A 57,671-nucleotide genomic window follows, 5' to 3' on the forward strand; every position below is an offset into this window, starting at 1 on the left:
GAATTTTTTCTTTATGCCTCCAGTTGGACGGTTAATTAAAATGGAGTAATTGAGATAAATAGCGACATTAATAAACCAAAATTTTTAATATCAACTACTAATATTTAACCTTGCTTTTACATTTATTTTTGAGTAGACAAAAATAAAAAAACAGGGCGCTTAAAGCGCCCCGTAATATAGCCCAGACAATACGTTTAGCCTACTCAACATAGGCTGTTTGCCACTATTTTGACCAGTGCGCTGCTTTCGCGCGTTGCAGCTTCTCATAGGCTTTCAGCAGAGACTGATGTGCCGGGAAAGCCTGCAGATCGCTATCAACTGTTTGTAATCCGTAGAATGGCGCTTCTCCGCTCATTGCTGCACTTGCTGCTTCAACTGCCTCTGCACCGTACATACGAACAAATGCGTTAAGATACTGCAGCGGCTGGCGGTCCTCTTCTTGTGACAACAGCAGCAGAGTTTGCAGGCAACGGTAATAGTTTGCGCGTTCAGCACTAAAGACGGATGCGTTAAATTCCATTGTCCATTCCGTCCAGATCAGTGCCTGCTCAAGGTCACCACCCGCCAGAGCCAGCATTACTTTGAGTTCGCCAATGCGCAGGGTATACCAGCCATTATCCGCACCGGTCGCCAAACCCAGAAGCTCACGTACGCGAGTGAAGTCGTCAAACCCTTCTTCATCCAGCTGTGCGAGCAGGTTGAGGTAGTCTTCTTTTTCCCATTCGCTACCCGGCAGAGACAGAATAGTGTCGCGCAGATGCGCGCCCATGCTGTTGTTGGCTAACCACAAATCTTCTGCTGGGTAGATGTCAGACATACCCGGAACGATAATGCGGCAAGCGTAAACGCTCAGATGCTCGTAGTCGGCGATGTAGACTTCTTTATCTTCCGCTTTGAAGATGGTCATCAGGGTTGCAAACTCTTCTTCCGTTGTACCGGAGAAATTCCAGTCAACGAACGGGTAATCGGCATCCTGCTTGAACAGATCCCAGGAGATCAGACCGCTGGAATCGATGAAGTGCGTTTCGAGGTTAGTGTGCTCAGCCACTTCTTCATCGTCGAAGGTTGGGGGGGTGAAGACATCAAGATCTTTCAGACCACGGCCCTGCAACAGCTCAGTGACGGTACGCTCCAGTGCAACACCGAAATCCGGGTGCGCACCGAAAGAGGCAAAACAGGTACCGTTAGCCGGGTTGAACAGTACAACGCAGATAACCGGGTATTTGCCGCCCAGCGAGCCGTCGTACGCGAAGATTGGAAATCCTTCGGCCTCCAGCTTTGCAATGGATTCAACGACTGCCGGGTAACGCGCCATCACTTCGGCCGGAATTTCCGGCAGGCTGATACTTTCCGCGATAATGCGGTTCTTCACATAGCGCTCAAAAACTTCAGACAGCCCCTGAACACGGGCTTCATTCGGTGTGTTACCTGCAGACATACCGTTAGATACGTACAGGTTACCGATAATGTTCATCGGAATGTAAACGGTCTGATTATCTGACTGGCGGGTAAACGGCAGGCCGCAAACGCCGCGTTCTTCATTGCCGGATTGCAGATCGATAAGCATGCTACCGGTCAGTTCATTGTCTGGATCGTAGAATGCACGCAGACGCGCATCCAGCAAACCTTCAGGTACGTCATCATCTTCAGTCAGTGGGAACCATTTTTCGTTCGGGTAATGTACGAACGGGCCGTTAGCGATGGTTTCGCCCAGCCAGAAATCCGCAAAGAAGTAATTCGTGGACAGACGCTCAAAATATTCGCCCAGTGCGGAAGCCAGCGCCGCTTTTTTCGTCGCACCTTTACCGTTGGTAAAGCACAGCGCGCATTCTTTGTCGCGAATATGTACAGACCAGACGTTAGGAACGGGATTCAACCATGAGGCTTCTTCAATTTGAAAACCGAGGTCGAGTAATTTTTGCTGGAAGCGAGCGATGGAATCTTCCAGTGCGGCATCTTTGCCGGGGATAAATGTTTGCGTCATGAAAATCACTTTTGTCGTACGGAAAGCGCGCAATGATACGGGTTTTCAATGAATGGCGCTATCGCCGCTGGAGCCTCGGCGTAAATAAAGCCTTTGATTCACACCGTAGCGTGTTCAGTCGAATGTTTGCGGACTATCTGCTGAAGGGAAGGGGGGCTTCTTTCTTTATATATCTCTGCGCTATGCAAAACCAGAATGGTCGCAGGTCGGTTGGGCAAAACGCGCCTCCTGATAGCGAAAATCTCGGTTTTTATCCGTCAATCCGATAGATTCTGTTGTGTGACGCATCGCTCATTTTTGCCCTGGCCAGTTTTACCCATTGCGGCGCGTGTCACTGAATGATAAAACCGATATCCACAGGAATAACTTATACCCAATGTCTGTCACAGGAATTATCGTAAACGACAGGATGTTGATTGGATAACAACACAACGTGGTGAGGGGAAATGGCTCAGGTCTTCAATTTTAGTTCAGGTCCGGCAATGCTTCCGGCGGAAGTACTTAAACTGGCTCAACAGGATCTTTGTGACTGGAACGGTCTTGGCACGTCGGTGATGGAAATTAGCCACCGAGGCAAAGAGTTTATCCAGGTTGCAGAGGAAGCGGAGCAGGATTTTCGCGATCTTCTCAGTATCCCCTCCAACTATAAAGTGTTGTTCTGCCATGGCGGTGGTCGCGGGCAGTTCGCGGGTATCCCGTTAAATATTCTGGGTGATAAAACCACCGCGGATTACGTCGATGCCGGTTATTGGGCCGCCAGTGCAATTAAAGAAGCGAAAAAATACTGCACGCCAAACGTTATTGATGCCAAAGTCACCGTTGATGGCCTGCGCGCTGTTAAGCCGATGAGCGAATGGCTGCTTTCTGACAACGCGGCATATCTGCACTATTGCCCGAACGAAACCATCGACGGTATCGCGATTGATGAAACGCCGAATTTTGCCAGCAATGTGGTCGTCACGGCGGATCTGTCTTCTACCATTCTTTCCGCGCCGCTTGATGTTAGCCGCTATGGCGTTATCTACGCGGGTGCGCAGAAAAATATTGGCCCTGCGGGGCTGACCATTGTCATCGTACGTGAAGATTTACTGGGTAAAGCCCACGTGTCTTGCCCGTCGATCCTTGACTATACCGTACTGAATGACAACGACTCCATGTTTAACACGCCACCGACCTTTGCCTGGTATCTGTCAGGCCTGGTCTTTAAATGGCTGAAAAAACAGGGCGGTGTCAGTGCAATGGATAAAATTAACCAGCAAAAAGCAGAACTGCTGTACGGCGTGATTGATAACAGTGATTTCTACCGCAACGATGTGGCGAAGTCGAACCGTTCACGCATGAACGTACCGTTCCAGTTGGCTGACAGCGCGCTCGATAAACTCTTCCTGGAAGAGTCGTTTGCTGCGGGTCTGCATGCACTGAAGGGACACCGTGTGGTTGGCGGAATGCGGGCTTCAATCTATAACGCTATGCCGCTGGAAGGCGTAAAAGCACTGACCGATTTCATGGTCGATTTCGAGCGTCGCCGCGGCTAATCTGCTGTACTTTTCATCCCCACAGCCAGCCTGTGGGGTTTTTATGTCTGTTTTTGAGAGTTGAGTTTCATGGAATCCCTGACGTTACAACCCATTGCGCGGGTGGATGGCACCATCAATCTGCCTGGATCCAAAAGTGTTTCTAACCGCGCTTTGCTGCTGGCTGCATTAGCAAATGGCACCACTGTCCTGACAAACCTGCTGGACAGTGATGATGTCCGCCATATGCTGAATGCGCTGAATGCGTTGGGGATTAGCTATACCCTTTCGGCCGATCGTACCCGCTGTGAAATTACGGGGAATGGTGGTCCGCTGCATGCCGAAGGTGCTGTAGAGCTGTTCCTTGGTAACGCCGGAACCGCAATGCGCCCGCTGGCCGCAGCTCTGTGCCTGGGCAGCAATGATATCGTGTTGACGGGTGAACCGCGCATGAAAGAGCGCCCGATTGGCCATCTGGTTGATGCGCTGCACCAGGGCGGAGCGAATATTGAATACCTGGAGCAGGAAAACTATCCGCCTTTACGTCTGCGTGGTGGCTTCGACGGAGGACAGGTTGAGGTAGACGGCAGCGTTTCCAGCCAGTTCCTGACCGCGCTGCTGATGACGGCACCGCTGGCACCGCAGGATACGACGATCGCGATTAAAGGCGATCTGGTGTCAAAACCGTACATCGACATCACGCTGAACCTGATGAAAACGTTTGGTGTTGACATTGAAAACCAGAACTACCAGCGTTTTGTCGTACAAGGCAACCAACAATACCAGTCTCCGGGCGCTTATCTGGTAGAAGGCGATGCTTCATCGGCCTCGTACTTTCTCGCGGCTGGCGCGATCAAAGGCGGTACGGTGAAGGTTACCGGAATTGGGCGTCATAGCATGCAGGGTGATATTCGCTTTGCCGATGTGCTGGAAAAAATGGGCGCGACCGTGACATGGGGTGATGATTTTATTGCCTGTACTCGCGGTGAGTTGAACGCTGTTGATATGGATATGAATCATATTCCTGATGCGGCAATGACCATTGCGACCGCTGCGCTGTTTGCAAAGGGCACAACGACTTTACGGAACATTTACAACTGGCGTGTCAAAGAGACTGACCGTCTGTTTGCTATGGCAACCGAGCTACGGAAAGTGGGTGCGGAAGTTGAAGAGGGGCATGATTTTATCCGTATCACTCCGCCGGTTAAGCTGCAGTTTGCGGATATTGCGACCTATAACGATCACCGTATGGCGATGTGTTTCTCGCTGGTGGCGCTGTCTGACACACCCGTTACCATTCTTGACCCGAAATGTACCGCGAAAACCTTCCCGGATTACTTCGAACAATTGGCCCGTATCAGCACACCTGCCTGACTTTATTGCCGCATCTTCGGGTGCGGCACATTCCGTCATCTCCGATTGCCCATTTATTCTACACTCAGCTTCAATGAGTCTGTATTTTTCACACAAAGATAACGTTCGTAGACGTTGGCGCGTATAATGCGCGGCGTTCACGTTAACGTATGCCTGTTTAAGGAGAAAAAGATGACGGCAATTGCCCCGGTTATTACCATTGATGGCCCAAGTGGTGCAGGTAAAGGCACCTTGTGCAAGGCAATGGCGGAAGCATTGCAGTGGCATCTGTTAGATTCAGGCGCGATCTACCGTGTACTGGCTCTTGCGGCGTTGCATCATCATGTTGATGTGACTTCTGAAGATGCTCTGGTACCGCTTGCATCGCATCTGGATGTGCGTTTTATCTCAACAGACGGCAATCTGGAAGTTATTCTGGAAGGCGAAGATGTCAGTGGTGAAATCCGCACTCAGGAAGTGGCAAATGCCGCATCCCAGGTGGCTGCATTTCCCCGTGTGCGCGAAGCGCTTTTGCGCCGCCAACGTGCCTTCCGCGAAGCACCTGGCCTGATCGCTGACGGACGCGATATGGGCACGGTGGTATTCCCTGATGCGCCAGTAAAAATTTTTCTGGACGCCTCCTCGCAAGAACGTGCGCATCGACGTATGCTACAGTTGCAGGAGAAGGGCTTTAGTGTTAACTTTGAACGCCTTTTGGCCGAGATCGAAGAACGCGATGATCGTGATCGCAACCGTGCTGTAGCGCCGCTGGTTCCCGCTGCTGATGCTTTAGTTTTGGATTCAACCCGATTAAGCATTGAGCAAGTGATTGAAAAAGCGTTACAATACGCGCGCCAAAAACTGGCTCTCGCATAAGTGCGACCGAATTTGCAGTACCCCCGTTGCAATGGATTGACAGCGGGTATGTTAAACAACCCCATCCGGCATGGAGCCAGGTGGACGTTAAATATGAAACCTGAAGATTAAACATGACTGAATCTTTTGCTCAACTGTTTGAAGAATCCTTAAAAGAAATCGAAACCCGTCCGGGTTCCATCGTTCGTGGTGTTGTTGTTGCTATCGACAAAGACGTAGTACTGGTTGACGCCGGTCTGAAATCTGAGTCCGCCATTCCGGCAGAGCAGTTCAAAAACGCCCAGGGCGAGCTGGAAATCCAGGTTGGTGACGAAGTTGACGTTGCTCTGGATGCAGTAGAAGACGGCTTCGGTGAAACCCTGCTGTCCCGTGAAAAAGCTAAACGTCACGAAGCTTGGATCACGCTGGAAAAAGCTTACGAAGAAGCTGCAACCGTTACTGGTGTTATCAATGGCAAAGTCAAGGGTGGCTTCACTGTTGAGCTGAATGGTATTCGCGCGTTCCTGCCGGGTTCCCTGGTAGACGTTCGTCCGGTCCGCGACACGCTGCACCTGGAAGGCAAAGAGCTTGAATTCAAAGTCATCAAGCTGGATCAGAAGCGTAACAACGTTGTTGTTTCCCGTCGTGCCGTTATCGAATCCGAAAACAGCGCAGAACGCGATCAGCTGCTGGAAAACCTGCAGGAAGGCATGGAAGTTAAAGGTATCGTTAAGAACCTCACTGACTACGGTGCATTCGTTGATCTGGGTGGCGTTGACGGCCTGCTGCACATCACCGACATGGCATGGAAACGCGTTAAGCATCCGAGCGAAATCGTAAACGTTGGCGACGAAATCACTGTTAAAGTGCTGAAGTTCGACCGCGAGCGTACTCGTGTATCTCTGGGCCTGAAACAGCTGGGCGAAGATCCATGGGTAGCTATCGCTAAGCGTTATCCGGAAGGTACCAAACTGACTGGCCGCGTGACCAACCTGACCGACTACGGCTGCTTCGTTGAAATCGAAGAAGGCGTTGAAGGCCTGGTTCACGTTTCCGAAATGGATTGGACCAACAAAAACATCCACCCGTCCAAAGTTGTTAACGTTGGCGACGTAGTGGAAGTTATGGTTCTGGATATCGACGAAGAACGTCGTCGTATCTCCCTGGGTCTGAAGCAGTGCAAAAACAACCCATGGCAGCAGTTCGCGGAAACCCACAACAAGGGCGACCGTGTTGAAGGTAAAATCAAGTCTATCACTGACTTCGGTATCTTCATCGGCCTGGACGGCGGCATCGACGGCCTGGTTCACCTGTCTGACATCTCCTGGAACGTTGCAGGCGAAGAAGCAGTACGTGAATACAAAAAAGGCGACGAAATCGCAGCAGTTGTTCTGCAGGTTGATGCAGAACGTGAGCGTATCTCTCTGGGCGTTAAACAGCTCGCAGAAGATCCGTTCAACAACTGGGTTGCACTGAACAAGAAAGGCGCAATCGTAAACGGTAAAGTCACTGCAGTTGACGCTAAAGGCGCAACCGTAGAACTGGCTGACGGCGTTGAAGGTTACCTGCGCGCTTCTGAAGCTTCCCGCGACCGCGTTGAAGATGCAACTCTGGTTCTGAGCGTAGGCGACGACGTTGAAGCTAAATTCACCGGCGTTGATCGTAAGAACCGTGCAATCAGCCTGTCTGTTCGTGCTAAAGACGAAGCTGATGAGAAAGATGCAATCGCAACTGTTAACAAACAGGAAGATGCAAACTTCTCTAACAACGCAATGGCTGAAGCTTTCAAAGCAGCTAAAGGCGAGTAATATCGAGTACTCTATACCCTAAATAATTCGAGTTGCAGGAAGGCGGCAAGGGAGCGAATCCCCAGGAGCTTACTTCAGTAAGTGATTGGGGTGAACGAGCGTAGCCAACGCACATGCAGCTTGAAGTATGACGGGTATAATCCTTTGTGCTATTAACAGCACAAAGGGTGACGAGTAGCTTGACAGATTACAGGATTCGTCCTGTAATCAATGACAAAGGGCGGCTACGGCCGCCCTTAATCAATGCAGCAGCTAATTTTGCCTTTAAGGAACCGGAGGAATCATGACCAAGTCAGAATTGATTGAAAGACTTGCAACCCAGCAACCTCATATTCCCGCGAAAGCGGTTGAAGATGCAGTAAAAGAGATGCTGGAACATATGGCCTCGACTCTTGCGCAGGGCGAGCGTATTGAAATCCGCGGTTTCGGTAGTTTTTCTTTGCATTACCGCGCACCACGCACCGGACGTAATCCGAAGACTGGCGATAAAGTGGATCTGGAAGGAAAATATGTTCCGCACTTTAAACCGGGTAAAGAACTGCGCGATCGCGCCAATATTTACGGTTAAGTCCTCAGCAAGACTTAGCTCCGAGAAAAGCACCTGTATGGGTGCTTTTTTCATTTTTACCTCTCTGTACTGGAATCGCTCTCCCAACCTGGTTGTATGTTACATCTGCAGTTAAATAACAGCGGAATGCACCTCGTTTACCGGTAAATAGTTGCCAGACATCTGCTGAGTTGTCCTGCACACTCTCTGTCACAGGGAGGTGTCATATGAAAATAACAACAATCAGTACGTGTGCGTTATGCGGCATTCTCCCGCTGACGGTATTACCCGTATTACCTGACATGCTGTGTGTCAGCTTTGTATTTGGTCTGGCGTGTCTGCTTTGTCTCATTCCTCATCGATATATGCATTACGTCGGATTAGTCCTGCTGTTTTTCCTGTGGGGAATACTGGCAGCGAAAGAGGTTCTCTGGGCTGGGGATACGCTCCCGGCCAAAACGCAGCAGGCTATCGTTCAAATAACCGGGACCGACAATATGACCACGCACTACGGTCAGATTACACACCTTCAGGGGAGACGGATATTTCCTGCCGTTGGCGTCGTCCTGTATGGGCAGTACTTACCCGGCGATGTTTGCGCAGGTCAGACATGGGCGATGACGCTGAAAGTTCGCGCTGTGCATGGGCAACTGAATGAAGGTGGATTTGATAGCCAGCGCTATGCATTGGCACAGCATCAGCCGCTGACGGGGCGTTTTCTGCAGGCCTCAGTGATTACGCCGCAATGCAGTCTGCGTGCACGTTATCTCTCCTCGCTAAAAACCACGCTTGCCGCCTATCCCTGGCAGCAAGTCATACTGGGGTTAGGGATGGGGGAACGTTTGTCTGTATCGCAGGCGGTAAAAAATATAATGCGTGATACCGGAACAGCACATTTGATGGCTATTTCCGGGCTGCATATTGCTTTTGCCGCACTCCTCGCTGGCGGACTGATACGCGGTGGACAATTTTTTATGCCGGCACGCTGGATCTGCTGGCAGGCTCCGCTAGTCGGGGGTGTGCTCTGCGCTGTATTTTATGCCTGGCTGACGGGGCTGCAGCCACCGGCATTACGCACGGTCACCGCGCTAATGGTATGGGGGGGACTAAAACTAAGCGGCAGGCAGTGGAGTGGCTGGGCAGTCTGGATTACCTGCCTGGCAGCAATTGTGGTAGTGGATCCGGTCGCGGTGCTTTCACAAAGCCTGTGGTTGTCTGCTTTCGCCGTAGCGGCGCTGATATTCTGGTATCAGTGGATGCCGATGCCGTACTGGCCACTCCCGCGTATCGGGCGTGCAGCACTGGCGCTTGCTCATCTTCAGTTGGGTATTACGGTGCTGCTTCTGCCTGTCCAAATCGCATTATTTCACGGTATTAGCCTGACCTCATTCTTGGCCAATTTATTTGCGGTACCGCTGGTCACATTTGTTTCAGTTCCCCTGATATTAGCGGGAATGGTCGTGCATTTAACCGGTCAGGTGATGATTGAGGCGGGATTGTGGTATTTCGCTGACCGTTCTCTGGCACTGTTATTTTGGGGACTCAATAGCTTACCGGAAGGATGGATCAACATTGATGGACGTTGGCAATGGCTTGCGCTGTCCCCATGGCTGACGCTTATTGCATGGCGATTAAAAGCATGGAAAACGCTACCGGTTGCCTGTTTTACCGGACTTTTGTTATTGAGTGGACCATTCTGGAGAACACCCCGCGCTGATTTGTGGCAGGTCCATATGCTGGATGTAGGGCAGGGACTGGCAATGGTGATTGTCCGTAATGGTAAAGCGATTCTCTATGATACCGGATTGGCCTGGCCAGAGGGCGATAGTGCGCAGCAGTTGATCATTCCCTGGCTACGTTGGCACAACCTGGAACCGCAAGGGGTAATTCTAAGCCACGAACATTTGGATCACCGGGGAGGGTTGCAATCACTACAGCAAGCCTGGCCGTCGCTGTGGATTAGAAGTCCGTTGGGCTGGAAAGGTCATCTCCCTTGTTTTCGCGGGGAACGCTGGCAGTGGCAGGGATTAACATTTAGCGCACATTGGCCAGTCAGTGGAAATAAAGAGCAGGGGAATAACCATTCCTGTGTGGTAAAGGTGGATGACGGACATCAGAGTATTCTTCTGACAGGTGATATTGAATCCCCAGCTGAACAAAAAATGCTAAGTCACTACTGGCAGCATCTGCAGGCTACGTTTGTGCAGGTTCCACACCATGGGAGTAACACGTCATCCTCATTGGCGCTAGTTCAACGCATTGGTGGACAGGCCGCAATAGCCTCTGCATCCCGCTACAATGCCTGGCGTCTACCGTCATGGAAAGTCCGGCAGCGTTACCGGCAACAAAATTACCAGTGGCTGGACACACCCCACCAGGGGCAAATCACGCTGGATATTTATCAAAAAAGTTGGCGAATACGCAGTTTACGGGATCAGATTTTACCCCGTTGGTATCATCAGTGGTTTGGCGTGTTGGAGGATAACGGGTAGAATATGCGGCTATTCTAACAAATGCTGGTTTTTTGAATGCATAACGATAAAGATCTCTCTACGTGGCAGACGTTTCGCCGACTATGGCCAACCATAGCGCCTTTTAAATCGGGTCTGATCGTGGCGGGTATAGCGTTAGTCCTTAACGCGGCCAGCGATACCTTCATGTTATCGCTCCTCAAGCCATTACTGGATGATGGTTTTGGTAAAACCGATCGCTCTGTGCTGCTGTGGATGCCGCTGGTGGTCATTGGGCTGATGATAGTTCGTGGTATTACGAGCTATGTCTCCAGCTACTGTATTTCATGGGTGTCAGGCAAAGTGGTCATGACCATGCGCCGCCGCCTGTTTGGTCATATGATGGGCATGCCTGTCGCCTTTTTTGATAAACAGTCCACCGGTACGCTGCTGTCTCGTATTACCTATGATTCAGAGCAGGTCGCGTCTTCGTCTTCCGGCGCATTGATCACTGTGGTACGTGAAGGGGCCTCAATTATTGGCCTGTTTATCATGATGTTCTACTACAGTTGGCAGCTGTCATTGATCCTGATTGTGCTGGCACCCATCGTGTCGGTGGCCATTCGCGTGGTCTCCAAGCGTTTTCGTAACATCAGTAAAAACATGCAAAACACCATGGGGCAGGTTACCACCAGTGCAGAGCAGATGCTGAAAGGCCACAAAGAAGTGTTGATTTTTGGTGGTCAGGAAGTTGAAACCAAGCGTTTTGATAAAGTCAGCAACAAGATGCGTTTGCAGGGGATGAAGATGGTTTCTGCCTCTTCTATCTCCGATCCTATCATCCAGTTGATCGCTTCTCTGGCTCTGGCTTTCGTGTTATATGCGGCCAGTTTCCCAAGCGTGATGGAAAACCTGACGGCAGGGACAATTACCGTTGTCTTCTCTTCAATGATCGCCCTGATGCGTCCGCTGAAATCACTGACTAACGTCAATGCACAGTTCCAGCGCGGTATGGCGGCATGCCAGACCTTATTTACGATTCTGGATAGCGAACAAGAGAAAGATGAAGGTAAACGCGTCATTGAACGCGCTTCCGGCGATCTGGAGTTCCGTAATGTGACCTTTACCTACCCGGGCCGTGACATTCCTGCGTTACGTAACATCAACTTGAATATTCCGGCGGGCAAAACCGTTGCCCTGGTTGGACGTTCTGGTTCTGGTAAATCCACCATCGCCAGCCTGATTACGCGCTTCTACGATATTGATGAAGGGCAGATTCTAATGGATGGGCACGACCTGCGTGAATACACCCTGTCATCTCTGCGCGATCAGGTGGCGCTGGTATCGCAGAACGTTCACCTGTTCAATGATACGGTTGCCAACAATATCGCCTACGCACGTACCGATATGTATAGCCGTGAGCAGATCGAAAAAGCCGCACAGATGGCCTACGCCATGGATTTCATCAACAAGATGGATGATGGTCTGGATACGGTGATTGGCGAAAACGGCGTGCTGCTTTCAGGTGGTCAGCGCCAGCGTATCGCCATTGCTCGCGCTTTGCTGCGCGACAGCCCGATCCTGATCCTCGATGAAGCTACGTCGGCGCTGGATACCGAATCTGAACGCGCGATTCAGTCTGCACTTGATGAGCTACAGAAAAACCGTACTTCTCTGGTTATTGCCCACCGCCTTTCTACCATTGAACAGGCAGACGAGATCATCGTGGTGGAAGACGGGCTGATTGTTGAGCGCGGAACTCATAGCGAACTGCTTGAGCAGCGTGGGGTTTATGCACAATTACATAAAATGCAATTTGGTCAATGATCGCACGTATCTGGTCCGGTGAATCGCCGTTATGGCGATTATTACTGCCACTTTCCTGGCTGTATGGTCTGGTGAGTGGCGGGATTCGTCTATGCTACAAGCTTGGGCTTAAACGTGCATGGCGTGCGCCAGTACCGGTGGTGGTGGTCGGTAATCTTACCGCAGGTGGCAATGGTAAAACACCGGTAGTCATCTGGCTGGTTGAGCAGCTGCAGCAACGCGGTATTCGTGTGGGCGTAGTGTCTCGCGGCTATGGCGGGAAAGCAGCGACTTATCCGCTATTGCTAACGGCAGACACCACTACTGCAGAAGCGGGTGATGAGCCTGTGCTTATCTTTCAACGTACCGGCGTACCCGTAGCGGTATCTCCGGTAAGATCGGATGCGGTAAAAGCGATCCTTGCTCATCATGATGTGCAGATCATTGTGACGGACGATGGGTTACAGCACTATCGTCTGGCTCGTGATGTTGAAATCGTGGTGATTGACGGTGTGCGTCGGTTTGGTAACGGCTGGTGGCTTCCTGCGGGTCCAATGCGTGAGCGTGCTGGTCGGCTGAAATCGGTGGATGCCACGATCGTTAATGGCGGCGTTGCGCGACCGGGTGAAATTCCCATGCATCTTGAGCCGGGACTGGCCGTTAATTTACGTACCGGTGAACGCCGCGATGTCGCGCAACTTCCTGATATTGTCGCCATGGCGGGTATCGGCCACCCACCCCGTTTTTTTGCCACGCTTGAGGCATGTGGTGCAAGGCCACAAAAATGTGTCGCACTGGCGGACCATCAGTCTCTGACCTACAGTGACGTCAGTGCGTTGTTAGCCGAAGGACAAACGCTGGTGATGACGGAAAAAGATGCCGTCAAATGCCGCGCATTTGCTGATGATAACTGGTGGTATTTACCCGTTGACGCACATCTGTCAGGCGAACGACCTGATGCGTTGCTGGATAGCTTAATCTCGCTGACTCGCTAACCGATTCAAGCTGCGGCAGCGGATCATTTATGAGGCCATAAATGTCGTTGCCGCACCTTTCTTTGACGGATGCCCGTCATCTTCACCTTGCTGCACAAGGTCTGCTGAAAAAAACACGTCGTCGGGCAACGCCGGCGGATATTCTGGCGACCATTTCTCGCATGTCCCTATTGCAAATCGATACCATCAATATTGTCGCGCGCAGTCCCTATCTGGTGCTGTTTAGCCGTTTGGGTGACTATTCCCCCCAATGGCTCGATGACGCCTTACTGCAGGGTGAACTGATGGAGTACTGGGCGCATGAAGCCTGTTTTTTACCGCGCAGCGACTTTATGCTGATACGCCATCGGATGTTGGCTCCGGAAAAAATGGGCTGGAAATACAAAGCGGCGTGGATGAAAGAACATGCACATGAAATTGAGCAACTGCTCCAGCACATCCAACATAACGGGCCGGTTCGTTCAGCCGATTTTGAGCATCCTCGTAAGGGCTCCAGCGGCTGGTGGGAATGGAAGCCGCATAAGCGTCATCTGGAAGGGCTTTTTACATCCGGGAAAGTGATGGTGGTGGAGCGGCGTAATTTTCAGCGAGTGTATGATTTAACGCAGCGCGTCATGCCTCATTGGGATGACGAGCGTGACCGGCTGTCGCAGGATGAAGCCGAAATTGTGATGCTGGATAATAGCGCTCGTAGTTTGGGTATTTTCCGTGAGCAGTGGTTGGCGGATTATTATCGACTGAAGCGCCCGGCGTTAAAAAACTGGTGCGATATGCGAAGGGAACAGCGACATATAATTCCTGTTGATGTAGAAGGGCTGGGCACCCTGTGGCTGCATAGCAACCTTCAGCCGCAACTGGAACTTGCTCTGGCAGGAAAGTTGACTGCCACTCACAGCGCTGTTTTATCCCCGTTTGACCCGGTGGTCTGGGATCGTAAACGGGCTGAACAGCTGTTTGATTTTAGCTACCGACTGGAATGCTATACGCCAGCGGCTAAACGTCAGTACGGCTATTTTGTCTTACCTCTGCTGCATCGCGGCCAGTTGGTTGGACGTATAGATGCCAAAATGCACCGTAAAACCGCTGTGCTGGAAGTCATTTCACTGTGGTTACAGGATGGCGTTAGGCCCGGGGTGACGCTACAAAAAGGCTTGCTCCAGGCCATCAGTGATTTTGCTCGCTGGCAGCAAGCGACGCGAGTGACATTGGGGGATTGCCCGGACGGTTTATTTGCTGACTCTCGGCACGGTTGGGAAATAGACCCAGCCTCTTAATTGATTATGTTAATATTTACGGATTCACAATCCGGTCCATCTGGAGGAACTATGGATCATCGTCTGCTTGAAATCATTGCCTGCCCGGTATGCAATGGAAAACTCTGGTTTAACCAGGAAAAACAGGAACTGATTTGTAAACTGGATAACCTTGCTTTCCCACTGCGCGATGGCATTCCCGTTTTGCTGGAAACCGAAGCCCGTGTTCTGACTGCTGATGAGAGTAAATCATGAGTTTTGTGGTCATTATTCCCGCGCGTTATGCATCCACGCGTTTGCCGGGTAAGCCGCTGCTGGATATCAACGGCAAGCCTATGATTGTGCATGTGCTGGAGCGAGCGCGTGAATCTGGCGCTGAGCGTATTATTGTTGCCACCGATCATGAAGATGTCGCTCGCGCGGTAGAAGCGGTGGGTGGCGAAGTGTGCATGACACGTGCCGATCACCAGTCTGGCACGGAGCGACTGGCGGAAGTTGTCGAAAAATGTGGTTTTAGCGATGATACCGTTATCGTGAACGTACAGGGCGATGAGCCGATGATCCCGGCGGTCATTATTCGTCAGGTGGCAGAAAATCTGGCGCAACGTCAGGTTGGAATGGCGACGCTGGCAGCCCCCATTCATAGCGCGGAAGAAGCGTTTAATCCGAATGCGGTAAAAGTTGTGCTGGATGCCGAAGGCTATGCACTCTATTTTTCCCGTGCGACGATCCCATGGGATCGTGACCGTTTTGCCAAAAGCCTCGAAACGGTGGGCGATACCTTCCTGCGTCACCTGGGCATTTACGGTTATCGCGCCGGATTTATTCGCCGTTATGTAAACTGGCAGCCGAGCCCGCTTGAGCATATTGAAATGCTGGAACAACTGCGTGTGCTGTGGTACGGCGAAAAAATTCACGTCGCCGTTGCCAAGGAAGTTCCTGGCACAGGGGTTGATACCGCTGAAGATCTTGAGCGTGTTCGCGCTGAGATGCGTTAGTTTTTCTCACGATTCTCCATCAAGATACGCTGAATAATTTAAGTTGCAGGAGGCTTTACTCACCTGCAGCTTGAAGTATGACGCGTATTTTTGGGAGGCGTATCGTATCGTTACGCTTTTCCTCCACTTTTCTTTTCATCAATTGATCTCATCCGGGTGACATCTGTCTGCACGACGCTCATTATGAAAGCAGTAGCATTTATGAGGGCAATATGAAATGGAACAGTTGCGTGCCGAACTCAGCCATCTGTTGGGTGAAAAACTCAGTCGTATTGAATGCGTAAATGAAAAAGTGGATACGGCCCTGTGGTCACTGTATGACAGCCAGGGAAATCCGATGCCACTGATGGCGAGAAGTTTCACCACACCGGGGATGGCGCAGCAGTTAGCCTGGAAAACTACCATGCTGGCACGCAGCGGGACGGTGCGTATGCCAGTCATTTATGGGGTCTTAACGCACGAAGAGCATCCCGGCCCTGATGTCCTGTTGCTTGAGCGTTTACGCGGTGTGCCGGTAGAAGCGCCTGCCCGAACCCCGGAACGCTGGGAGCATTTAAAAGATCAGATCGTGGAAGGCTTGCTGTCGTGGCACCGTCAGGACAGTCGTGGCTGTGTGGGGGCGGTGGACAATACGCAAGAGAATCTCTGGCCATCCTGGTATCGGCAGCGTGTTGAAGTGCTATGGAGCACGTTAAACCAGTTCAACAACACCGGACTGACGATGCAGGACAAGCGAATTTTGTTTCGTACCCGAGAATGCTTACCTGCCTTGTTTGAAGGCTTTAATGATAATTGCGTACTGATCCACGGTAATTTCAGTTTACGCAGTATGCTCAAAGACGCCCGTAGCGATCAGCTTCTGGCGATGGTGGGACCTGGCTTAATGCTGTGGGCACCGAGAGAGTATGAATTGTTCCGCTTGATGGACAATGCGCTGGCGGAAAGTCTGTTGTGGCAGTATTTACAACGCGCGCCGGTGGCGGAATCATTTATCTGGCGGCGCTGGCTATACGTGTTGTGGGATGAAGTTGCGCAACTGGTCAATACCGGACGTTTTAGCCGCTCTAACTTTGATCTGGCGACTAAATCTCTGTTGCCCTGGCTCGCCTGAGTAGCCGGTTGCGGCATTGCCGGATGGCAGCCTGAGCGCCTTATCCGGCCTACAATTGAGCGCTGAACACGCCGGCCTGATAAGACGCGTGAATGTCGCCATCAGGCAGCATTCCTGTCAATGTTCCGATCCCTTCAGCCACTGCCAGATGCGCCCTAACGTTTCGTAACCAACCCGATCGCTATGCATCAGCCAGACAGGCGAAGGAATTGCTCGCTCCCACGGATTGAGTGGTGAATCGATGGCCAGTTGATTGGCGGGTGCAGGCAAAGGATGCAGTCCGGCCTGCTGGAAGAAAATCATCGCACGCGGTAAGTGCGATGCGGATGTCACCAGCAGGAACGGCGCATCGCCAATAGCCTGTTTTACTGCAATCGCTTCTTCTTCGGTATCTTTAGGTTTATCCAGCGTAATGATCTCGCTGCGGGGGACGCCCAGCGACTGCGCCACGCGAGCACCGACTTCGGCCGTGCTGACGTTATTGGTTTTCGCGGCCGCGCCGGTAAAAATCAGCTTCGATCCGGGATTCGCCCGCCACAAACGAATACCTTCATTCAGACGCGGAAGACTATTATTGATGAGGTTAGAACTCGGCGCCCACTGCGGATTCCAGGTGTACCCCCCACCCAGCACCACGATGTAGTGCACTTTTTGTGTATCCTGCCAGGTAGGATAACTGTCCTCAAGCGGTTTCAGCAGACGATCGGCGACAGGCTGCAGGCTAAGCAGTAAAAGTGCGAGCCAACTCAGGCTGATACACACTTTCCCCGTTTTCTGAAAGCGGCTAAACCAGATCAACCCCAGGCCGATGCCCATCACAAGCAGTATCAACGGAAGCGGCAGCATCATACCGCCAATCACTTTCTTCAGCGTAAAAAGCATCCTTTTTGGTTCCTTTTTTAACCATATAGCAGGGGATCTGCAGCGATATTACACCAGGAAGGTTCATTCTCGGCGTGGGTGTGACAAAATAGCGGTTTTACTTAGTCGCCCTAAAGCCAGCCAGTGGAGAGCCCGATGCGGGATCGCAATTTTGATGACATTGCAGAGAAGTTTTCCCGTAACATTTACGGCACCACCAAAGGCCAATTAAGACAGGCTATTCTTTGGCAGGATTTGGATCGCTTACTGCCCACGCTCGATGAACAGAAATTACATATTCTGGATGCAGGGGGGGGCGAAGGGCAAACGGCCATCAAAATGGCGGAGCGCGGTCACTTCGTGACATTATGCGACCTGTCCGGTGAGATGATCGCCCGTGCGCAGCAGGCAGCAGAGGCAAAAGGTGTGAGCGGAAACATGCATTTCATACAATGCGCCGCTCAGGATGTTGCTGCGCATTTGGAAAGCCCGGTTGATCTGATATTGTTTCATGCTGTGCTGGAATGGGTGGCTGAACCAGTTTGCGTGCTGCAAACCCTGTGGTCGGTATTGCGTCCCGGCGGCGCGCTATCGTTAATGTTCTACAATGCTAACGGTCTGCTGATGCACAACATGGTCGCAGGGAATTTTGACTATGTGCAGGTTGGGATGCCAAAACGTAAAAAACGTACGCTTTCACCAGACTACCCGCGTGAACCAGGACAGGTTTATCAGTGGCTGGAAGAGATTGGTTGGCAGATAACCGGTAAGACAGGCGTACGCGTGTTTCATGATTATCTGCGAGATAAGCATCAACAGCGTGACGGTTATGAAATGTTACTTGAGTTAGAAACGCGCTATTGCCGCCAGGAGCCGTATATCAGCCTTGGTCGCTATATTCATGTCACCGCGCGCAAACCGCAGATGCAAGGATAACCTATGAGTGAATTTTCCCAGACAGTCCCCGAACTGGTTGCCTGGGCCAGAAAAAATGACTTCTCCATCTCTCTGCCGGTAGACAGACTTTCGTTCCTGCTGGCGGTGGCCACGCTGAACGGTGAGCGACTTGACGGTGAGATGAGCGAAGGCGAGCTGGTGGATGCGTTCCGCCATGTGAGTGATGCGTTTGAGCAAACCAGCGAAACCATCGGTGTTCGCGCCAATAACGCGATTAACGACATGGTACGTCAACGTCTGCTGAACCGCTTTACCAGCGAGCAGGCGGAAGGTAACGCTATTTATCGTTTAACGCCGCTGGGGATTGGCATCACGGATTACTATATCCGCCAGCGTGAATTCTCTACATTGCGTTTGTCGATGCAGTTGTCGATTGTTGCTGGTGAGCTGAAGCGCGCGGCAGATGCCGCCGCGGAAGGTGGTGATGAATTCCACTGGCACCGCAATGTCTATGCACCATTGAAGTATTCGGTAGCGGAAATTTTCGACAGTATCGATTTGACTCAGCGCATTATGGATGAGCAGCAGCAGCAGGTAAAAGACGATATCGCACAGTTGCTGAACAAAGACTGGCGGGCGGCAATTTCCAGTTGTGAAATGCTGCTGTCTGAAACGTCTGGTACGCTGCGTGAGCTGCAGGATACGCTGGAAGCCGCAGGCGATAAGCTGCAGGCGAACCTGTTACGCATTCAGGACGCAACGATGGCGCATGACGATTTGCATTTCGTCGACAGGCTGGTGTTCGACCTGCAAAGCAAGCTCGACCGTATTATCAGCTGGGGTCAGCAATCCATCGATTTGTGGATCGGCTATGATCGTCACGTGCACAAGTTTATTCGTACCGCTATTGATATGGACAAAAATCGCGTCTTTGCCCAGCGTTTACGTCAGTCTGTCCAGAGCTATTTTGACGATCCGTGGGCGTTGACCTACGCCAATGCCGATCGTCTCCTGGATATGCGTGATGAAGAGATGGTGCTGCGTGATGAAGAGGTCACTGGCGAGTTGCCCGCTGACCTGGAATATGAAGAATTTAACGAGATCCGCGAACAGCTGGCGGCAATTATCGAAGAACAGTTGGCTATCTATAAATCCAGACAAACGCCACTGGATCTCGGATTGGTCGTGCGCGAGTATCTGGCGCAATACCCACGTGCGCGTCACTTCGACGTTGCGCGTATTGTTATCGATCAGGCGGTACGTCTTGGCGTAGCGCAAGCAGACTTCACCGGACTGCCAGCCAAATGGCAGCCGATTAATGATTACGGAGCCAAGGTACAGGCGCATGTCATTGACAAATATTGAACAAGTGATGCCGGTCAAGCTGGCGCAGGCGCTGGCGAATCCGTTATTTCCGGCGCTGGATAGCGCCTTACGTTCGGGCCGCCATATCGGCCTGGATGAACTGGATAATCATGCCTTCCTGATGGATTTTCAGGAATATTTTGAAGAGTTTTACAGCCGCTATAACGTGGAATTGATTCGTGCACCGGAGGGGTTCTTCTATCTACGTCCGCGTTCAACCACGCTTATTCCGCGCTCGGTCTTGTCTGAACTGGACATGATGGTCGGTAAAATTCTTTGCTATCTCTATCTCAGCCCGGAACGTCTGGCGAATGAAGGGATCTTTACCCAGCAAGAACTGTACGACGAGCTGCTAACGCTGGCTGATGAAGCCAAATTGCTGAAGCTAGTGAACAACCGTTCAACCGGTTCAGACGTTGACCGCCAGAAGCTACAGGAAAAGGTACGCTCTTCACTTAACCGCCTGCGCCGTTTAGGCATGGTGTGGTTTATGGGTCACGACAGCAGCAAATTCCGTATTACGGAGTCTGTGTTCCGCTTTGGCGCGGATGTGCGTAGCGGCGACGATCCACGCGAAGCACAGCGTCGCTTAATTCGTGATGGTGAGGCGATGTCGGTCGAGAACCACCTGCAGCTCAATGATGAGCCAGAAGATAATCAGCCGGACAGTGGAGAGGAAGAATAATGATTGAACGCGGTAAATTTCGCTCACTTACGCTGATTAACTGGAATGGTTTTTTTGCTCGTACGTTTGACCTTGATGAGCTGGTTACCACGCTGTCGGGTGGGAACGGGGCGGGTAAATCCACCACCATGGCGGCATTCGTTACAGCGCTTATCCCGGATTTAACCCTGCTGCATTTTCGTAATACCACCGAAGCCGGCGCAACCAGCGGCTCACGCGATAAAGGTCTGCACGGAAAGCTGAAAGCAGGTGTCTGTTACTCGATGCTTGACGTGCTCAACTCGCGCCATCAGCGTGTGGTCGTCGGCGTGCGTCTGCAGCAGGTTGCCGGGCGCGATCGTAAAGTGGACATCAAACCGTTTGCGATTCAGGGGTTGCCGATGTCGGTGCAACCAACCCAACTGGTTACGGAAACCCTGAACGAACGCCAGGCTCGCGTTCTGTCTCTCGCCGAGCTGAAAGAGAAGCTTGATGAGATGGAAGGTGTGCAGTTTAAGCAGTTTAACTCAATCACCGATTATCACTCGTTGATGTTCGATTTGGGCATCATTGCCCGTCGTCTGCGCTCTGCGTCCGACCGTAGTAAATTCTATCGCCTGATTGAAGCCTCGCTGTACGGCGGTATCTCCAGCGCCATTACCCGCTCGCTGCGTGATTACCTGCTGCCAGAAAACAGCGGCGTGCGTAAAGCGTTCCAGGATATGGAAGCGGCGCTGCGTGAAAACCGTATGACGCTGGAAGCCATTCGCGTCACCCAGTCAGATCGTGACCTGTTTAAGCATTTGATCAGCGAAGCGACTAACTATGTGGCAGCGGATTATATGCGCCACGCTAATGAACGTCGTATTCACCTCGACAAAGCGCTGGAATATCGCCGTGAACTGTACACCTCGCGCCAGCAGTTAGCGGCTGAGCAGTATAAGCACGTGGATATGGCGCGCGAGCTGGGTGAGCATAACGGCGCGGAAGGCGATCTTGAAGCCGATTATCAGGCGGCAAGCGATCACCTCAATCTGGTGCAAACTGCGCTGCGTCAGCAGGAAAAGATTGAACGCTACGAAGCGGATCTTGAAGAGTTGCAGATTCGCCTCGAAGAACAAAATGAAGTCGTGGCAGAAGCTGCCGATCGCCAGGATGAAAATGAAGCCCGTGCGGAAGCTGCCGAGCTGGAAGTGGATGAGCTGAAAAGTCAGCTGGCCGATTACCAGCAAGCGCTGGACGTTCAGCAAACGCGAGCCATCCAGTATACTCAGGCGATTCAGGCACTGAGCCGAGCCAAAGAGCTTTGCCATTTACCCGATCTCACCGCCGACAGTGCCGCTGAATGGCTGGAAACCTTCCAGGCCAAAGAGCAGGAAGCGACCGAGAAGTTGCTGACGCTGGAACAAAAAATGAGCGTGGCGCAAACTGCGCACAGCCAGTTCGAGCAGGCTTATCAGCTGGTGGCGGCTATTAATGGTCCATTGGCGCGTGGTGATGCCTGGAGCGTCGCGCGTGAGCTGCTGCGCGAAGGTGTTGAACAGCGTCATCTGGCGGAACAAGTTCAGCCATTACGCATGCGTCTGAGCGAGCTGGAACAGCGTCTGCGGGAACAGCAGGAAGCCGAGCGTCTGCTGGCTGAATTCTGCAAACGTCAGGGTAAGCATTTCGATATCGATGAGCTTGAGGCTCTGCATCAGGAGCTGGAAGCGCGTATTGCCGCCTTGTCTGACAGCGTATCGTCTGCCAGCGAACAGCGGATGGCACTGCGTCAGGAACAGGAACAGCTGCAATCCCGTATTCAGCATTTGATGCAACGAGCTCCGGTCTGGCTGGCTGCGCAAAATAGCCTGAACCAACTGAGTGAACAGTGCGGCGAAGAATTTACGTCCAGCCAGGACGTAACGGAGTATCTGCAACAGTTGCTGGAACGTGAGCGTGAAGCCATTGTTGAACGCGATGAAGTCGGCGCGCGTAAAAATGCAGTTGATGAAGAGATTGAACGTCTAAGCCAGCCGGGCGGGGCGGAAGATCAGCGTCTGAACGCACTGGCAGAACGTTTTGGCGGCGTGCTGCTGTCTGAAATCTATGACGATGTTAGCCTCGAAGATGCGCCGTACTTCTCTGCACTGTATGGCCCTTCGCGGCATGCCATCGTGGTGCCGGATCTGTCGCTGATTACTGAGCAACTTGATGGGCTGACGGATTGCCCGGAAGACCTCTACTTCATCGAAGGGGACCCGCAGTCGTTTGATGACAGCGTCTTCAGCGTCGATGAACTTGAAAAAGCGGTGGTGGTGAAAACCGCCGAGCGCCAGTGGCGTTACTCCCGCTTTCCAACGGTGCCGATTTTTGGTCGTGCCGCGCGTGAAAGCCGTATCGAAACGCTGCACGCTGAGCGTGAGGGGCTGTCTGAACGTTTTGCGACGCTTTCATTCGACGTACAGAAAACACAGCGTCTGCATCAGGCATTTAGTCGCTTTATCGGCAGCCATCTGTCGGTAGCGTTTGAGGCCGATCCAGAAGCCGAAATTCGTCAGTTGAATAGCCGTCGCGTTGAGCTCGAACGTGCGCTCACCAACCATGAAAATGATAACCAGCAAAGCCGTACGCAGTTTGAACAAGCGAAAGAAGGTGTTTCTGCCCTGAACCGTCTGCTGCCGCGTTTAAATTTGCTTGCGGATGACACATTAGCCGATCGCGTGGATGAAATTCGCGAACGCCTGGATGAAGCTCAGGAAGCGGCGCGTTTTATTCAACAACATGGTAATCAGCTGGCCAAACTGGAACCGATGGTTTCCGTTCTGCAAAATGACCCAGAGCAGTTTGAACAGCTGAAAGAAGACTACGCGTATTCTCAGCAGATGCAGCGTGATGCGCGTCAGCAGGCCTTTGCACTCACTGAAGTCGTTCAGCGTCGGGCGCATTTTAGCTATTCTGACTCTGCCGAAATGCTCAGCGGTAACAGCGATCTGAATGAGAAACTGCGTGAGCGTCTGGAACACGCGGAGGCTGAACGTACCCGTGCTCGTGAGGCTTTGCGCAGCCATGCCGCACAGCTAAGCCAGTACAATCAGGTCATGGCCTCGCTGAAAAGCTCTTATGACACCAAGAAAGAACTGCTGAACGATTTACAACGCGAACTGCAGGATATTGGCGTTCGTGCTGATAGCGGTGCGGAAGAACGTGCGCGTATTCGTCGTGATGAACTGCATGCGCAGCTTAGTAATAACCGTGCTCGCCGTAATCAACTGGAAAAAGCGCTAACCTTCTGCGAAGCAGAGATGGAAAACCTGACCCGCAGATTGCGCAAGCTTGAGCGCGATTACCATGAAATGCGTGAGCAAGTGGTGACCGCGAAAGCCGGCTGGTGTGCCGTGATGCGGATGGTAAAAGACAACGGCGTTGAACGTCGCCTGCACCGTCGTGAGCTGGCTTATCTTTCCGGTGATGAACTGCGTTCGATGTCGGATAAGGCGCTCGGTGCGCTGCGCCTGGCGGTGGCGGATAACGAGCATCTGCGCGATGTACTGCGCATGTCTGAAGATCCCAAGCGACCAGAACGTAAAATCCAGTTCTTCGTGGCGGTCTACCAGCATCTGCGTGAACGTATTCGTCAGGATATCATCCGTACAGACGATCCGGTCGAAGCCATCGAGCAGATGGAGATTGAATTGAGCCGTCTGACGGAAGAGTTAACCTCCCGTGAACAGAAGCTGGCTATCAGCTCGCGAAGCGTGGCGAACATCATCCGTAAGACTATCCAGCGTGAGCAGAACCGTATTCGTATGTTGAACCAGGGTCTGCAAAGCGTGTCGTTCGGTCAGGTAAACAGCGTTCGTCTGAACGTAAATGTGCGTGAAACACACGCGACTTTGTTGGATGTCCTGTCCGAGCAGCATGAACAGCATCAGGACCTGTTTAACAGCAACCGTCTGACCTTCTCTGAAGCGCTGGCGAAGTTGTATCAGCGTCTTAATCCGCAGATCGACATGGGGCAGCGTACGCCACAAACCATTGGTGAAGAACTGCTGGATTACCGCAACTACCTGGAAATGGAAGTTGAGGTTAACCGTGGTTCTGACGGTTGGTTACGTGCTGAATCGGGCGCGTTGTCCACGGGGGAGGCGATCGGAACCGGGATGTCAATCCTCGTGATGGTTGTACAAAGCTGGGAAGATGAAGGTCGCAGACTGCGTGGGAAAGATATCTCGCCATGCCGCCTGTTGTTCCTTGATGAAGCCGCACGACTCGATGCCCGCTCCATCGCAACCCTGTTTGAACTGTGCGAGCGTTTGCAGATGCAGCTGATTATTGCAGCGCCGGAAAACATCAGCCCGGAGAAAGGCACAACTTACAAACTGGTGCGTAAAGTCTTCCAGAATACCGAACACGTTCACGTGGTGGGGCTGCGTGGTTTTGCCCCTCAGTTACCTGAGCCGTTACCTGGGATAGAAGATGCCTCTTCGCAGGCAAGCTAAGTAAAAAGGCGGTGTTAAAGCCTAATGCCTGTCAGTTAAGCATGTAGGGTGAATATGTGATTCTTGCTCAGGGTTCCGTTCACCTCAGCAGTATCACTTCTCTGAATCACAGATACCTGTGAACGTGCAAGGGAGGCTCGCCGCCGCCTCCCTTGCAACCCAGGCTCCCGGCGGGAAAATCGTCGCTGCGCGAGTTATTCGTCTTATGCCGTCTGCCTGTCGGGGCGGGGCCGAGCCTGCGTCCCTGCAGGCCGTCCTCTCTGCCCGCATCCCTGCGGGCAGCCCCGGTCAGCCGTCAACGTCTCATCGATTTTCAGCCGGACCGAGGATATCGCTTCTACTCTCTGACTTTCAGGTATTTCGGTTTCGCTGTTTGAAAAAACGGTGGAAATGGTCAGATGTGGGCTGGTCCGGCTGAAAATTGCCGACGTGTTTCCGTAAGGCCGGGAGAACCCGCAGGGATGCGGGTTCAGGGTGCGTGCTACAGGGATGTTGCATCGCGCCCGGCCCGGTAGCCTGGAGGAATAAGCGGAGAGGATTGCGCAGCAACAATTTTCCGTGCCGGGAGCCGGGATTGTTAAGGGTGCGGCGATAGCACCCTTAACACGTTCACTGGCGTTCAGTGTACAGAGAAGCGATGAACATGAGGTGAACGGAACCCTTTCTCTGAGAGAGCATGTTCATTACCCCGCCAACACATGTTGATGCTTTCTGAAACTGAAATGTTAACTGAACAGCATTAGGCGCTAAAGCCGCCTTTTTCTTTTCCGACATACACATGATACCTGGTGTAATTTCTTTAGACTTCTTTACATTAGGTTAGGCAAAAACGATTTGATGTTTATATACTGAAGGTAAGCCTAACGCGTCGCCGGGCTTGCTCGTCATACTTCAGAATGTATTGGCGTTTTACAGGCCCGCTCCCGTGAGAGTAACGGGGAATACAGGCGGTCTGGCTACTCAAAGTATGATAAAGAAAACAGGGGGCAAGGGATGTTGCTTAATAAAATGTGTGGTCGTCGGCTGTCGGCAATCAGTTTGTGCCTGGCCGTAACATTCGCTCCACTGTTCAACGCGCAGGCTGATGAGCCTGAAATGATTCCTGGCGACAGCTCTGCGGCCGTCAGCGAACAGCCTACAGCGTTATCGCAACCGCAGGTACAATCTTACGCGACCGGTGTGATGGCGGGAATTCAGTCTCTGCCCGATGGCACATCTGTGGATAAAGCTCGCGCTGAATTGCAATCTCAGCTACCAGCAGGCTATACGCCGGTCTATATGAGCCAGCTGGAATTGCTGTATGCCGCACGCGAAATGAAACCGATGTGGGAAAATCGTGACGCGGTAAAAGCCTTTCAACAACAGTTAGCCGAGGTGGCGATTGCCGGTTTTCAGCCGCAGTTTAACGCCTGGGTCGCGTTACTGACTGACCCGGCAGTCACAGGTCTGGCACGTGATACTGTGCTTTCTGATGCGATGATGGGCTATCTCCACTTCATTGCAAATATCCCCGTCAAAGGTAGCCGCTGGCTCTATAGCGATAAGCCTTATGCACTGGCAACACCACCGCTCTCCGTTGTTAACCAATGGCAGGTGGCGCTGGACAACGGTCAGCTAACTTCATTTATCACCAGCCTTACACCTCAGCATCCACAGTATGCTGCGATGCATGAGTCGTTGCTGAAGCTGGTGGGGGATTCGCGACCCTGGCCACGGTTGACCAGCACCACGACGTTGCGCCCCGGTGAATGGAGTAATGATATCCCGGCACTGCGCGAAATTCTGCGCCGCACCGGAATGCTGAACGCCGGTGTCAGTACTTCTGCCAAAGAAGGGCGTAGCGCCTACGATCGCGAACTTGTTGACGCGGTGAAACGTTTTCAGACATGGCAGGGGCTTGGGGCCGATGGCACGATTGGCCCTGCAACCCGCGACTGGTTGAATGTCACGCCTGCTCAGCGCGCAGGGGTGCTGGCGCTTAATATTCAGCGTTTGCGCCTGCTGCCGAGTGAGTTGTCTACCGGCATCATGGTGAATATTCCCGCGTACTCGTTGGTGTATTACCAGAATGGCAATCAGGTGCTGGCTTCCCGTGTTATCGTCGGACGTCCCGATCGTAAAACACCGATGATGAGCAGTGCGTTAAATAACGTGGTTGTAAACCCGCCGTGGAATGTGCCGCCGACGCTGGCGCGTAAGGATATACTGCCTAAATTGTGGAACGATCCGGGGTACCTTGAGCGTCACGGGTATACTGTAATGCGCGGCTGGAACAGCAAAGAGACGATAGATCCGTGGCAGGTTGACTGGGCTACAATCACCGCTTCGAATCTGCCGTTCCGCTTCCAGCAGGCACCGGGCGCGCGTAATTCTCTGGGTCGCTATAAATTCAACATGCCGAGTTCTGACGCCATTTATCTGCACGATACGCCAAACCATAATTTGTTCCAGAAGGATACTCGGGCACTAAGTTCTGGCTGTGTGCGCGTGAATAAGGCCTCGGAACTGGCGAATATGCTGCTGCAGGATGCTGGCTGGAATGATACACGCATCTCGGATGCCCTGAAGCAAGGGGATACGCGATATGTCAATATTCGCCAGAATATTCCGGTCAACCTGTACTATCTGACAGCCTTTGTGGGAAGTGATGGACGTACGCAGTATCGAACAGATATTTACAATTACGATCAGACAGCGCGATCCAGCGCACAAATCATGTCGAAAGCTGAGCAATTAATCAGGTAAATGAAGCAGTTCGAGGAAAATGATTGTCGTAAGTTATGATGAAAACGGGGCAGGATGGCTGTAAGCCCCGTATTTCCTGGGTTTGGGAGCCTTGACGTGGACTACTTAGCCAGATAAGGTTTCCCGCGTGCGCTAGAGCATACATACGATAACATTGACCTGTAGACCTTAATACCATGGACAAATTTGACGCTAATCGCCGCAAATTGCTGGCGCTTGGTGGCATTGCCCTCGGCGCTGCCATCCTGCCCACGCCTGCGTTTGCAACTCTCTCCACCCCACGTCCGCGTATATTGACGCTGAATAACCTGCATACCGGTGAGTCAATTAAAGCAGAGTTTTTTGATGGCAGGGGCTATATTCAGGACGAATTAGCAAAACTTAATCACTTTTTCCGTGACTTTCGGGCGAATAAAGTGAAATCCATCGACCCGGGATTGTTTGATCAACTCTTCCGTCTGCAGGGACTGCTGGGTACGCGTAAACCCGTACAACTGATCTCCGGCTATCGCTCCATCGATACCAATAACGAACTCCGTGCACGTAGTCGTGGTGTGGCAAAGAAAAGCTACCACACGAAAGGACAGGCCATGGATTTCCATATTGAAGGCATCGCATTAAGTAATATTCGCAAAGCTGCGTTATCTATGCGCGCAGGTGGTGTAGGATACTACCCCAGCAGTAACTTTGTGCATATTGACACCGGGCCTGCACGGCACTGGTGATCCGTAAGCTTAATGAAACAGGAGCTGTATGAACTATCGTATTATTCCGGTCACTGCATTCGCCCAGAACTGCTCGCTAATCTGGTGTGAGCAGACGCGTCTGGCCGCACTGGTCGATCCCGGCGGTGATGCCGAGAAAATCAAACAGGAAGTCGATGCCAGCGGTCTGACGCTCATGCAGATCCTGCTTACTCATGGTCATCTCGACCATGTTGGTGCGGCGGCAGAACTGGCACAGCATTACGGTGTACCGGTTATTGGGCCGGAAAAAGAAGATGAGTTCTGGCTGCAGGGGCTGCCTGCACAAAGCCGTATGTTTGGCCTGGGTGATTGTGAGCCGCTAACGCCCGATCGCTGGTTAAACGAAGGCGATCGGATTAGCGTCGGCAACGTAACCTTACAGGTATTGCATTGCCCGGGTCACACGCCTGGGCATGTCGTCTTCTTTGATGAACAATCAAAGTTACTGATTTCCGGCGACGTGATTTTCAAAGGTGGCGTAGGGCGCAGTGATTTCCCGCGTGGGGATCACAGCCAATTGATTGACGCTATCAAACGTAAACTCTTACCGCTGGGTGATGACGTGACGTTTATTCCGGGTCACGGACCACTCTCTACGCTGGGTTACGAGCGGCAGCATAATCCGTTCCTGCAGGATGAAATGCCGGTTTGGTAACACGACAGATAAATAAAAAGGCCGCGATGCGGCCTTTTTTGTGTGTGCGATAGATTACAGAACAGCGACAATCGCTTCGCATAACGGCGCCATGTTGTCTGGCGTCATTCCTGCTACGTTTACACGTCCGGAAGCAACAGCATAAACACCAAACTCTTCACGCAGACGCAGAACTTGTTCTTTCGTCAGGCCGCTGAATGAGAACATACCGTTCTGTTTGATGATAAAGCTGAAATCGCGGTTTGCCCCTTTCTCCTGCAACGTATTGACGAACAGCAGACGCATGCGCTGAATGCGTTGGCGCATGTCAGTCAGTTCCTGTTCCCAGATTGCACGTAGCGCATCGTTGCTCAGAATTGTCGCGACAACTGAGGCACCGTGTGCCGGTGGGTTGGAGTAGTTCGCACGGATGACTGATTTCATCTGGCTAAAGGCACGGTCAACGGTTTCTGCATCGGCAGCGACCAGCGTACAGGCACCTACACGCTCATTGTACAGACCAAAGTTTTTGGAATAGGAACTGGCGACAATCAGCTCTTTATGCAGCGCGGCGAATGCACGCAGACCTTCTGCATCTTCTTCCAGACCACGAGCAAAGCCCTGGTAGGCAAAGTCGAACAGTGGTAACCAACCTTTGTCGACTGACAGCTGAGCCAACGTTTGCCATTGCTCCAGCGTCGGATCAATACCGGTCGGATTATGGCAGCAGCCGTGGAATAATACGACGTCGCCAGCTTGTGCTTCAGCCAGGCTTGCCAGCAGCGCATCAAAGTCCAGTGAATGGTTTGCCGCATCGTAATAGTTATATTCACGCACTTCCAGACCAGCTGAATTAAATACGCTCTTATGGTTCGGCCAGCTTGGGTTGCTGACCCACACGCGTTTTGCGCTGGTGTTTTTTGCCAGGAAATCAGCGGCCACACGCAGGGCACCCGTACCACCAGGGGTCTGCGCTGTACGCGCGCGCTTGTCATTAATCAGTGCACTTTCTTTACCAAACAGTAATTCCTGAGTGCAGCGACCAAACTCTGGAATACCGTCAATGCCAAGATAGTTTTTGGTGGTTTCATTTTCCAGGATATATTGCTCGGCTTTTTTAACGCTGGTCAGTACCGGCGTTTTGCCTGTCTCATCTTTATATACACCGATTCCGAGGTTTATTTTCCCCGGGCGGTCATCGGCACGAAACAAATCAGCCAGGCCCAAAATGGGGTCGGCAGGAGCGGCGGTAATGTTCTCAAACATGACGAGGTTCCATTGTGGTTACAGAAGGGAAGTCCGCTATCAGGTTAACGGTAGATTTACAAAATGCCAACCGTTAGTGACGAAAAGCAGGGGTGTTTTTTGAAGACGCAAGAATCCGCTGGCGGAGATAAAAAAACAGGACCGAAGTCCTGTTTTTTAGGCATTTAGCAAAGAGGTCTGCTATTAGAACTGGTAAACGATACCCACTGCAACGGTGTCGTCAGAGCCTACGCCCAGTTTGTTGTCAGAATCGATCTGGTTGATGATGTAATCAACATAGGTGGACATGTTTTTGTTGAAGTAGTAAGTCGCGCCCACTTCGAAGTAGTTCACCAGATCTACGTCACCGATACCTTCGATATCCTTACCTTTAGATTTGGTATAGGCGATGGACGGACGCAGACCGAAGTCGAACTGGTACTGAGCAACTAACAGTACGTCTTCAGTTTTGTTCGCATAACCGTTAGAGATACGGGTTGCGTTGCGGGTTTCGCTGTAGTTTGCTGCCAGGTAGATGTTGTTAGCATCGTATTTCACGCCGGTAGCCCACTGCTCAGCTTTGTCGCCATGGCCGCGCAGAAGCGGGTTTTGCTGGGCATCGGTACGGTCAGCCGCGCCGTATGCACCGACGATACCGAAGCCTTCGAATTCGTAGCTTACAGAACCGCCAACGCCGTCACCATTAGAGCGACGAACGTCATCACGCTCGTTTTTACCCAGGTACTGAACAGCGAAGTTCAGGCCTTCAACCAGACCGAAGAAGTTGGAGTTACGGTAAGTCGCGAGGCCACCGTTACGCTGGGAGAAGAACTGGTCGGAAGCCGCAGTATCGCCACCGAATTCTGGCAGCATATCGGTGTAACCCAGTGCATCGTATACGACGCCGTAGTTACGACCGTAATCGAAGGAGCCTGCGTCACCGAATTTCAGACCAGCAAACGCCAGACGGGTTTTGTTCCCTTTCTGAGAGTCGTCACCGCCTTCGGAGTTATTGCCGCTGAACTGGTATTCCCACTGGCCGTAACCGGTCAGTTGGTCGTTAATCTGAGTTTCCCCTTTGAAACCAAGACGGGCGTAAGTCTGATCGCCATTAGGTGCGTAAGCGTTTTCACCGTTGTTCTTGGAAAAATAGTGCAGACCTACAGCTTTACCGTAGATGTCTACTTTATTGCCATCTTTGTTATAAACTTCTGCAGCGTTAGCTGCCCCGGCTACCAGCAGAGCAGGGATAACCACTGCCAGAATATTGCGCTTCATCATTATTTATTACCCTCATCGGTTTTTATATGACACCTGCCACTGCCGCCAATGAATTCCGTCAATAAAAATTTACGGAACTATTGATGAGAGTTTGGTGTCTTTATGTGTCTGCAGGCATCTTTCCATTCAAACTACCGTTTCGCTACTGTCAAAGTGCTACAAATATAAAGATTTAGTTTCAAAAAGAAAAAATGTGTAACAAAATGTTATTTTTATGCAACTTTGTGAACGACTTCAAATTTCAGCTGTCCCTGCGATTGAATTTTGCTCATCTTTATCTATTTATATGATTTTCTTATACTTAATTTTGCTAACGACATTTTTATCTAACCCTGCTTAAAAGAACCATTTTTACAAATGCTTATTTTGGACGTCCAGAACGCCGTGCGGATGGGTAATAAATGCTCTATTTGATCATGAAGTGCTAATCCACAATAAAAATAGTGATTATTTTTTGTTCTTAAATGTTGCAGTGAAACATCACGTAACAGGAAGGGGGAATTTACGGGTTGAGTTTAGTGCGGGATGAGGGTCCATCTACGGTGAAAAATGCAGCAATGCGCTGAACGTAAAAAGGCCAGCAGTGCTGGCCTTTAAGGTTAAAACGATAGTGTTAGAAGCTGGCGTTACGCGGTGTACGCGGGAACGGAATAACGTCGCGGACGTTCTGTACGCCGGTGACATAAGCAATCAGGCGCTCAAAGCCCAATCCGAAGCCGGAATGCGGAACGGTACCGTAGCGACGCAGATCGCGATACCACCAGTAATCTTCTTTGTTCAGACCCATTTCCAGCATACGGGCATCCAGCACGTCCAGACGCTCTTCACGCTGAGAGCCACCGATGATTTCACCGATTCCCGGTGCCAGCACGTCCATTGCCGCAACGGTTTTACCGTCGTCGTTAAGGCGCATATAAAACGCCTTAATATCTTTCGGATAGTTTTTAACCACCACCGGCGCTTTAAAGTGTTCTTCGGCAAGATAGCGTTCATGCTCAGAAGACAGATCGACACCCCAGTAAACCGGGTTTTCGAACTGTTTGCCGCATTTTTCCAGAATGCTTACCGCATCGGTGTAATCCACCTGTGCAAAGTCAGCATCAATGAAACGTTCCAGGCGTGATACCGCGTCTTTGTCGACACGTTCGGCGAAGAACTTCATATCATCCGCACGTTCTTCCAGTACGGCCTTGAACGCGTATTTCAGCATTGCTTCAGCCAGACCTGCAACATCGTTCAGATCGGCAAAAGCGACTTCCGGCTCAAGCATCCAAAACTCTGCCAGGTGACGGCTGGTGTTGGAATTTTCCGCACGGAAAGTCGGTCCAAAAGTATAAATTTTGGACAGTGCACAGGCATAGGTTTCGCCGTTCAACTGACCGGAAACTGTCAGGAAGGCTTCTTTACCAAAGAAGTCTTTATCGAAATCGACTTTACCCTGATCGTTGCGTGGCAGGTTTTCCAGATCCAGCGTTGACACGCGGAACATTTCACCGGCACCTTCGGTATCGGAAGCGGTGATCAGTGGGGTAGAAACCCAAAAGAAACCCTGCTCATGGAAGAAGCGATGCAGCGCTTGCGCCAGCGTATGGCGTACTCGCGCAACCGCACCAATCATATTGGTACGCGGACGCATGTGTGCGACTTCACGCAGGTACTCAATACTGTGACGTTTCGCAGCCATGGGATAGGTATCAGGATCTTCAACCCAGCCGGTAACTTCAACTTCCGTTGCCTGAATTTCAAAGCTCTGTCCTTGTCCTGGTGACGCAACGACTTTACCCGTTACGATAACCGAACACCCCGTCGTCAGGCGTAATACGTCCTGATTGTAATTGGGCAGAGAATTATTGATGACGGCCTGTACAGGATCAAAGCAGGAACCGTCATAAACGGCGAGGAAGGAGATGCCAGCTTTTGAATCTCGGCGGGTACGCACCCATCCGCGCACGGTGACTTCGCTGTCAACGGCTACGCGGCCCTGGAGTACGTCGGCTACAGGCACAACGCTCATAATATTCTCTCTGTTAATAGTCGGATATATAAACACATGTCCACCCGTAATGGGGGGATACCTATGTTACCTGGCATCTGCAATCAGACAAGCAGAATTCGTAGCTGGAGTGAAAGATTTCGGAAATAAACGTGAAAAGGGAGCCAAAGTGGCTCCCTGGGAAGGCTAGCTGGCTTTTTTAATATGCGGAAGATCGAAGGCTTTACGCAGCGCACGAACAAATGCTTTATCGTGGCAAATGGTTTTGCCTGGACTATCTGACAACTTGGCTACCGGCTTACCGTTACATTCGACCAGCTTGATAACGATATTCAGCGGCTTCACTTGGGGGATATTACACGTCAGGCGTGTCCCGATACCAAAGCTCAGCTGCACGCGAGAAGAGAAGTGGCGATAGAGTTCAATCGCTTTATTCAGATCGAGGTTATCTGAGAACACCAGCGTTTTGCTTTGCGGGTCAATACCCAGTTTTTCATAATGGGCAATGGCTTTCTCACCCCATTCAACCGGATCGCCAGAGTCGTGGCGCAAACCCTGATAGCGGGTTGCAAACTCAACGCCAAAGTCGCGCAAAAACGCGTCCATAGTAATGCAATCGGTCAGGGCGATGCCGAGCTGGTCGGGATATTCGTTCAGCCAGGCGGCCAGGGCAACGCGCTGACTGGTCGCAAGCTCAGGGCTGATTTGCTGGTGTGCCTGGAACCATTCATGCGCCTGGGTTCCCATCGGCGTTAATGACAGACGACGGGCAAGATCGTAGTTGCTGGTGCCAACAAACCACGGTTCCTGCTGCAGACGCTGAACAATAGCTTGCTGCACTTCGCGTGAAAAACGACGACGCGTGCCGAAATCCATCAGATGGAAGCGGGACATGTCGACATCTTTCGTTAATGTAGTGAATTCTGCTAACTTGTTTTCCAGCTCAGCCAGTGCCTGCGGCACGCCAGATTCTGGCGAACGGTAACGGTGCACCAGTTCGCTAATTACCGCCAGCAGCGGGACTTCCCACATGATGACTTCACGCCATGGGCCGGTTAAGCGGATGTTCAGCTTACCGTTATCATTGGTGACGTGCACCTGTTCCGGGTTGTAGCGGAAATCACGTAACCAGGTGAGGTAATCAGCTTTAAAGAAAGGCAGGCCGGAGAGCCACTGGTACTCGTCCTCCTGAAGTCGCAGGTGCTGCATAGCGTTAACCTGCTCACGAATAGTGTCGGCATAAATACCGAGCAGGTCATCGCCACGGCAACGAAATTCAGCCGCTACTTGTACATCATAGTAGTGGTGAAAAACGGCTTGCTGCATATGCAACTTATAAGCGTCTGTATCCAGCAGCGAGTGCAGAACAGGAGAAGCGAATTGTGTCATAGGTGCGCAGTAGCATCCTCTCGCGGGAGCGTTTAGTACAATAAACAACTAAGAAAACCGCTGGAGTATACCCTGTTTAGCGATTTATTGAACCCCGATCACACCATAAGCTGTCTTTCTGGTCGAGTGCATTTCGTGCCGCGTGTTATTAAAATGTAGCAAAAAGGGTGTTTGTGCCTGAAAAGATGAACATTCTGCGTAGCGCGATTTACGCAACAGGAATAGACTGAAGCCGAGACTCTACAAAAGATGCTAAAGGTTTTTTATGACACAACAGCCACAAGCCAAATACCGTCACGACTATCGTGCACCGGATTACCAGATTACTGATATTGACTTGACCTTTGACCTGGATGCTGAAAAAACCGTGGTCACCGCAGTGAGCCAGGCTGTCCGTCATGGTGCGTCTGATGCTCCCCTTCGCCTGAATGGTGAAGATCTGACCCTGGTGTCAATCCACGTGAACGATGAACCGTGGGCAGAGTATAAAGAAGAAGAGGGTGCTCTGGTCATCAGCCACCTGCCGGAACGTTTTACGCTGCGTATCGTTAATGAAATCAGCCCAGCAGCTAACACCGCACTGGAAGGGCTGTATCAGTCCGGCGATGCGCTCTGTACGCAGTGCGAAGCGGAAGGGTTTCGCCATATTACCTGGTATCTCGACAGGCCGGACGTGCTGGCGCGTTTTACCACCAAAATTATTGCCGATAAAACCCGGTATCCATTCCTGCTCTCCAACGGTAACCGTGTTGCACAGGGCGAACTGGAAAATGGTCGCCACTGGGTGCAGTGGCAGGATCCATTCCCGAAACCGTGCTATCTGTTCGCGCTGGTCGCCGGTGATTTCGACGTGCTGAGCGATACCTTTACGACCCGCTCCGGGCGTGAAGTTGCGCTGGAATTATATGTAGACCGCGGCAACCTGGACCGTGCGCCATGGGCGATGACGTCGCTGAAAAATTCCATGAAATGGGATGAAGAGCGTTTTGGTCTGGAGTATGACCTCGATATCTACATGATCGTCGCCGTGGACTTCTTTAATATGGGGGCGATGGAGAATAAAGGTCTGAACATCTTTAACTCCAAATACGTGCTGGCGCGTACCGATACTGCCACCGACAAAGACTATCTCGATATTGAGCGCGTTATCGGTCACGAATATTTTCATAACTGGACCGGCAACCGCGTCACTTGTCGTGACTGGTTCCAGTTAAGCCTGAAAGAAGGGTTAACCGTATTCCGTGATCAGGAATTTAGCTCTGATCTTGGCTCTCGCGCGGTAAACCGTATTAGCAACGTGCGTACCATGCGCGGCATGCAGTTTGCTGAAGACGCCAGCCCGATGGCGCACCCAATTCGCCCGGATATGGTCATTGAAATGAACAACTTCTACACCCTGACCGTGTACGAAAAGGGCGCTGAAGTGATTCGTATGATCCATACCTTACTGGGGGAAGCGAATTTCCAGAAGGGAATGCAGCTTTACTTTGAACGTCATGATGGTAGCGCCGCGACCTGTGATGATTTTGTGCAGGCGATGGAAGATGCGTCGAACGTTGACCTTTCACATTTCCGCCGCTGGTACAGCCAGTCCGGTACGCCGATACTGACTGTGCGTGATGACTATAATCCGACAACGGAACAATATACGCTGACTATCAGCCAGCGTACGCCAGCCACGCCGGATCAGGCTGAAAAGCAGCCCTTGCATATTCCTTTTGCCCTTGAGTTGTATGACAACGAAGGCAAAGTGATCCCGCTACAAAAAGGCGGTCACCCGGTGAATTCCGTACTCAACGTGACCCAGGCAGAGCAGACGTTTGTTTTCGATAACGTTTATTTCCAGCCGGTTCCGGCACTGCTGTGTGAGTTCTCAGCGCCGGTGAAACTGGAATATAAATGGAGCGACCAGCAACTGACCTTCCTGATGCGTCATGCCCGCAATGATTTCTCTCGTTGGGATGCGGCTCAGAGCCTGTTGGCGACCTATATTAAGCTGAATGTTGCCCGACATCAGCAGGGGCAGCCGCTGTCACTGCCGGTACACGTTGCTGACGCATTCCGTGCGATTCTGCTCGATGAGAAAATCGATCCGGCACTGGCGGCAGAGATCCTGACGCTGCCTTCCGTCAACGAGATAGCTGAGCTGTTTGAGATTATCGATCCGGTGGCGATCGCTGAGGTACGTGAAGCGTTAACCCGCACGCTGGCTGCTGAACTGGCAGATGAATTCCTGGCTATTTATAACGCCAATCATCTCGATGAGTATCGCGTTGAGCATGCCGATATTGGCAAACGTACGCTGCGCAATGCCTGCCTGCGCTTCCTGGCTTTTGGGGAAACCCAACTGGCAGACGCCCTGGTGAGCAAGCAATACCGTGAAGCGAATAACATGACTGATGCGCTGGCAGCGCTGTCTGCGGCGGTCGCAGCACAGTTGCCGTGTCGTGACGCGCTGATGCAGGAATACGACGACAAATGGCATCATGACGGTCTGGTGATGGATAAATGGTTTATCCTGCAATCTACCAGCCCGGCAGATAACGTGCTGGAGACGGTACGTGGCCTGTTGAAGCATCGCTCCTTCAGTATGAGCAACCCGAACCGTATTCGTTCTCTGATTGGTGCCTTTGCGGGCAGTAACCCGGCGGCATTCCATGCGGAAGATGGTAGCGGCTATCAGTTCCTGGTCGACATGTTGACCGAACTGAACAGCCGAAATCCTCAGGTGGCATCTCGTTTGATTGAGCCGCTGATTCGCCTAAAACGCTATGATGCAAAACGTCAGGCGAAGATGCGGGCAGCGTTGGAACAGCTGAAAGGTCTGGAAAATCTCTCCGGCGATCTGTTCGAGAAAATTACCAAAGCGTTAGCCTGAGACGTTGACCTGTAGTGTTGTAGGCCGGATAAGGCGGTAACGCCGTTATCCGGCAAAATGCCCGGTGGCGCTCATACTTACCGGGCCTACAACGTCCTGAATGTTTATCCATGCAGTCGGATTGACTGTTCTGCCTCGCCACGCTGCATCACCCGATTCAACACTTCTGCCTCCAGTTCTGCCAGACGCGCCGAACCAATCCGACGTGGTCGTGCAATATCCACCGTTAAATCCAGCCCGATTTTTCCGTCCTCAATCAGCAAAACGCGATCGGCCATTGCCACCGCTTCACTAACGTCATGGGTGACCAGCAGTACGGTAAAGTCGTGCTCTTGCCATAAAGAGACAATCAGATCCTGCATCTCAAGACGGGTTAACGCATCCAGCGCGCCGAGCGGTTCATCCAGTAGAAGCAGGCCAGGGCGGTGAATTAATGCCCGTGCGAGGGCCACTCGCTGTTTTTGCCCGCCGGAAAGAGCGGCAGGCCATTCCTCCGCCCGGTTTTCCAGGCCAACAGCGGCCAGCGCATCACGGGCCGCATCGCGCCATTGGCCTTTCAGCCCCAGACCAACGTTATCAATAACCGTTTTCCATGGCAGCAGACGCGCATCCTGAAACATCATGCGCGTATCATCCTGAATCTCTGCCAACGGGGTGGTTCCGGCAAGTAATGCGCCTGAGGTGGGAGACTCCAGTCCTGCCAACAGACGCAGTAACGTGCTTTTACCTCCGCCGCTGCGGCCCACCACGGCGACAAATTGCCCCGCCGGAATATGCAGATCCAATTGATTCAGCACCGTATTGGCGGCGTATTTTTTTGTCACGGCGCTCAGTAAAAGCGGGGTACCCTGGTTCAAGCGAGCGGTATTCATACGGTAGCCTCCTTCACATGGTAAGCCGGGTTCCAGCGCAGCCAGACCCGCTCCAGCAATTGGGCGCTGACGTCGGCAAGTTTGCCGAGCAGGGCGTAGAGAATAATGGCCACCACGACCACATCGGTTTGCAGAAATTCGCGGGCATTCATCGCCAGATAGCCAATACCGGCATTGGCTGAAATGGTTTCCGCAACGATAAGCGTCAGCCACATCAGCCCAAGGGCGAAGCGTACGCCAACCATAATCGAGGGCAGGGCGCCGGGGAGGATCACATGGATAAACAGTGAAAAGCCGGACAATCCATAGCTGCGTGCCATCTCCACCAGGCCGCGATCGATATTGCGGATCCCGTGCCAGGTGTTGATGTAGATCGGGAACAGCGTGCCCAGGGCGACGAGAAAAATCTTGGCAGATTCATCAATGCCGAACCATAAAATCACCAGCGGGATCAGCGCCAGATGGGGAACGTTACGCAGCATCTGCACCGACGTATCCAGCAGGCGTTCTCCCCAGCGTGAAAGACCGCTAATCAGTCCCAGCGTCAGGCCAATCGATCCACCAATGGAGAATCCGACCAGTGCGCGCCAGGAGCTGATCGCCAGATGCTGCCAAAGCTCGCCGCTGGCGGAAAGCGTCCAGAAGGCTTCGACAACGCCCTCCGGGGAGGGCAGGATGCGGGTGGATAGCCAGCCCATTGACGAAGCTATCTGCCAGAACGCCACCAGACCTACCGGTAAAAACCAGGGTGCGAGGCGCAATAACCACCTGTTTTTCGGTGTTGTCATCAGCGTGCTCCTCAGCTTTGCGCGACCTTACGGGGAATAAATTCGTTAGCTACCGCTTCGCCTTGTTGGTGCAGGCGCTGTGGCTGTGGAATTTCAGGTATCGATACATCCAGATGCGGGAACAGTAGCTCGCCAACTTTGTACGCCTCTTCCAGATGCGGATACCCCGACAGCACAAAGCTGTCGATACCCAGCGCGGCGTACTCGTTTATGCGCGCTGCGACAGTAGGGCCGTCGCCGACCAGCGCGGTTCCGGCGCCGCCACGCACCAGCCCAACGCCTGCCCACAGGTTCGGGCTTATTTCCAGTTTGTCGCGTTTACCGTTGTGCAGCGCGGCCATCCGCTGTTGGCCAACCGAATCCGTTCTTGAGAAGGCGGCCTGGGCTTTGGCAATCGTGTCGTCATCCAGATGGGCTATCAGACGTTCCGCTGCCTGCCACGCCTCATCCGTCGTCTCCCGCACGATCACATGCAAACGAATACCAAAGCGGATCTTGCGTCCAAGCGCTGCCGCTTTGGCTCGCACTTGCTCAATCTTCTCTTTCACCTGTTCAGGCGGTTCGCCCCAGGTCAGATAGAGATCAACCTGCTCGGCAGCCAGGTCTTGCGCGACATCGGAAGAACCGCCGAAATAAAGTGGCGGCCAGGGTTGTTGTACGGGAGGAAAAAACAGCTTCGCGCCGCGGACGTGCATATGTTTGCCGTTGAAATCCACCGTTTCCCCCTGTAACAGCCGACGCCAGATCTGGGTGAATTCAGCAGAAGCTTCATAGCGCTCGGTGTGATCAAGAAACACGCCGTCGCCAGCCAGCTCCTGCGGATCGCTGCCGGTCACCAGGTTAAACAGCGCCCGGCCGTTAGAGAGTCTGTCGAGCGTTGCAGCCTGGCGTGCGGCAACCGTTGGCGAGGTTACGCTTGGACGCAGCGCGACCAAAAACTTGAGCCGCTGAGTAACAGGGATCATGGAGGCGGCTACCAGCCAGGCATCTTCACAGGAGCGACCGGTTGGGATCAAAACGCCGGTAAAACCCAGACGATCGGCGGCCTGTGCGATTTGCTGCAGATAGCCGTGATCGACCGGACGCGAGCCTTCTTCCGTTCCCAGATAATGACCGTCGCCGTGGGTAGGTAAAAACCAGAACATGTTCAGACTCATAATTTTGCTCCTGTCTGCTGAGTGGGTTGCCAGATACGCTGGCGAATATCGATTTTTTTCGGCAGCAACCGGTTGTCATAAAACAGATCGGCGGTTTGTTGTTGCAGGGTGGCAACAGAGGCGCTGACGGGCGAGATGGTCGTTGGCGGGCGGTGATCCAGATAAGACGCAATCACCGGCTCTGGCAGCCCCATGGTTTTGGCCAGCAGGGTAATACTTTGCTGGCGCTGGCTGAGGGTTAACGCATCGGCCTGGCTAAAGGTATCCAGCACGCCAAGAACAAACGCGCCATTTTTCTCGGCATAAGGACGTGCGGCGAGATAAAACGAACCGGTCTGTTTGAGGTCTGAGCCGTCTTTCAGCACGCGCACATCACCCTGCAGCAACGCGGCGGAATAGTAAGGATCCCAGATAGCCCACGCATCAACGTTACCTTGCTGGAAGGCTGCTCTGGCATCTGCGGGTGTCAGATATGTTGGTTGAATATCGGTAAATTTCAGCCCGGCCTGTTGTAAGGCTCGCAGCAGTAAATTGTGGGCGCTGGAACCTTTCTGGAAGGCGACTTTATGCCCTTTGAGCTGCGCAACGCTCTGGATCGGGCTGTTTTTGGGCACCAGAATCACTTCGGCTTTTGGTTTGGGCGGCTCGACGCCAACGTAAACCAGATCGGCTCCGGCGGCCTGGGCGAAAATCGGTGGAATGTCACCGGTACTGCCGAGATCGATACTGCCAATATTGAGTGCTTCCAGCATTTGCGGCCCTGCCGGAAACTCAATCCACGAGATTTTGGTCTGTGGGTAGCGTTTCTCCAGTAACTGATGGCTTTTTGCCAGCACCATACTGACGCTTCCTTTCTGGTAACCTATGCGCAGCGCGTCTGGTGCAGACTCTGCGGCATGGACGAGCGTTGAAAGTGACAGCAATCCGGTCAACGCCAACCACGGCGTGTGACGCTTGAGCAGATTAAGCATGGGCGGCACCTCGCAGAGCATTCAATTGAGGAAGTTGGACATCACGACGATGCAACGCCAGCCAGAAGGTGTCGAGCGCATTATCCAGACGCAGTTGCAGGTTGGGCGTAAACTGCGGTTTATGCTGATAATCAATCACCTGTGAATCATCAGCAAAAACACCGTGCAGGATTTCCTGGGCTTTTAACGCGCTCAGCACCGGCTTAAGCGCATAATCAACGGCCAATAAATGCGCAACGGTACCGCCTGTTGCCAGCGGCAAAACCACTTTGCCTTCCAGTGCGCGTTCAGGAAGCAGATCGAGCAACGTTTTCAACGCACCGGAGTAAGCTGCTTTGTAGACCGGTGTTGCCACAATCAATCCGTCGGCGTCGTGCAGTTGTTCGACTAAGGTTTTCAGCGCCGGGCTGTCGAAGCGCGCATAAATCAGGTCTTCTGGGGCAAAGTTGTGCAGATTCCAGTGACAGACTTCGACATCCTGACCGTTCAGTTTTTCTCGGGCGTATTCCAGTAACGCGCTGGAGCGAGAGGGGAAGCGTGGGCTTCCCGCCAGAGTAATGACGCGCATAATTCCAATCTCCCCTTATAACCAATTGTTCGCTTTTATTTAACATTGATAACAATTTGTGCAGTCTGGCAGAGAGATTTTGTTTATCGAAATGATTTATACGGGATAGAAAAGTTGAAAAATGAATAAAACGGCAGAAGCAGGAAAACGATTGCTATTTATTGCCGCAGGTCAATTCCCTTTTTGCTCGCGATCGCACATAATACGCCCCCGGTTTGCACACCGGGAATCCAGGAGAGTTCATGTACTACCCCTTCGTTCGTAAAGCCCTTTTTCAGCTCGATCCTGAGCGCGCTCATGAATTGACATTCCAGCAATTACGTCGCATTACCGGCACGCCGCTTGAAGCGCTTGTCCGGCAGAAAGTACCCGCAAAACCGGTTACCTGTATGGGGCTGACGTTTAAAAACCCGCTCGGTCTTGCTGCCGGACTGGATAAAGACGGGGAGTGCATTGATGCACTTGGGGCGATGGGATTCGGCTCAATTGAAATCGGTACTGTGACGCCGCGTCCGCAGCCGGGTAACGATAAACCGCGTCTGTTCCGTCTGGTCGATGCAGAAGGTTTGATCAACCGTATGGGGTTTAATAACCTGGGCGTTGATAACCTGGTGGAGAACGTCAAAAAATCGCATTTTGACGGTATCCTGGGGATTAATATTGGTAAGAATAAAGATACCCCGGTAGAGAATGGCAAAGATGACTATCTGATTTGTATGGAAAAAGTCTATGCTTATGCCGGTTATATTGCGATTAATATCTCTTCACCAAATACTCCGGGGCTGCGTACGCTACAATACGGCGAGGCGCTGGATGATCTGCTGACGGCTATTAAAAATAAGCAAAACGATCTCCAGGCGATCCACCATAAATATGTGCCGGTGGCGGTAAAGATCGCGCCGGATCTTTCTGTGGAAGAACTGATCCAGGTTGCTGACAGTTTAGTTCGTCATAATATTGATGGTGTAATTGCAACCAACACCACTCTCGATCGTTCTCTCGTTCAGGGAATGAAAAATTGCGATCAAATGGGTGGCCTGAGCGGTCGACCATTGCAATTAAAAAGTACAGAAATTATTCGTCAGTTGTCTCAGGAATTAAAAGGGCAGTTGCCGATTATTGGTGTTGGCGGGATCGACTCGGTGATTGCCGCACGGGAAAAAATGGCTGCCGGTGCTTCACTGGTACAGATTTATTCGGGATTTATTTTTAAAGGTCCGCCGTTGATTAAAGAAATCGTCAGCAATATCTGATCTATGCCTTAATCCGACAACCAGGGCTTTATTTCTAGCCCTGGTTGTTTTATATTCCTTTACTGTTGCTTATTTAAACATTCTGAGCTTTTATTATTAGGGCAATAAACGAAGCGGCAAAAGGATTGTGTCGTAATGGCGATGATTAAGGAAAGGAGAGAAACTGATGCGAATTAAACCCGACGATAACTGGCGCTGGTATTATGATGAAGAGCACGATCGAATGATGCTCGATTTAGCCAACGGCATGTTATTCCGCTCGCGTTTTGCGCGCAAAATGCTCACGCCTGATGCATTTTCTCCGTCTGGTTTTTGTGTCGATGACGCTGCGCTTTATTTCTCCTTCGAAGAAAAATGCCGTTACCTGGATTTAGCTAAAGAACAAAAAGCGGAACTGGTGCTAAATGCGCTGGTGGCGATTCGGTATCTTAAACCGCAAATGCCAAAAAGCTGGCACTTTGTTGCGCACGGCGTGAACTGGTCGCCAGTGGTCGGTGACGCTGCCTGTGTTTATTTGAGCGATACTGAAGAACAGGTAAATCTGTTAGTGGTAGAGCCGGGTGAAAATGCCGCACTGTGTTTGCTTGCACAGCCGGGCGTGGTCATTGCCGGTCGCACCATGCAACTTGGCGATGCGATTAAAATCATGAATGACAGACTGAAACCGCAGGCAATTGTCGACAGTTTCAGCCTTGAGCAGGCGGTCTAACTTTCCAGCCTGATTGCCGTTTTGGGTACACAACTGCAGCAAAGAATCGTTCCGTCATCGCCAATCGCTGATTTTTTCAGTGGGTTGACTTCGCCTTCTACCAGCCGAATCCGGCAGCATCCACAAATTCCCGCACGACACGAGTAGGGAACACGGATCCCCTGGTTTTCAAGTTGTTCCAGCAATACCTGCTGATTATTTCCGCGAAACGTTTGACCTTGCCAGTCAATCATCACTGTTGCATCGGGTTGTTGTTGCAAAGCGGTATCATCAGATTCCGCCGCGCCGTACAGCCGGGCGGGTCCGGTTGCCAGTATTTCTACTTCATCACCCACACGAATTACGCCGCTATTACGGGCGATGAGATTCTGGCCGAAATCGACATCACCGTTGTCTGGCGCTGTACGAAAGGTTTGCAGCGTTGCCAGTGGCTCTCCGGATGGATGTTTCTGACCTTTCTCTGGGCTGACGGTAGTGAAAATACAGCGACTACAGGGTTTAGCCACGTCAAAGATAACGTCGCCGATGCGTATCACTTTCCAGGTATCTTCTTCCCAGGCGCTAGCACCTACAACCACCAGGTTGGGGCGAAACTGTTCCATTTTGATGCTGGCCGGGCAGCGCTGCTGCAGATCGCGCAGAGAGGCCTCGTTTGTCAGGAGATAGGGAAAACCATCGGCAAAAGATAACGGTACGCCATCGTGCCGCTTTACCCGACGCGTCAGTTGTGGGCCAACCCAACGTAACTGCACATCACGGGAAAAGAAACCACTGATCCAGCGATTGATATCCGCTGGTGCGACCCGTGCGGTAAAATGGTTTCCCCACACTTCTGTAGGTGCATCCTGCGTGGAGAAGTCGGCAAAGCGCACTAACGCACTGCTGCCGTCTGGCGCGGTAAGATGTAGGCCGTCATGGAATGGCGACGGGGTAAAACGGACCATTTGCGGGAACTGTCGGGCGGTGATGAACGTTCCGTCAGGTTCAGTGATCATAAATATGCGATCAAAGGCAAGGCCGCTGATATCTGCCAGGGCGTGCGTTAGCCCAATGCCGCGCATTGATTTAACCGGATGGATAAAAAGTCGGGTTAACGTGACCACTGTACAGCCCCTCGAATGAAAATAAGCCTTCAACTTTATGACATACAGCCCATATTAGCTATAATGCGCAGCAATTTTCTCGGAGTAAAAGTGACATTATGAATTCTCTGTTTGCCAGTACGGCCCGCGGGCTGGAAGAGCTGTTAAAAACTGAACTGGAAAACCTCGGCGCATTGGAGTGTCAGGTCGTTCAGGGTGGGGTCCATTTTAAGGGCGACACGCGGCTTGTTTACCAGAGCCTGATGTGGAGCCGCCTGGCCTCGCGCATTATCCTGCCGATGGGAGAGTGCAAGGTCTATAGCGATCTTGATCTGTACCTCGGTGTTCAGGCAATCGACTGGACAGAGATATTTAATCCTGGTGCCACCTTTGCCGTGCATTTTAGCGGGCTGAACGAGACGATTCGTAATAGCCAGTACGGTGCACTGAAAGTAAAGGATGCGATTGTCGATGCCTTTACTCGTAAAAACCTGCCGCGTCCGAACGTAGATCGTGAATCACCCGATCTGCGCATTAACGTTTGGCTGAACAAAGATACTGCCAGCATCGCGCTCGATCTGAGCGGAGACGGCCTGCATCAGCGTGGTTATCGTGATCGTGCGGGTCAGGCACCGATTAAAGAGACGCTGGCGGCCGCCATTGTGATGCGTTCAGGCTGGCAGCCGGGTACGCCGCTGCTCGATCCGATGTGTGGTTCCGGTACGTTGCTGATTGAAGCCGCAATGTGGGCAACCGATCGCGCGCCTGGTCTGCACCGTGGGTACTGGGGGTTCAGTGGCTGGGCTCAGCATGATGAAACCGTCTGGCAAGAAGTGAAAGCTGAAGCACAGGTGCGTGCGCGCAAAGGGTTGGCGGACTATACCTCGCACTTCTATGGATCAGATAGCGATGCCCGCGTGATTGAAAAAGCGCGCAGTAACGCCCGCCGTGCCGGTATTGCCGATCTGATGACGTTTGAAGTCAAAGATGTCGCCAAACTGAGCAACCCGTTGCCGAAAGGACCTTACGGTACTGTTATCAGCAACCCACCCTACGGCGAGCGTCTGGACAGTGAACCGGCATTGATTGCTCTGCACAGCCTGCTGGGACGCACGATGAAAAACCAGTTTGGCGGCTGGAATCTGTCGCTGTTCAGTGCATCACCCGATTTGCTCAGCAGTCTGCAATTGCGCGCGGACAAACAGTTTAAAGCGAAAAATGGCCCGCTGGACTGTGTACAGAAAAACTATCACGTTGCAGAAACGACCGCTGACAGTAAACCTGCAACAGTGGCGGAAGATTATGCCAACCGCCTGCGTAAGAATATTAAGAAGTTGGAAAAATGGGCTCGTCAGGAAGGGATTGAATGCTATCGCCTGTACGATGCTGATCTGCCGGAATATAACGTTGCGGTTGACCGCTATGGCGACTGGGTTGTGGTTCAGGAATATGCGCCGCCGAAGACGGTTGATGCGCATAAAGCACGTCAGCGCCTGTTCGATATTATTGCTGCAACGCTGTCGGTACTGGATATTGCGCCGAACAAACTGGTGCTGAAAACCCGTGAGCGTCAGAAAGGGAAGAACCAATACCAGAAGATGAACGAGAAGGGAGAGTTCATTGAGGTGAGCGAGTATAACGCACGCCTGTGGGTCAACCTGACCGATTATCTGGATACTGGCCTGTTCCTTGATCACCGTATTGCACGCCGCATGTTGGGGCAGATGAGCGAAGGGAAAGACTTCCTTAACCTGTTCTCCTATACCGGTAGCGCGAGTGTACATGCCGGATTGGGTGGCGCGCGCAGCACTACAACGGTAGATATGTCGCGTACCTATCTGGAATGGGCAGAGCGTAACCTGCGACTGAACGGGCTAAGCGGACGTGCGCACCGCTTAATTCAGGCTGATTGCTTGGGCTGGCTGCGTGATGCCAATGAACAGTTTGATCTGATCTTCATTGATCCGCCGACGTTCTCAAACTCTAAGCGTATGGAAGACTCGTTTGATGTGCAGCGCGATCATCTGGCGCTAATGAAAGATCTGAAACGTCTGCTACGCAAAGACGGCACGATTATGTTCTCCAACAACAAACGTGGATTCCGTATGGATCTCGACGGTCTGGCTGAACTGGGATTGAAAGCACAAGAAATTACCCAAAAAACGCTTTCCCAGGACTTTGCCCGTAACCGTCAGATCCACAATTGCTGGCTGATTACCTCAGCCTGAAAGGAAAAATAAATGTCATTGATCAGTATGCATGGTGCATGGCTGTCGTTCAGCGATGCGCCACTTCTTGATAATGCAGAATTGCATATCGAGGATAACGAACGCGTCTGTCTGGTAGGCCGTAACGGTGCGGGCAAATCGACGCTGATGAAGATCCTGAACCGTGAGCAGGGTCTTGACGACGGGCGTATTATTTATGAGCAGGATCTGATTGTAGCGCGTCTGCAACAGGATCCGCCGCGCAATGTCGAAGGCAGCGTATATGATTTCGTTGCGGAAGGCATTGCAGAGCAGGCGGTGTATCTCAAGCGTTACCACGATATCTCGCATCTGGTGATCACCGATCCGAGTGATAAAAACCTGCAGGAACTGGCGAAGGTTCAGGAACAGCTGGATCACCACAATCTGTGGCAGCTGGAAAGCCGTATCAACGAAGTACTTGAACAGCTTGGGCTGGAGCCAGACATGGAGCTGGCATCGCTTTCCGGCGGCTGGCTGCGTAAAGCCGCGCTGGGCCGGGCGTTAGTCAGCAATCCGCGCATATTGCTGCTGGATGAACCGACCAACCACCTGGATATTGAAACCATCGACTGGCTGGAAGGGTTCCTGAAAACCTTTAACGGCACGATCATTTTTATCTCCCACGACCGTTCGTTTATTCGCAATATGGCAACGCGCATTGTCGATCTCGATCGCGGCAAGCTGGTGACCTATCCGGGTAATTACGATCAGTACCTGCTGGAAAAAGAAGAAGCGCTGCGGGTAGAAGAGCTACAGAATGCGGAGTTTGACCGCAAACTGGCGCAGGAAGAAGTCTGGATCCGTCAGGGTATTAAGGCGCGTCGTACCCGCAATGAAGGTCGTGTGCGTGCGCTGAAGGCCATGCGTCGGGAGCGCGGTGAGCGTCGTGAAGTGATGGGTACGGCGAAGATGCAGGTTGAAGAAGCGAGCCGCTCAGGCAAGATTGTCTTCGAAATGGAGAATGTTGATTACCAGGTTGACGGGAAGCAACTGGTAAAAGATTTCTCCGCGCAGGTGCAGCGCAGCGACAAAATTGCCTTAATTGGACCTAACGGCTGCGGCAAAACGACGCTGCTTAAGCTGATGCTGGGACAATTGCAGGCTGACAGTGGTCGCATCCACGTCGGGACCAAGCTGGAAGTTGCCTATTTCGACCAGCACCGTGCTGAACTGGATCCGGATAAAACCGTGATGGATAACCTTGCCGAAGGTAAGCAAGAGGTGATGGTGAACGGTAAGCCGCGCCATGTGCTGGGCTATCTTCAGGACTTCCTGTTCCATCCGAAACGCGCGATGACGCCGGTACGTGCATTGTCTGGCGGGGAACGCAACCGCCTGCTGTTGGCGCGTCTTTTCCTGAAACCCAGCAACCTCTTGATTCTCGATGAACCCACCAACGATCTCGACGTCGAAACGCTGGAACTGCTCGAAGAGTTGATTGACGGTTATCAGGGGACCGTATTGCTGGTAAGCCACGACCGTCAGTTTGTTGACAATACGGTTACCGAGTGCTGGATTTTTGAAGGTGGCGGCAAGATTGGTCGTTATGTGGGCGGTTATCATGACGCACGTGGCCAACAAACACAGTATGTGGCGTTAAAACAACCCGTTGAGAAAAAAACTGAGGAAACTGTTGCACCTAAAGCAGAAATTGTAAAACGCGGCACAAGCAAACTAAGCTATAAACTACAGCGCGAACTGGAGCAGCTTCCTGCATTGCTGGAATCGTTGGAAGCTAAGCTGGAAACATTACAAGCTCAGGTGGCTGATGCCTCATTTTTCAGTCAACCGCATGAGCAAACGCAGCAGGTATTAGCTAATCTGAACGAAGCGGAACAAGAACTTGAGCAAGCCTTTGAGCGCTGGGAGTATCTTGAGTCTTTAAAGAATGGCGCATAATTAAAGGAGCACATATGTGCGAACATCACCATGCCGCGAAGCATATTTTGTGCTCGCAGTGTGACATGCTGGTGGCGCTTCCTCGCCTTGAGCATGGTCAGAAAGCGGCATGTCCACGATGTGGCACTACGTTAACTGTTGAATGGGACGCACCAAGGCAGCGTCCCACCGCCTATGTTTTAGCGGCACTTTTTATGCTGCTTTTGTCCAACCTGTTTCCCTTTGTGAATATGAATGTCGCAGGGGTGAGCAGCGAAGTGACGTTGCTGGAAATCCCCAGTGTTCTTTTTTCGGAAGACTATGCCAGTCTCGGCACTTTCTTTTTGCTCTTCGTGCAACTGGTTCCCGCTTTTTGCCTGCTGACTATTTTACTGCTGGTGAATCGGGTTGAGATGCCGGGGCGGCTCAAAGCGCGGTTAGCGCGCGTCTTGTTCCAGTTAAAAAGCTGGGGAATGGCGGAAATCTTCCTCGCGGGCGTGCTGGTCAGTTTTGTTAAGCTCATGGCCTATGGCGATATCGGTGTGGGCAGTAGTTTCATCCCGTGGTGCTTCTTTTGCCTTCTCCAGCTACGCGCATTCCAGTGTGTTGATCGTCGCTGGCTGTGGGATGATATTGCGCCGATGCCGGCTATCAAACAGGTCTTAACGCCAGGTGTACCCGGTATCCGGCAAGGATTGCGTTCCTGCTCCTGTTGCACAGCTATTCTTCCGGCTGAAGAGTTGGTGTGTCCGCGCTGTCAAACGAAAGGCTATGTGCGTCGTAAAAACAGTTTGCAATGGACACTGGCATTACTGTTCACGTCGATCATGCTTTATCTTCCCGCCAATATTCTGCCGATTATGATCACCGATTTGCTCGGGTCAAAGCTGCCGTCAACCATCCTTGAGGGTGTGGTTTTAATCTGGAGCGAAGGTTCTTATCCTGTGGCTGCGGTTATCTTTATCGCCAGTATTCTGGTGCCGACGTTGAAAATGATCGCTATCGCCTGGCTATGCTGGGATGCCAAAGGGCATGGCAAACGCGACAGCGAACGTATGCACCTGATTTATGAGGTGGTGGAATTTGTCGGTCGCTGGTCAATGATCGACGTTTTTGTTATTGCGGTGCTCTCAGCGCTGGTGCGTATGGGAGGGTTGATGAACATTTATCCTGCAATGGGTGCTTTGATGTTTGCTTTAGTCGTCATTATGACAATGTTTTCTGCGATGACGTTTGATCCACGTCTGTCGTGGGACCGTGAACCAGAACCAGGCCATGAGGAGTCCTGACAGCATGGAATCTAAAAGTGGGGAAGCCAAAGTGCAGAAGGTAAAAAACTGGTCGCCCGTGTGGATATTTCCGATCGTCACTGCACTCATTGGCGCATGGGTTCTGTTTTACCACTACAGCCATCAGGGGCCGGAAGTCACGTTGATTACGACCAATGCCGAAGGTATTGAAGGGGGTAAAACGACGATTAAAAGCCGTAGTGTGGATGTCGGCGTGGTTGAAAGCGCTACCCTGACGGATGATTTGACCCATGTGGAAATTAAAGCACGTCTCAATTCCGGGATGGAAAAGCTGCTGCATAAAGATTCGGTCTTTTGGGTGGTGAAGCCGCAAGTGGGACGTGAAGGTATCAGTGGCCTGGGAACGCTGTTGTCCGGGGCATATATTGAGCTGCAACCCGGTAATAAAGGCAGCAAGCTGGAAAATTACCAATTGCTCGATTCTCCACCGCTGGCACCGCCTGATGCAAAAGGGATCCGCGTGATCCTGGACAGTAAAAAAGCAGGACAATTGAGTCCGGGTGACCCGGTTCTGTTCCGTGGATATCGCGTGGGCTCGGTTGAGACCAGTACGTTTGATGCGCAAAAACGTACGATCAGTTACCAGCTTTTCATCAATGCGCCAAACGATCGACTGGTAACCAGTAATGTCCGTTTCTGGAAGGACAGCGGTATTGCCGTCGATCTCACTTCGGCGGGTATGCGAGTGGAAATGGGCTCGCTCACCACGCTGTTTGGCGGCGGAGTCAGCTTTGACGTACCGGAAGGGCTGGAACAAGGCCAACCGGTTGAACAGCACTCCTCTTTTAATCTGTATGACGATCAAAAAAGTATTCAGGATTCCTTGTATACCGATCACATTGATTACCTGATGTTCTTCAAGGACTCAATTCGTGGTCTGCAGCCGGGGGCGCCGTTGGAGTTCCGTGGCATACGCCTGGGTACCGTAAGTAAAGTGCCTTTCTTTGCGCCAAATATGCGCCAGGTATTTAACAACGATTACCGCATTCCTGTTCTGGTGCGTATCGAACCTGAACGGCTGAAAGCGCAGTTGGGTGAAGACACCGATGTGGGGGCTCATCTTGCTGAGTTGCTCAAACGTGGACTGAGAGGGTCATTGAAGACGGGGAACCTGGTGACCGGCGCGCTGTATGTCGATCTCGACTTTTACCCGAAAGAGCCGCCAATTACAGGAGTGCGCGAGTTTAATGGTTATCAAATTATTCCGACAGTGAGCGGCGGTCTGGCGCAGATTCAGCAGCGTCTGATGGAAGCGTTGGATAAGATTAATAGTCTACCGCTGAACCCGATGATTGAGCAGGCAACCAATACGCTGTCGGAAAGCCAGCGCACGATGAAGCATCTGCAAACTACGCTGGATAACATGAATAAGATCACGTCCAGCCAGTCGATGCAGCAGCTTCCTGCGGATATGCAGAATACGTTGCGTGAACTGAATCGCAGCATGCAGGGCTTCCAGCCGGGTTCTGCGGCCTACAACAAGATGGTGGCAGATATGCAGCGTCTTGATCAGGTACTGCGTGAGCTGCAGCCGGTTCTGAAAACGCTGAACGACAAGAGCAACGCGCTGGTGTTTGAAGCGAAGGACAAAAAAGATCCAGAGCCGAAGAGGGCGAAACAATGAAAAAGTGGCTAGTGGTGATGATGGCGGTCTGGCTGACGTCATGCAGCTCCAGCGGAGAGAATAAAAGCTATTATCAGCTCCCCATTGCGCAAGGGGGGGTACAAAGTTCAGCTAATCAGGGCAACCGCCTGCTGTGGGTTGAACAGGTTGCAGTACCTGATTACCTGGCGGGGAATGGTGTGGTGTACCAGACCAGTGATGTGAAGTATGTAATAGCGAATAACAATCTCTGGGCCAGCCCACTGGATCAGCAGTTGCGTAATACCCTTGTCGCAAATCTCAGTATGCAACTTCCTGGCTGGGTGGTTGCATCTCAACCGTTGGGAAGCACCCAGGATACGCTTAACGTGACGGTGACAGGCTTTCACGGACGTTACGATGGCAAAGTGATTGTCAGCGGTGAATGGCTGCTTAATCACCAGGGGCAATTAATCAAGCGTCCGTTCCATATCGAAGTTGTACAGACGCAGGATGGCTACGATGAAATGGTGAAAGTTCTGGCCAGCGCCTGGAGTCAGGAAGCGACGGCAATCGCACAAGAGCTGAAACGCATTCCATAAGCTTAAATAATTGTAAATTATGCCGCCTCAGGCTCATTGTCAGAGGCGGTTTTTTTATTTTTTTAGTGGTTGAGGTAGCTGTTCTGACAGAGAATTTTTGTACAAATGATTTACCAGCTAGCTCACAAATATGACACTGGCGTGAATTTTGCGCATTGACGAGCCTGATGTTTAGGGGTATTCGTTTAGTGTGATTGCACACTTAGTAATCACTGTTTTCTTTTCCACCAGACCCAAAAATGAGGGAAACGAGGCATGAAGAGACAAAAACGAGATCGCCTGGAACGGGCACATCAACGTGGATATCAGGCCGGCATTGCCGGACGCTCAAAAGAAATGTGTCCCTATCAGACGCTGAATCAGAGGTCATACTGGCTGGGAGGCTGGCGAGAAGCCATGGGGGATAGGGTTTTAATGGCCTGATTCTGTCTCTTTAGATAAAAGAAACCTCCGCAGAGCGGAGGTTTCGCCTTTTGTAGTCCGGCAAATTAACGTACGCGGTCATTCGGCCATGTCGCACACCAGATCTACAGATGTCTGCAATTAGAACGCCGAGGTGTCCTGGAACAGACCCACTTTCAGATCATTTGCGGTGTAGATCAGACGACCATCAACCAGCACTTCACCATCAGCCAGACCCATGATCAGGCGGCGGTTAACGATGCGTTTGAAGTGAATGCGGTAGGTGACTTTCTTCGCGGTCGGCAGAACCTGACCTGTGAATTTCACTTCGCCCACGCCCAGCGCACGGCCTTTACCTTCGCCGCCCAACCAGCCGAGATAGAATCCAACCAGCTGCCACATGGCATCCAGACCCAGGCAACCTGGCATTACCGGATCGCCGATAAAATGGCATCCGAAGAACCACAGGTCCGGGTTGATGTCCAGTTCAGCTTCCACATAACCTTTGTCAAAGTTGCCGCCGGTTTCGGTCATCTTGATGACACGATCCATCATCAGCATGCTTGGTGCTGGCAGTTGTGGGCCTTTAGCACCAAACAGCTCACCGCGACCAGAGGCAAGAAGGTCTTCTTTTGTATAGGATTCGCGTTTATCTACCATGTTCTCTGTAAGCCTTATTTTATTGAAGCACGCAGGATAGCTAACACGTGTACGCTGAACAAGTCCGATCAGTTCGGAATAATCCAATTCAGCCAACGTAGCGGCCATGGAAAACGATGACGGCCTTCCTGTTGCGTTGCCGCAGCAATACGCTCCTGGATAGTTTGCATCAGCGTCGTCTGACCTTCGCCATCCCACACCAAATTTAATAGCAGTGGCAGCGCATCGGTTACGTCGTCTACTGCCCAGATAGTGAATTTTTCTTCTTCAACTGCCTGCAGCAGTGCGGGTGGCAGGCTCAGATGCCTGACGTTGGCTGTAGGGATAATCACCCCCTGAGTCCCCGTTAATTCGCGCTGCTGGCAGATGGCAAAGAAGCCTTCAATTTTCTCATTCAGACCGCCGACAGGTTGAGCACGACCAAACTGATCGACAGAACCGGTTATCGCGATGCTTTGATTGACAGGAACGTCAGCGAGGGCGCTGATCAGCGCACACAGTTCTGCCATTGAGGCGCTGTCACCGTCTACTTCACTGTATGATTGCTCAAATGTCAGAGAGGCAGAGAACGGTATTTGCTGTTCAAGCTGGAGTTCCGACATCAGGAACGCCTGCATAATCATCATACCTTTGGCATGAATATTTCCGCCCAACTCTGCTTTACGTTCAATATCGGTAAATTCGCCATCGCCAATATGCACGACGCAACTGATACGTGAAGGTTCACCAAACGCGCGGGGATGACCTGGAAATTCAATCACCGACAGGGCGTTTATTTGCCCAATACGCTCGCCTTCCGTTTCAATGAGGATCTGCTCTTGCAGGATCTCATCCTGCATCCGTTCAGAGAGGAATCCTTCTCGCCACTCACGTTGAGCAAGCATCAGACTCAATTGCTCCGCAGTGCAGGTATCACTGTCGCAAAGAGGGGACACTTCTTTGAACTGGCGAGTGATCCAGAGCGGATTAAGCGGCAGCGTGTCCTGTTCGCCGGTGTAGCGAACGGCTTCACGGATGAGAACCTGCCATGCATCGGCAGCGGGATAGGGCAAATTGTTGCGTCGGGCAGTATGCGTTACCCACTGACACCACTGTGTCATGGTTTCGGCATCCACTATCTGCAAGTTATCTTCAAATTCGCTGTAGATAGCCTGTTCTGCCAGTTCTGGTTCCATTTCCTGGAAGTCAGCCAGTGATTCACGTTCGCCGACCAATACCACTTTCAGTTTAAGCGGCATAGAAGGGACGGTGACTGGCAGAGGGCGAGACTCGTCAAAGGCCACCCAGTCAAAACGCTCGTGGCTGACAATGGCTTTCAGGCGCATCCACAACAACGGCTGAGCCAGAAGTGTGCGCAATGAGATAACCAGCACACCGCCGTTGGCCTGATGGACCAGTCCCGGTTGCAGCGTAATTTCGCCATTGAACTGGCGCAGACAGCCAAACAGCTGTTCGGCCTCAACCCAGTCCGCATTAACCACCTGAGTTAACGTTGCAAAGTTGTCGTCTGCTTTCTCCGCTGCGCGGTAACGAATAGTGTGGCCGGATACATCGTAATGCCCCCCGGTTAACCTATCGGCATCCGTATGCAAGGTACGTGCAGCCGTTGCAATAAGATTGAGATACTCCAGCTCTTCGGGCGCTTTCACCAGCATAAACGAGGACGTAGCCCAGTGCTGAAGAAGCTGCTCTAGCGCGAATTGTAAACGTGGCTGAGTATCACTGAGTAAGGTATCGGTGTCGTCAGTGACGTGCGGCTGTGCAAATATTTCCTGATAGCTGTCGGTATCAGGAACCAGATCACGCCATGCAAGTTTCGTAATGGTCAAAGTTGATGTTTTTTAGTCTGTTGTAAAAAACGAGATTATACCGTAACCATCAGCACTGCACACGTGGAAAGCACCGCTAAACGGATGTGATGACGCGCGACAGTTCACAGGCTGGATATTCTTTTCTTCAGATGCCCAAAAAGCTGATATTCTGATAAGAGTTACACGGTAACATTGAGATCGCAATGAAATATCAACAACTTGAAAATCTTGAAAGCGGATGGAAATGGAAGTACCTGGTGAAGAAGCATCGCGAGGGGGAGTTGATTACCCGCTATGTGGAAGCCAGTGCTGCCAAAGAAGCCGTTGATTTGTTGCTAACCCTCGAAAATGAACCGGTTCGGGTCAACGCCTGGATTGAAGAATACATGAACCCAGCACTGCTCAATCGCATGAAGCAAACGATCCGGGCGAGGCGTAAGCGGCACTTTAATGCAGAACATCAACATACGCGTAAGAAATCGATCGATCTGGAGTTTATGGTCTGGCAGCGTTTAGCCGGGCTTGCGCAGCGACGTGGTAAAACGCTCTCAGAAACGATTGTGCAGTTGATTGAAGATGCGGAGCATAAAGAAAAGTATGCGAACAAGATGTCGACATTGAAGCAGGATCTTCAGGCGTTACTGGGTAAAGAGTAGGGAACGGGTAACGTCAATATGGAGCGTACCTGTGTTTTTGAATGATATGCAGGTAAAAAAACCCCGCCAGGCGGGGTTTTTTTATAAGACGATAACTTAAGCCTGAGGCTGAGTTACAACGTCTTTGATACCTTTAACTTCGATCTCAACACGACGATCCGGAGCCAGGCAGTCGATCAGTGCAGCGCGAGCTTTCACGTTGTCACAGGTGTTGCCAGTAACCGGGTTGGATTCGCCCATACCACGTGCGGAGATTTTGTCAGAAGGGATACCTTTAGAGATCAGGTAATCAACAACGGACTGAGCACGTTTCTCAGACAGACCCTGGTTGTAAGCGTCAGAACCGATGCGGTCAGTGAAGCCCAGAACAACGACGGAACCGTCTTTCGGATCCAGGTTGCTCAGCTGGCTGTACATCTGATCCAGAGCCTGCTGGCCTTCTGGTTTCAGAGTCGCTTTGTTGAAGTTGAACAGAACGTCAGACTTCAGAGTGAAGTGTTTGGTCTGTACTTCTGGAGCCGGAGCCGGAGCCGGAGCAACTACCGGAGCTGCTTCTTCCTGCTGGCCGAAACGGTAAGAAACACCAACGCTCAACAGACCGTTGTCTGGACGACCACCAACGGTGTTCGCGTCACCGATGTTGTTAGTCCACTGGTATTCCAGACGGGTAGCGATTTCAGGAGTAATTGCATACTCTACGCCGCCAGCGAATACTGGGGATACACCAGTGTCGTGGTCTTTGAAGCCGTCGTTGTTTTTAGCATCTGCACGCCAAACCATACCACCCAGACGGGTATAAACGTCCAGATCGTCAGTGATTGGGTAACCCAGTTTAGCGGTCAGCTGAACGCCCTGAGCTTTGAATGCGCCATTTTCAGTGTTGCCTTTGTACGGCATACGACCTAACCAGTCGTAACCCATTTCAAAACCAACGTACGGGTTAACCTGGTAACCACCGAACGCACCAGCACCCAGTTGGCTTTCGTGGGTCGGTCCGTTGTTGTTGATCTGATTGTTGCCGATGTCATGGAACTGGGACCAACCCAGTTTAGCACCAGTATACCAGGTGTTATCTTTCGGAGCGGCCTGCGCCACGGTAGCGAAACCAGCCAGTGCCACTGCAATTGCGATAGCTGTCTTTTTCATTTTATGCGCCTCGTTATCATCCAAAATTCGCCATGAATATCTCCAGAGAGATAACACGGTTAAATCCTTCACCCGGGGACCAGTTCAATAGTTACTCTACCGATATCTGCGGCTTAAGCCGA

The 57,671-nt window shown here is 51.9% G+C and carries 44 protein-coding genes; 29 read left to right on the plus strand and 15 right to left on the minus strand.

Annotation, left to right across the window (positions count from 1 at the left end):
- Positions 1-223 precede the first annotated feature (223 nt).
- A complete protein-coding gene (gene ycaO / locus NNO03_RS08795; RefSeq protein WP_271449311.1) occupies positions 224-1,984 on the minus strand; it encodes a 30S ribosomal protein S12 methylthiotransferase accessory factor YcaO in 1,761 nt (586 codons plus the stop codon).
- 446 nt (positions 1,985-2,430) lie between these two features.
- Here ycaO and serC point away from each other — a divergent pair, with 446 nt between their 5' ends.
- The 12 genes from serC to NNO03_RS08855 all read left to right on the plus strand — a co-directional run bounded on the left by serC (position 2,431) and on the right by NNO03_RS08855 (position 16,674).
- Entirely contained in the window at positions 2,431-3,519 is a 1,089-nt protein-coding gene (gene serC, locus NNO03_RS08800; RefSeq protein ID WP_271449312.1) for a 3-phosphoserine/phosphohydroxythreonine transaminase, read from the plus strand.
- A 69-nt stretch (positions 3,520-3,588) separates the two neighbouring features.
- Entirely contained in the window at positions 3,589-4,872 is a 1,284-nt protein-coding gene (aroA, locus tag NNO03_RS08805) for a 3-phosphoshikimate 1-carboxyvinyltransferase (RefSeq protein WP_271449313.1), read from the plus strand.
- A 171-nt stretch (positions 4,873-5,043) separates the two neighbouring features.
- A complete protein-coding gene (gene cmk / locus NNO03_RS08810; protein ID WP_137382818.1) occupies positions 5,044-5,727 on the plus strand; it encodes a (d)CMP kinase in 684 nt (227 codons plus the stop codon).
- Positions 5,728-5,840: 113 nt separating this feature from the next.
- Positions 5,841-7,514 (plus strand): 30S ribosomal protein S1, encoded by a 1,674-nt coding sequence (gene rpsA, locus NNO03_RS08815; RefSeq protein WP_003035776.1) that lies wholly within the window; start codon positions 5,841-5,843, stop codon positions 7,512-7,514.
- 283 nt (positions 7,515-7,797) lie between these two features.
- Positions 7,798-8,082, plus strand: a complete 285-nt coding sequence (gene ihfB, locus NNO03_RS08820; protein WP_003035780.1) for an integration host factor subunit beta — start codon at positions 7,798-7,800, stop codon at positions 8,080-8,082.
- Positions 8,083-8,288: 206 nt separating this feature from the next.
- Positions 8,289-10,553 (plus strand): ComEC family protein, encoded by a 2,265-nt coding sequence (locus NNO03_RS08825; protein ID WP_271449314.1) that lies wholly within the window; start codon positions 8,289-8,291, stop codon positions 10,551-10,553.
- 36 nt (positions 10,554-10,589) lie between these two features.
- Positions 10,590-12,338, plus strand: a complete 1,749-nt coding sequence (gene msbA / locus NNO03_RS08830; RefSeq protein ID WP_271449315.1) for a lipid A ABC transporter ATP-binding protein/permease MsbA — start codon at positions 10,590-10,592, stop codon at positions 12,336-12,338.
- Positions 12,335-13,312 carry a tetraacyldisaccharide 4'-kinase gene (lpxK, locus tag NNO03_RS08835; RefSeq protein WP_271449316.1) on the plus strand — a complete coding sequence of 326 codons (978 nt, stop codon included), beginning with the start codon at positions 12,335-12,337 and terminating at the stop codon, positions 13,310-13,312. Before msbA ends, lpxK begins: the two co-directional genes overlap by 4 nt.
- A 41-nt stretch (positions 13,313-13,353) precedes the next feature.
- The gene (locus NNO03_RS08840) at positions 13,354-14,586 is read left to right on the plus strand and encodes a winged helix-turn-helix domain-containing protein (RefSeq protein WP_271449317.1); all 1,233 of its coding nucleotides are present in this window, start codon (positions 13,354-13,356) and stop codon (positions 14,584-14,586) included.
- Between the two features lie 51 nt (positions 14,587-14,637).
- Positions 14,638-14,820 carry a protein YcaR gene (gene ycaR / locus NNO03_RS08845; protein WP_003035793.1) on the plus strand — a complete coding sequence of 61 codons (183 nt, stop codon included), beginning with the start codon at positions 14,638-14,640 and terminating at the stop codon, positions 14,818-14,820.
- Positions 14,817-15,563 carry a 3-deoxy-manno-octulosonate cytidylyltransferase gene (kdsB, locus tag NNO03_RS08850; RefSeq protein ID WP_016152452.1) on the plus strand — a complete coding sequence of 249 codons (747 nt, stop codon included), beginning with the start codon at positions 14,817-14,819 and terminating at the stop codon, positions 15,561-15,563. The genes ycaR and kdsB overlap by 4 nt, the downstream gene beginning before the upstream one ends.
- Before the next feature lie 217 nt (positions 15,564-15,780).
- A complete protein-coding gene (locus NNO03_RS08855) occupies positions 15,781-16,674 on the plus strand; it encodes a YcbJ family phosphotransferase (protein ID WP_137382824.1) in 894 nt (297 codons plus the stop codon).
- A gap of 117 nt (positions 16,675-16,791) precedes the next feature.
- Here NNO03_RS08855 and elyC read toward each other — a convergent pair whose 3' ends face one another.
- Positions 16,792-17,556, minus strand: coding sequence for an envelope biogenesis factor ElyC (elyC, locus tag NNO03_RS08860; protein ID WP_271449318.1), 765 nt, complete (start codon positions 17,554-17,556; stop codon positions 16,792-16,794).
- Positions 17,557-17,691: 135 nt separating this feature from the next.
- Between elyC and cmoM the strand changes: the two genes are divergently transcribed.
- The 7 genes from cmoM (at position 17,692) to NNO03_RS08895 (ending at position 29,088) form a co-directional block, all read left to right on the plus strand.
- Positions 17,692-18,471 carry a tRNA uridine 5-oxyacetic acid(34) methyltransferase CmoM gene (gene cmoM, locus NNO03_RS08865; RefSeq protein ID WP_271449319.1) on the plus strand — a complete coding sequence of 260 codons (780 nt, stop codon included), beginning with the start codon at positions 17,692-17,694 and terminating at the stop codon, positions 18,469-18,471.
- A gap of 3 nt (positions 18,472-18,474) precedes the next feature.
- Complete coding sequence (gene mukF / locus NNO03_RS08870; RefSeq protein WP_048212134.1) at positions 18,475-19,797, plus strand: chromosome partition protein MukF; 1,323 nt, start codon at positions 18,475-18,477, stop codon at positions 19,795-19,797.
- Complete coding sequence (mukE, locus tag NNO03_RS08875; protein WP_137382828.1) at positions 19,778-20,482, plus strand: chromosome partition protein MukE; 705 nt, start codon at positions 19,778-19,780, stop codon at positions 20,480-20,482. The genes mukF and mukE overlap by 20 nt, the downstream gene beginning before the upstream one ends.
- A complete protein-coding gene (gene mukB / locus NNO03_RS08880; protein WP_271449320.1) occupies positions 20,482-24,942 on the plus strand; it encodes a chromosome partition protein MukB in 4,461 nt (1,486 codons plus the stop codon). Before mukE ends, mukB begins: the two co-directional genes overlap by 1 nt.
- Before the next feature lie 993 nt (positions 24,943-25,935).
- Positions 25,936-27,687: a L,D-transpeptidase gene (gene ldtD / locus NNO03_RS08885; RefSeq protein WP_271449321.1), complete on the plus strand. Its 1,752-nt coding sequence runs from the start codon at positions 25,936-25,938 to the stop codon at positions 27,685-27,687.
- Between the two features lie 176 nt (positions 27,688-27,863).
- Entirely contained in the window at positions 27,864-28,412 is a 549-nt protein-coding gene (locus tag NNO03_RS08890) for a YcbK family protein (protein WP_003831948.1), read from the plus strand.
- 28 nt (positions 28,413-28,440) lie between these two features.
- On the plus strand, positions 28,441-29,088 hold the full coding sequence (locus NNO03_RS08895) for an MBL fold metallo-hydrolase (protein WP_202039015.1): 648 nt from the start codon (positions 28,441-28,443) through the stop codon (positions 29,086-29,088).
- 54 nt (positions 29,089-29,142) lie between these two features.
- Here NNO03_RS08895 and aspC read toward each other — a convergent pair whose 3' ends face one another.
- From aspC to pncB, 4 genes are all read right to left on the minus strand, one after another.
- Positions 29,143-30,333, minus strand: coding sequence for an aspartate transaminase (aspC, locus tag NNO03_RS08900; RefSeq protein ID WP_137382832.1), 1,191 nt, complete (start codon positions 30,331-30,333; stop codon positions 29,143-29,145).
- Between the two features lie 183 nt (positions 30,334-30,516).
- On the minus strand, positions 30,517-31,593 hold the full coding sequence (gene ompF, locus NNO03_RS08905) for a porin OmpF (protein ID WP_271449322.1): 1,077 nt from the start codon (positions 31,591-31,593) through the stop codon (positions 30,517-30,519).
- A 613-nt stretch (positions 31,594-32,206) separates the two neighbouring features.
- On the minus strand, positions 32,207-33,607 hold the full coding sequence (gene asnS, locus NNO03_RS08910; protein WP_202039013.1) for an asparagine--tRNA ligase: 1,401 nt from the start codon (positions 33,605-33,607) through the stop codon (positions 32,207-32,209).
- A gap of 165 nt (positions 33,608-33,772) precedes the next feature.
- Positions 33,773-34,975 carry a nicotinate phosphoribosyltransferase gene (pncB, locus tag NNO03_RS08915; RefSeq protein WP_271449323.1) on the minus strand — a complete coding sequence of 401 codons (1,203 nt, stop codon included), beginning with the start codon at positions 34,973-34,975 and terminating at the stop codon, positions 33,773-33,775.
- A gap of 265 nt (positions 34,976-35,240) precedes the next feature.
- Between pncB and pepN the strand changes: the two genes are divergently transcribed.
- Positions 35,241-37,853, plus strand: a complete 2,613-nt coding sequence (pepN, locus tag NNO03_RS08920) for an aminopeptidase N (protein ID WP_271449324.1) — start codon at positions 35,241-35,243, stop codon at positions 37,851-37,853.
- Positions 37,854-37,957: 104 nt separating this feature from the next.
- Here the strand turns inward: pepN and ssuB are convergent, their stop codons facing one another.
- Genes ssuB through ssuE form a run of 5 tightly spaced genes read right to left on the minus strand, consistent with a single transcriptional unit; the run spans position 37,958 to position 42,209 of the window.
- Positions 37,958-38,725, minus strand: a complete 768-nt coding sequence (gene ssuB / locus NNO03_RS08925; RefSeq protein WP_271449325.1) for an aliphatic sulfonates ABC transporter ATP-binding protein — start codon at positions 38,723-38,725, stop codon at positions 37,958-37,960.
- Complete coding sequence (gene ssuC / locus NNO03_RS08930; RefSeq protein ID WP_271449326.1) at positions 38,722-39,513, minus strand: aliphatic sulfonate ABC transporter permease SsuC; 792 nt, start codon at positions 39,511-39,513, stop codon at positions 38,722-38,724. Before ssuC ends, ssuB begins: the two co-directional genes overlap by 4 nt.
- 11 nt (positions 39,514-39,524) lie before the next feature.
- On the minus strand, positions 39,525-40,670 hold the full coding sequence (gene ssuD, locus NNO03_RS08935; RefSeq protein WP_271449327.1) for an FMNH2-dependent alkanesulfonate monooxygenase: 1,146 nt from the start codon (positions 40,668-40,670) through the stop codon (positions 39,525-39,527).
- Complete coding sequence (locus NNO03_RS08940) at positions 40,667-41,641, minus strand: sulfonate ABC transporter substrate-binding protein (protein ID WP_271449328.1); 975 nt, start codon at positions 41,639-41,641, stop codon at positions 40,667-40,669. The genes ssuD and NNO03_RS08940 overlap by 4 nt, the downstream gene beginning before the upstream one ends.
- Positions 41,634-42,209: an NADPH-dependent FMN reductase gene (gene ssuE / locus NNO03_RS08945; RefSeq protein WP_271449329.1), complete on the minus strand. Its 576-nt coding sequence runs from the start codon at positions 42,207-42,209 to the stop codon at positions 41,634-41,636. Before ssuE ends, NNO03_RS08940 begins: the two co-directional genes overlap by 8 nt.
- A gap of 242 nt (positions 42,210-42,451) precedes the next feature.
- Between ssuE and pyrD the strand changes: the two genes are divergently transcribed.
- Together pyrD and zapC are read left to right on the plus strand one after the other, a co-directional pair.
- Positions 42,452-43,462, plus strand: coding sequence for a quinone-dependent dihydroorotate dehydrogenase (gene pyrD / locus NNO03_RS08950; protein ID WP_101742829.1), 1,011 nt, complete (start codon positions 42,452-42,454; stop codon positions 43,460-43,462).
- 166 nt (positions 43,463-43,628) lie between these two features.
- Positions 43,629-44,171 (plus strand): cell division protein ZapC, encoded by a 543-nt coding sequence (gene zapC, locus NNO03_RS08955; protein WP_137382843.1) that lies wholly within the window; start codon positions 43,629-43,631, stop codon positions 44,169-44,171.
- On the opposite strand, the gene NNO03_RS08960 is transcribed toward zapC, so the two are convergent.
- Positions 44,168-45,274 (minus strand): YcbX family protein, encoded by a 1,107-nt coding sequence (locus tag NNO03_RS08960; RefSeq protein WP_271449330.1) that lies wholly within the window; start codon positions 45,272-45,274, stop codon positions 44,168-44,170. The two genes, zapC and NNO03_RS08960, sit on opposite strands and share 4 nt — an antisense overlap.
- A 98-nt stretch (positions 45,275-45,372) precedes the next feature.
- Between NNO03_RS08960 and rlmKL the strand changes: the two genes are divergently transcribed.
- From rlmKL to rmf, 6 genes are all read left to right on the plus strand, one after another.
- Entirely contained in the window at positions 45,373-47,481 is a 2,109-nt protein-coding gene (rlmKL, locus tag NNO03_RS08965; protein WP_271449331.1) for a bifunctional 23S rRNA (guanine(2069)-N(7))-methyltransferase RlmK/23S rRNA (guanine(2445)-N(2))-methyltransferase RlmL, read from the plus strand.
- A gap of 12 nt (positions 47,482-47,493) precedes the next feature.
- Entirely contained in the window at positions 47,494-49,401 is a 1,908-nt protein-coding gene (locus NNO03_RS08970; RefSeq protein WP_271449332.1) for an ABC transporter ATP-binding protein, read from the plus strand.
- Between the two features lie 14 nt (positions 49,402-49,415).
- Positions 49,416-50,669 (plus strand): membrane integrity-associated transporter subunit PqiA, encoded by a 1,254-nt coding sequence (pqiA, locus tag NNO03_RS08975; protein ID WP_271449333.1) that lies wholly within the window; start codon positions 49,416-49,418, stop codon positions 50,667-50,669.
- Between the two features lie 4 nt (positions 50,670-50,673).
- Positions 50,674-52,314, plus strand: coding sequence for an intermembrane transport protein PqiB (pqiB, locus tag NNO03_RS08980; protein ID WP_137382848.1), 1,641 nt, complete (start codon positions 50,674-50,676; stop codon positions 52,312-52,314).
- Entirely contained in the window at positions 52,311-52,874 is a 564-nt protein-coding gene (gene pqiC / locus NNO03_RS08985) for a membrane integrity-associated transporter subunit PqiC (RefSeq protein WP_137382849.1), read from the plus strand. Before pqiB ends, pqiC begins: the two co-directional genes overlap by 4 nt.
- Positions 52,875-53,129: 255 nt before the next feature.
- Positions 53,130-53,297 carry a ribosome modulation factor gene (rmf, locus tag NNO03_RS08990; protein WP_003035871.1) on the plus strand — a complete coding sequence of 56 codons (168 nt, stop codon included), beginning with the start codon at positions 53,130-53,132 and terminating at the stop codon, positions 53,295-53,297.
- Between the two features lie 120 nt (positions 53,298-53,417).
- On the opposite strand, the gene fabA is transcribed toward rmf, so the two are convergent.
- Both fabA and NNO03_RS09000 read right to left on the minus strand, forming a co-directional pair.
- On the minus strand, positions 53,418-53,936 hold the full coding sequence (gene fabA / locus NNO03_RS08995; RefSeq protein WP_003035875.1) for a bifunctional 3-hydroxydecanoyl-ACP dehydratase/trans-2-decenoyl-ACP isomerase: 519 nt from the start codon (positions 53,934-53,936) through the stop codon (positions 53,418-53,420).
- 68 nt (positions 53,937-54,004) lie between these two features.
- On the minus strand, positions 54,005-55,765 hold the full coding sequence (locus NNO03_RS09000; protein ID WP_271449334.1) for a Lon protease family protein: 1,761 nt from the start codon (positions 55,763-55,765) through the stop codon (positions 54,005-54,007).
- Between the two features lie 185 nt (positions 55,766-55,950).
- Here NNO03_RS09000 and matP point away from each other — a divergent pair, with 185 nt between their 5' ends.
- Positions 55,951-56,403 carry a macrodomain Ter protein MatP gene (matP, locus tag NNO03_RS09005; RefSeq protein WP_005123520.1) on the plus strand — a complete coding sequence of 151 codons (453 nt, stop codon included), beginning with the start codon at positions 55,951-55,953 and terminating at the stop codon, positions 56,401-56,403.
- A gap of 96 nt (positions 56,404-56,499) precedes the next feature.
- On the opposite strand, the gene ompA is transcribed toward matP, so the two are convergent.
- On the minus strand, positions 56,500-57,549 hold the full coding sequence (ompA, locus tag NNO03_RS09010; RefSeq protein ID WP_048212110.1) for a porin OmpA: 1,050 nt from the start codon (positions 57,547-57,549) through the stop codon (positions 56,500-56,502).
- Positions 57,550-57,671: the final 122 nt, after the last annotated feature.

Source organism: Citrobacter sp. Igbk 16 (genome assembly GCF_028069755.1).
GTDB lineage: Bacteria > Pseudomonadota > Gammaproteobacteria > Enterobacterales > Enterobacteriaceae > Citrobacter.

Coding starts and splice junctions, on each gene's coding strand:
- ycaO (WP_271449311.1), bottom strand. CDS start 1,984: ATGACGCAAACATTTATCCCCGGCAAAGATGCCGCACTGGAAGATTCC.
- serC (WP_271449312.1), top strand. CDS start 2,431: ATGGCTCAGGTCTTCAATTTTAGTTCAGGTCCGGCAATGCTTCCGGCG.
- aroA (WP_271449313.1), top strand. CDS start 3,589: ATGGAATCCCTGACGTTACAACCCATTGCGCGGGTGGATGGCACCATC.
- cmk (WP_137382818.1), top strand. CDS start 5,044: ATGACGGCAATTGCCCCGGTTATTACCATTGATGGCCCAAGTGGTGCA.
- rpsA (WP_003035776.1), top strand. CDS start 5,841: ATGACTGAATCTTTTGCTCAACTGTTTGAAGAATCCTTAAAAGAAATC.
- ihfB (WP_003035780.1), top strand. CDS start 7,798: ATGACCAAGTCAGAATTGATTGAAAGACTTGCAACCCAGCAACCTCAT.
- NNO03_RS08825 (WP_271449314.1), top strand. CDS start 8,289: ATGAAAATAACAACAATCAGTACGTGTGCGTTATGCGGCATTCTCCCG.
- msbA (WP_271449315.1), top strand. CDS start 10,590: ATGCATAACGATAAAGATCTCTCTACGTGGCAGACGTTTCGCCGACTA.
- lpxK (WP_271449316.1), top strand. CDS start 12,335: ATGATCGCACGTATCTGGTCCGGTGAATCGCCGTTATGGCGATTATTA.
- NNO03_RS08840 (WP_271449317.1), top strand. CDS start 13,354: ATGTCGTTGCCGCACCTTTCTTTGACGGATGCCCGTCATCTTCACCTT.
- ycaR (WP_003035793.1), top strand. CDS start 14,638: ATGGATCATCGTCTGCTTGAAATCATTGCCTGCCCGGTATGCAATGGA.
- kdsB (WP_016152452.1), top strand. CDS start 14,817: ATGAGTTTTGTGGTCATTATTCCCGCGCGTTATGCATCCACGCGTTTG.
- NNO03_RS08855 (WP_137382824.1), top strand. CDS start 15,781: ATGGAACAGTTGCGTGCCGAACTCAGCCATCTGTTGGGTGAAAAACTC.
- elyC (WP_271449318.1), bottom strand. CDS start 17,556: ATGCTTTTTACGCTGAAGAAAGTGATTGGCGGTATGATGCTGCCGCTT.
- cmoM (WP_271449319.1), top strand. CDS start 17,692: ATGCGGGATCGCAATTTTGATGACATTGCAGAGAAGTTTTCCCGTAAC.
- mukF (WP_048212134.1), top strand. CDS start 18,475: ATGAGTGAATTTTCCCAGACAGTCCCCGAACTGGTTGCCTGGGCCAGA.
- mukE (WP_137382828.1), top strand. CDS start 19,778: ATGTCATTGACAAATATTGAACAAGTGATGCCGGTCAAGCTGGCGCAG.
- mukB (WP_271449320.1), top strand. CDS start 20,482: ATGATTGAACGCGGTAAATTTCGCTCACTTACGCTGATTAACTGGAAT.
- ldtD (WP_271449321.1), top strand. CDS start 25,936: ATGTTGCTTAATAAAATGTGTGGTCGTCGGCTGTCGGCAATCAGTTTG.
- NNO03_RS08890 (WP_003831948.1), top strand. CDS start 27,864: ATGGACAAATTTGACGCTAATCGCCGCAAATTGCTGGCGCTTGGTGGC.
- NNO03_RS08895 (WP_202039015.1), top strand. CDS start 28,441: ATGAACTATCGTATTATTCCGGTCACTGCATTCGCCCAGAACTGCTCG.
- aspC (WP_137382832.1), bottom strand. CDS start 30,333: ATGTTTGAGAACATTACCGCCGCTCCTGCCGACCCCATTTTGGGCCTG.
- ompF (WP_271449322.1), bottom strand. CDS start 31,593: ATGATGAAGCGCAATATTCTGGCAGTGGTTATCCCTGCTCTGCTGGTA.
- asnS (WP_202039013.1), bottom strand. CDS start 33,607: ATGAGCGTTGTGCCTGTAGCCGACGTACTCCAGGGCCGCGTAGCCGTT.
- pncB (WP_271449323.1), bottom strand. CDS start 34,975: ATGACACAATTCGCTTCTCCTGTTCTGCACTCGCTGCTGGATACAGAC.
- pepN (WP_271449324.1), top strand. CDS start 35,241: ATGACACAACAGCCACAAGCCAAATACCGTCACGACTATCGTGCACCG.
- ssuB (WP_271449325.1), bottom strand. CDS start 38,725: ATGAATACCGCTCGCTTGAACCAGGGTACCCCGCTTTTACTGAGCGCC.
- ssuC (WP_271449326.1), bottom strand. CDS start 39,513: ATGACAACACCGAAAAACAGGTGGTTATTGCGCCTCGCACCCTGGTTT.
- ssuD (WP_271449327.1), bottom strand. CDS start 40,670: ATGAGTCTGAACATGTTCTGGTTTTTACCTACCCACGGCGACGGTCAT.
- NNO03_RS08940 (WP_271449328.1), bottom strand. CDS start 41,641: ATGCTTAATCTGCTCAAGCGTCACACGCCGTGGTTGGCGTTGACCGGA.
- ssuE (WP_271449329.1), bottom strand. CDS start 42,209: ATGCGCGTCATTACTCTGGCGGGAAGCCCACGCTTCCCCTCTCGCTCC.
- pyrD (WP_101742829.1), top strand. CDS start 42,452: ATGTACTACCCCTTCGTTCGTAAAGCCCTTTTTCAGCTCGATCCTGAG.
- zapC (WP_137382843.1), top strand. CDS start 43,629: ATGCGAATTAAACCCGACGATAACTGGCGCTGGTATTATGATGAAGAG.
- rlmKL (WP_271449331.1), top strand. CDS start 45,373: ATGAATTCTCTGTTTGCCAGTACGGCCCGCGGGCTGGAAGAGCTGTTA.
- NNO03_RS08970 (WP_271449332.1), top strand. CDS start 47,494: ATGTCATTGATCAGTATGCATGGTGCATGGCTGTCGTTCAGCGATGCG.
- pqiA (WP_271449333.1), top strand. CDS start 49,416: ATGTGCGAACATCACCATGCCGCGAAGCATATTTTGTGCTCGCAGTGT.
- pqiB (WP_137382848.1), top strand. CDS start 50,674: ATGGAATCTAAAAGTGGGGAAGCCAAAGTGCAGAAGGTAAAAAACTGG.
- pqiC (WP_137382849.1), top strand. CDS start 52,311: ATGAAAAAGTGGCTAGTGGTGATGATGGCGGTCTGGCTGACGTCATGC.
- rmf (WP_003035871.1), top strand. CDS start 53,130: ATGAAGAGACAAAAACGAGATCGCCTGGAACGGGCACATCAACGTGGA.
- fabA (WP_003035875.1), bottom strand. CDS start 53,936: ATGGTAGATAAACGCGAATCCTATACAAAAGAAGACCTTCTTGCCTCT.
- matP (WP_005123520.1), top strand. CDS start 55,951: ATGAAATATCAACAACTTGAAAATCTTGAAAGCGGATGGAAATGGAAG.
- ompA (WP_048212110.1), bottom strand. CDS start 57,549: ATGAAAAAGACAGCTATCGCAATTGCAGTGGCACTGGCTGGTTTCGCT.